Origin of the sequence: Moryella indoligenes (assembly GCF_030812885.1) — a bacterium.
Taxonomy (GTDB): domain Bacteria; phylum Bacillota; class Clostridia; order Lachnospirales; family Lachnospiraceae; genus Moryella; species Moryella indoligenes.
Genome location: NZ_JAUSTO010000001.1, coordinates 114,693 through 172,363 on the forward strand (window position 1 = coordinate 114,693; position 57,671 = coordinate 172,363).

General features: G+C 55.4%; 48 protein-coding genes, 2 tRNA genes and 1 pseudogene (2 of these 51 cut by a window edge). 13 read left to right on the forward strand and 38 right to left on the reverse strand.

Annotation, left to right across the window (positions count from 1 at the left end; all coding sequences use genetic code 11):
- The 4 genes from J2S20_RS00560 to aroB form a co-directional block, all read left to right on the forward strand.
- Positions 1–1,128, forward strand: partial view of an ABC transporter permease gene (locus J2S20_RS00560; protein WP_106612441.1) — the 3' portion only. Its footprint begins 702 nt before the window's first position; only the last 1,128 of its 1,830 coding nucleotides appear in the window; its start codon lies off the left edge, out of view; the stop codon is at positions 1,126–1,128.
- 2 nt (positions 1,129–1,130) lie between these two features.
- Positions 1,131–2,777: an ABC transporter ATP-binding protein gene (locus tag J2S20_RS00565; protein WP_106612442.1), complete on the forward strand. Its 1,647-nt coding sequence runs from the start codon at positions 1,131–1,133 to the stop codon at positions 2,775–2,777.
- Between the two features lie 388 nt (positions 2,778–3,165).
- The gene (gene aroF / locus J2S20_RS00570; protein WP_106612444.1) at positions 3,166–4,206 is read left to right on the forward strand and encodes a 3-deoxy-7-phosphoheptulonate synthase; all 1,041 of its coding nucleotides are present in this window, start codon (positions 3,166–3,168) and stop codon (positions 4,204–4,206) included.
- A 29-nt stretch (positions 4,207–4,235) separates the two neighbouring features.
- A complete protein-coding gene (gene aroB / locus J2S20_RS00575; protein ID WP_170065396.1) occupies positions 4,236–5,288 on the forward strand; it encodes a 3-dehydroquinate synthase in 1,053 nt (350 codons plus the stop codon).
- Positions 5,289–5,477: 189 nt separating this feature from the next.
- Here the strand turns inward: aroB and J2S20_RS00580 are convergent, their stop codons facing one another.
- Together J2S20_RS00580 and J2S20_RS00585 are read right to left on the reverse strand one after the other, a co-directional pair.
- A complete protein-coding gene (locus tag J2S20_RS00580) occupies positions 5,478–6,251 on the reverse strand; it encodes a GNAT family N-acetyltransferase (RefSeq protein ID WP_106612446.1) in 774 nt (257 codons plus the stop codon).
- 59 nt (positions 6,252–6,310) lie between these two features.
- Positions 6,311–7,027 (reverse strand): helix-turn-helix transcriptional regulator, encoded by a 717-nt coding sequence (locus tag J2S20_RS00585; RefSeq protein ID WP_106612447.1) that lies wholly within the window; start codon positions 7,025–7,027, stop codon positions 6,311–6,313.
- A gap of 233 nt (positions 7,028–7,260) precedes the next feature.
- Here J2S20_RS00585 and J2S20_RS00590 point away from each other — a divergent pair, with 233 nt between their 5' ends.
- From J2S20_RS00590 to J2S20_RS00600, 3 genes are all read left to right on the forward strand, one after another.
- Positions 7,261–7,638, forward strand: a complete 378-nt coding sequence (locus tag J2S20_RS00590; protein ID WP_106612448.1) for a RidA family protein — start codon at positions 7,261–7,263, stop codon at positions 7,636–7,638.
- A 142-nt stretch (positions 7,639–7,780) separates the two neighbouring features.
- Positions 7,781–9,427 (forward strand): tryptophanase, encoded by a 1,647-nt coding sequence (locus J2S20_RS00595; RefSeq protein WP_106612449.1) that lies wholly within the window; start codon positions 7,781–7,783, stop codon positions 9,425–9,427.
- A 127-nt stretch (positions 9,428–9,554) separates the two neighbouring features.
- Entirely contained in the window at positions 9,555–10,970 is a 1,416-nt protein-coding gene (locus J2S20_RS00600; RefSeq protein WP_307251928.1) for a sodium-dependent transporter, read from the forward strand.
- Between the two features lie 144 nt (positions 10,971–11,114).
- On the opposite strand, the gene glmS is transcribed toward J2S20_RS00600, so the two are convergent.
- Together glmS and glsA are read right to left on the reverse strand one after the other, a co-directional pair.
- A complete protein-coding gene (gene glmS, locus J2S20_RS00605) occupies positions 11,115–12,977 on the reverse strand; it encodes a glutamine--fructose-6-phosphate transaminase (isomerizing) (RefSeq protein WP_106612451.1) in 1,863 nt (620 codons plus the stop codon).
- A gap of 139 nt (positions 12,978–13,116) precedes the next feature.
- Positions 13,117–14,037: a glutaminase A gene (glsA, locus tag J2S20_RS00610; protein WP_307251933.1), complete on the reverse strand. Its 921-nt coding sequence runs from the start codon at positions 14,035–14,037 to the stop codon at positions 13,117–13,119.
- 278 nt (positions 14,038–14,315) lie between these two features.
- On the opposite strand from glsA, the gene J2S20_RS00615 reads away from it, so the two are divergent.
- The gene (locus J2S20_RS00615) at positions 14,316–15,254 is read left to right on the forward strand and encodes a LysR family transcriptional regulator (protein WP_106612453.1); all 939 of its coding nucleotides are present in this window, start codon (positions 14,316–14,318) and stop codon (positions 15,252–15,254) included.
- 94 nt (positions 15,255–15,348) lie between these two features.
- On the opposite strand, the gene J2S20_RS00620 is transcribed toward J2S20_RS00615, so the two are convergent.
- Both J2S20_RS00620 and J2S20_RS00625 read right to left on the reverse strand, forming a co-directional pair.
- Positions 15,349–19,872, reverse strand: coding sequence for an acyl-CoA dehydratase activase (locus tag J2S20_RS00620; protein WP_106612467.1), 4,524 nt, complete (start codon positions 19,870–19,872; stop codon positions 15,349–15,351).
- Between the two features lie 76 nt (positions 19,873–19,948).
- Positions 19,949–20,392 carry a hypothetical protein gene (locus J2S20_RS00625; protein ID WP_106612454.1) on the reverse strand — a complete coding sequence of 148 codons (444 nt, stop codon included), beginning with the start codon at positions 20,390–20,392 and terminating at the stop codon, positions 19,949–19,951.
- A gap of 227 nt (positions 20,393–20,619) precedes the next feature.
- Here J2S20_RS00625 and J2S20_RS00630 point away from each other — a divergent pair, with 227 nt between their 5' ends.
- Complete coding sequence (locus tag J2S20_RS00630; protein ID WP_307251944.1) at positions 20,620–21,285, forward strand: nucleotidyltransferase family protein; 666 nt, start codon at positions 20,620–20,622, stop codon at positions 21,283–21,285.
- Here the strand turns inward: J2S20_RS00630 and J2S20_RS00635 are convergent.
- The 5 genes from J2S20_RS00635 to J2S20_RS00655 form a co-directional block, all read right to left on the reverse strand.
- Complete coding sequence (locus tag J2S20_RS00635; protein WP_106612468.1) at positions 21,278–21,673, reverse strand: thioesterase family protein; 396 nt, start codon at positions 21,671–21,673, stop codon at positions 21,278–21,280. The genes J2S20_RS00630 and J2S20_RS00635 overlap by 8 nt on opposite strands.
- Positions 21,674–22,028: 355 nt before the next feature.
- A complete protein-coding gene (gene clpB, locus J2S20_RS00640) occupies positions 22,029–24,629 on the reverse strand; it encodes an ATP-dependent chaperone ClpB (protein ID WP_307251948.1) in 2,601 nt (866 codons plus the stop codon).
- Positions 24,630–24,713: 84 nt separating this feature from the next.
- Positions 24,714–27,323: a ComEC/Rec2 family competence protein gene (locus tag J2S20_RS00645; protein ID WP_307251951.1), complete on the reverse strand. Its 2,610-nt coding sequence runs from the start codon at positions 27,321–27,323 to the stop codon at positions 24,714–24,716.
- 84 nt (positions 27,324–27,407) lie between these two features.
- The gene (locus tag J2S20_RS00650; RefSeq protein ID WP_307251954.1) at positions 27,408–28,328 is read right to left on the reverse strand and encodes a GerMN domain-containing protein; all 921 of its coding nucleotides are present in this window, start codon (positions 28,326–28,328) and stop codon (positions 27,408–27,410) included.
- A gap of 8 nt (positions 28,329–28,336) precedes the next feature.
- Positions 28,337–29,842 (reverse strand): sensor histidine kinase, encoded by a 1,506-nt coding sequence (locus tag J2S20_RS00655; RefSeq protein WP_211292213.1) that lies wholly within the window; start codon positions 29,840–29,842, stop codon positions 28,337–28,339.
- A 350-nt stretch (positions 29,843–30,192) separates the two neighbouring features.
- Here J2S20_RS00655 and J2S20_RS00660 point away from each other — a divergent pair, with 350 nt between their 5' ends.
- Positions 30,193–31,299 (forward strand): ICP22 family protein, encoded by a 1,107-nt coding sequence (locus tag J2S20_RS00660; RefSeq protein WP_307251958.1) that lies wholly within the window; start codon positions 30,193–30,195, stop codon positions 31,297–31,299.
- 157 nt (positions 31,300–31,456) lie between these two features.
- Here J2S20_RS00660 and J2S20_RS00665 read toward each other — a convergent pair.
- The 6 genes and pseudogenes from J2S20_RS00665 to J2S20_RS00690 form a co-directional block, all read right to left on the reverse strand.
- Positions 31,457–31,663, reverse strand: a pseudogene (locus tag J2S20_RS00665) (serine dehydratase subunit alpha family protein); the annotation flags it as partial.
- 70 nt (positions 31,664–31,733) lie between these two features.
- Positions 31,734–32,300 carry a DJ-1 family glyoxalase III gene (locus tag J2S20_RS00670; RefSeq protein ID WP_307251961.1) on the reverse strand — a complete coding sequence of 189 codons (567 nt, stop codon included), beginning with the start codon at positions 32,298–32,300 and terminating at the stop codon, positions 31,734–31,736.
- An 87-nt stretch (positions 32,301–32,387) separates the two neighbouring features.
- The gene (locus J2S20_RS00675; RefSeq protein WP_307251963.1) at positions 32,388–34,052 is read right to left on the reverse strand and encodes a putative manganese-dependent inorganic diphosphatase; all 1,665 of its coding nucleotides are present in this window, start codon (positions 34,050–34,052) and stop codon (positions 32,388–32,390) included.
- Positions 34,053–34,081: 29 nt separating this feature from the next.
- The gene (locus J2S20_RS00680; RefSeq protein WP_106612709.1) at positions 34,082–34,501 is read right to left on the reverse strand and encodes a PaaI family thioesterase; all 420 of its coding nucleotides are present in this window, start codon (positions 34,499–34,501) and stop codon (positions 34,082–34,084) included.
- A 102-nt stretch (positions 34,502–34,603) separates the two neighbouring features.
- Positions 34,604–35,086 (reverse strand): pyridoxamine 5'-phosphate oxidase family protein, encoded by a 483-nt coding sequence (locus J2S20_RS00685; protein WP_106612710.1) that lies wholly within the window; start codon positions 35,084–35,086, stop codon positions 34,604–34,606.
- 187 nt (positions 35,087–35,273) lie between these two features.
- Entirely contained in the window at positions 35,274–35,831 is a 558-nt protein-coding gene (locus J2S20_RS00690; RefSeq protein WP_106612711.1) for a hypothetical protein, read from the reverse strand.
- A 224-nt stretch (positions 35,832–36,055) separates the two neighbouring features.
- On the opposite strand from J2S20_RS00690, the gene J2S20_RS00695 reads away from it, so the two are divergent.
- Positions 36,056–36,331, forward strand: coding sequence for an AbrB/MazE/SpoVT family DNA-binding domain-containing protein (locus tag J2S20_RS00695; protein ID WP_211292256.1), 276 nt, complete (start codon positions 36,056–36,058; stop codon positions 36,329–36,331).
- Between the two features lie 72 nt (positions 36,332–36,403).
- Here the strand turns inward: J2S20_RS00695 and J2S20_RS00700 are convergent.
- The 5 genes from J2S20_RS00700 to J2S20_RS00720 form a co-directional block, all read right to left on the reverse strand.
- A tRNA-Pro gene (locus tag J2S20_RS00700) sits at positions 36,404–36,477 on the reverse strand.
- A gap of 20 nt (positions 36,478–36,497) precedes the next feature.
- Entirely contained in the window at positions 36,498–36,989 is a 492-nt protein-coding gene (locus J2S20_RS00705; RefSeq protein WP_106612712.1) for a metallophosphoesterase, read from the reverse strand.
- Positions 36,986–37,591 (reverse strand): RdgB/HAM1 family non-canonical purine NTP pyrophosphatase, encoded by a 606-nt coding sequence (gene rdgB / locus J2S20_RS00710; protein WP_106612713.1) that lies wholly within the window; start codon positions 37,589–37,591, stop codon positions 36,986–36,988. Before rdgB ends, J2S20_RS00705 begins: the two co-directional genes overlap by 4 nt.
- 28 nt (positions 37,592–37,619) lie before the next feature.
- Entirely contained in the window at positions 37,620–38,825 is a 1,206-nt protein-coding gene (locus tag J2S20_RS00715; RefSeq protein ID WP_106612714.1) for a THUMP domain-containing class I SAM-dependent RNA methyltransferase, read from the reverse strand.
- A gap of 190 nt (positions 38,826–39,015) precedes the next feature.
- Complete coding sequence (locus tag J2S20_RS00720) at positions 39,016–39,924, reverse strand: C40 family peptidase (protein WP_106612715.1); 909 nt, start codon at positions 39,922–39,924, stop codon at positions 39,016–39,018.
- Between the two features lie 216 nt (positions 39,925–40,140).
- Here J2S20_RS00720 and J2S20_RS00725 point away from each other — a divergent pair.
- A tRNA-Thr gene (locus tag J2S20_RS00725) sits at positions 40,141–40,213 on the forward strand.
- 266 nt (positions 40,214–40,479) lie between these two features.
- Here J2S20_RS00725 and recO read toward each other — a convergent pair.
- The 12 genes from recO to mtaB all read right to left on the reverse strand — a co-directional run bounded on the left by recO (position 40,480) and on the right by mtaB (position 53,458).
- Positions 40,480–41,127 (reverse strand): DNA repair protein RecO, encoded by a 648-nt coding sequence (recO, locus tag J2S20_RS00730; protein ID WP_106612716.1) that lies wholly within the window; start codon positions 41,125–41,127, stop codon positions 40,480–40,482.
- 45 nt (positions 41,128–41,172) lie between these two features.
- Positions 41,173–42,072 (reverse strand): GTPase Era, encoded by a 900-nt coding sequence (gene era, locus J2S20_RS00735; protein ID WP_106612717.1) that lies wholly within the window; start codon positions 42,070–42,072, stop codon positions 41,173–41,175.
- Positions 42,069–45,038 carry an insulinase family protein gene (locus J2S20_RS00740; RefSeq protein ID WP_106612718.1) on the reverse strand — a complete coding sequence of 990 codons (2,970 nt, stop codon included), beginning with the start codon at positions 45,036–45,038 and terminating at the stop codon, positions 42,069–42,071. Before J2S20_RS00740 ends, era begins: the two co-directional genes overlap by 4 nt.
- A 173-nt stretch (positions 45,039–45,211) precedes the next feature.
- A complete protein-coding gene (locus J2S20_RS00745; protein WP_106612719.1) occupies positions 45,212–46,045 on the reverse strand; it encodes a YdcF family protein in 834 nt (277 codons plus the stop codon).
- Between the two features lie 11 nt (positions 46,046–46,056).
- Positions 46,057–47,298, reverse strand: a complete 1,242-nt coding sequence (locus tag J2S20_RS00750) for a peptidase U32 family protein (protein WP_106612720.1) — start codon at positions 47,296–47,298, stop codon at positions 46,057–46,059.
- Between the two features lie 14 nt (positions 47,299–47,312).
- A complete protein-coding gene (locus tag J2S20_RS00755) occupies positions 47,313–47,969 on the reverse strand; it encodes an O-methyltransferase (RefSeq protein ID WP_106612721.1) in 657 nt (218 codons plus the stop codon).
- Positions 47,966–48,367, reverse strand: a complete 402-nt coding sequence (locus J2S20_RS00760; protein WP_106612722.1) for an MltG/YceG/YrrL family protein — start codon at positions 48,365–48,367, stop codon at positions 47,966–47,968. The genes J2S20_RS00755 and J2S20_RS00760 overlap by 4 nt, the downstream gene beginning before the upstream one ends.
- Positions 48,368–48,449: 82 nt before the next feature.
- Positions 48,450–50,153 carry a ribonuclease J gene (locus tag J2S20_RS00765; RefSeq protein ID WP_211292263.1) on the reverse strand — a complete coding sequence of 568 codons (1,704 nt, stop codon included), beginning with the start codon at positions 50,151–50,153 and terminating at the stop codon, positions 48,450–48,452.
- A gap of 569 nt (positions 50,154–50,722) precedes the next feature.
- Positions 50,723–51,025, reverse strand: a complete 303-nt coding sequence (locus J2S20_RS00770; RefSeq protein ID WP_330692704.1) for a DUF1292 domain-containing protein — start codon at positions 51,023–51,025, stop codon at positions 50,723–50,725.
- Positions 51,026–51,042: 17 nt separating this feature from the next.
- Positions 51,043–51,462 carry a Holliday junction resolvase RuvX gene (ruvX, locus tag J2S20_RS00775; RefSeq protein WP_307251992.1) on the reverse strand — a complete coding sequence of 140 codons (420 nt, stop codon included), beginning with the start codon at positions 51,460–51,462 and terminating at the stop codon, positions 51,043–51,045.
- Positions 51,463–51,648: 186 nt separating this feature from the next.
- Complete coding sequence (locus J2S20_RS00780; RefSeq protein WP_106612725.1) at positions 51,649–51,921, reverse strand: IreB family regulatory phosphoprotein; 273 nt, start codon at positions 51,919–51,921, stop codon at positions 51,649–51,651.
- A 109-nt stretch (positions 51,922–52,030) separates the two neighbouring features.
- Positions 52,031–53,458 carry a tRNA (N(6)-L-threonylcarbamoyladenosine(37)-C(2))-methylthiotransferase MtaB gene (mtaB, locus tag J2S20_RS00785; RefSeq protein ID WP_307252207.1) on the reverse strand — a complete coding sequence of 476 codons (1,428 nt, stop codon included), beginning with the start codon at positions 53,456–53,458 and terminating at the stop codon, positions 52,031–52,033.
- A 91-nt stretch (positions 53,459–53,549) separates the two neighbouring features.
- On the opposite strand from mtaB, the gene J2S20_RS00790 reads away from it, so the two are divergent.
- Positions 53,550–53,783: an HPr family phosphocarrier protein gene (locus J2S20_RS00790; protein ID WP_106612727.1), complete on the forward strand. Its 234-nt coding sequence runs from the start codon at positions 53,550–53,552 to the stop codon at positions 53,781–53,783.
- A gap of 163 nt (positions 53,784–53,946) precedes the next feature.
- Here J2S20_RS00790 and thiI read toward each other — a convergent pair whose 3' ends face one another.
- The 4 genes from thiI to prmA all read right to left on the reverse strand — a co-directional run.
- Positions 53,947–55,137, reverse strand: a complete 1,191-nt coding sequence (gene thiI, locus J2S20_RS00795; RefSeq protein ID WP_307251997.1) for a tRNA uracil 4-sulfurtransferase ThiI — start codon at positions 55,135–55,137, stop codon at positions 53,947–53,949.
- 28 nt (positions 55,138–55,165) lie between these two features.
- On the reverse strand, positions 55,166–56,323 hold the full coding sequence (locus tag J2S20_RS00800) for a cysteine desulfurase family protein (protein WP_307252000.1): 1,158 nt from the start codon (positions 56,321–56,323) through the stop codon (positions 55,166–55,168).
- A gap of 66 nt (positions 56,324–56,389) precedes the next feature.
- Positions 56,390–57,130 (reverse strand): 16S rRNA (uracil(1498)-N(3))-methyltransferase, encoded by a 741-nt coding sequence (locus tag J2S20_RS00805; RefSeq protein ID WP_307252003.1) that lies wholly within the window; start codon positions 57,128–57,130, stop codon positions 56,390–56,392.
- 3 nt (positions 57,131–57,133) lie between these two features.
- A protein-coding gene (gene prmA / locus J2S20_RS00810; protein ID WP_307252006.1) for a 50S ribosomal protein L11 methyltransferase crosses the window boundary here: on the reverse strand, positions 57,134–57,671 show its 3' portion. 443 nt of this gene lie beyond the right edge of the window; the window shows 538 of its 981 coding nt (coding positions 444–981); its start codon lies off the right edge, out of view; it ends in the stop codon at positions 57,134–57,136.

Sequence of the window (57,671 nt, forward strand, 5' to 3'; positions counted from 1 at the left end):
GTGAAGCCCGCCATACTCTCAACCATACTGCTGGTCTTCGGCTCCGCCATGGGCTCCTACCCGGTGCCGCACTACCTCGGGCTGAACACCCTCTCCACGAAGTACGTCTCCATGAACTCAAAATACACCGGAGAGGCATCGGTGCTCGCCATCATCATGATGGTCTTCGGCGTCGCGATCATGCTGCTGAACCAGATCTCTCTGACCAGCCGGAAGAACTACACGACCGTCACAGGAAAGTCCGGACAGATCAGCAAGATACGGCTCGGAAGAGCCGGGCGCTATCTCATCGCCCTGATCCTTGTGATCCTGACCTTCTTCACCAGCATTTTCCCCATCATTTCCTTTGCCTTTGAGACCTTCCTGCCGAACCCCGGCGACTACTCCTTCCTCTATACGGGCGACGCGGCCAATCTCACGACAAAGTGGTGGATCACGGCGGAGAATATCACTGAGAACGGCATGTACGGGCAGATGGGCATACTCTACAACAACACCATACGCACGGCCTTCCTGGGAACCATCATCGTCTCCGTGCTCTGCGCGCTGCTCGCCGGAACCATGGGAACCCTGATCGGCTACGCGGTCTCAAAGGACAGGCGCAGCAGCTGGGCGAACTATGTAAATGCGGTCGCTTTTCTCCCCTACCTCATGCCCTCCATTGCAGTCGGCGTCGCATACTTCATTCTCTTTTCGAACAAGTATGTGAATCTCTTCAACACCTACTGGCTGCTGATTATTGTCGGCACCATCAAGTACATTCCCTTCGCGTCGAAGGCCGCACTGAACTCCATGCTGCAGCTCTCCGGCGAGATCGAGGAATCGGCGATCATCCTGAACATTCCGTGGATCCAGCGCATGACGAAGATCATCATCCCGATACAGAAGTCCTCGATTATAAGCGGCTATCTCCTGCCCTTCATGACCTGCTTAAGAGAGCTCTCGCTCTTCATGCTGCTCTGCGTGCAGGGCTTCATCCTGTCCACAACGCTGGACTACTTCGATGAGATGGGACTCTACGCCTTCTCAAGCGGTATCAACCTGATTCTCATCGTCACGATACTGATCTGCAACACCATAGTCAATAAGATCACGGGCGCAAGCCTCGACAAGGGCATAGGAGGTTAATGATGCCGGAAATCAAACTGGAACATATCACAAAACGCTGGAATAAATTCTACGCAACAGACGACGTATCCATGGATATCGCGGACAACGCCTTTATCACGCTGCTCGGCCCCTCCGGCTGCGGAAAGACCACCATACTTCGCATGATCGCAGGGCTTGAGACGCCAACAAGCGGACGCATCACCATCGGGGACCGCGTGGTCTTCGACAGTGAGGCGGGCATCAACATCCCCGCTAACAAGCGGAAGGTCGGCTTTCTCTTCCAGAACTATGCGCTCTGGCCGAACATGACCGTGCAGCAGAATATCTCCTTCGGGCTCTCAAACGTGCGGGAAATGCTCCCGAAGACCGACTTTGAAGCCCGCACGACGGCGCAGCTCGGAGCCTGCCTCTCCCGCGCGGACGAAGTGAGGCGCATCACAGAGGACTGCCGCGACAAGGACGGAAAGATCGATGAGAAGCGCTGCCTGATCAAGCTGATCGACAGCTTCCAGATCTCCATGATGACTGCGAAGAAGCTCTATGGCTACCATCTGGAGAGCGGAAGAGAGGTCTCAGAGGAGGCCGCAGCGCTCCTTAAGAAGGCCGAGGAGACCCGGATCTCAGAGGGCCTGAATGAAAACTACGAGTTCATGAAGGACGGCGCTGTGGTGAAAGAGGAGCGAAAGCTCTCCGCGGAGGAGATTGATCTTGCGGTGCGGCGCGTGTCCCGCATCGTAAAGATCGGCATGTTTATGGACCGCTACCCGGCGGAGCTCTCCGGCGGCCAGCAGCAGCGCGTCGCGATCGCGCGAACACTCGCACCGGAACCGACCGTGCTCTTCATGGACGAGCCTCTCTCAAACCTCGACGCAAAACTTCGCCTGGAGATGCGCTACGAGCTGCAGCGTCTTCACGTTGAGACCGGCTCCACCTTTGTCTACGTCACACACGACCAGATGGAGGCGATGACACTCGCGACAAAGATATGTCTCATCAATAACGGTGTGCTGCAGCAGTACGAGGAGCCGCTGACAGTCTACAACAGTCCCGCCAACAGCTTCGTCGCGGACTTTGTCGGCAACCCCTCCATCAACTTCATCGAGGCAGAGGCAGAGACAGCGGAGACTCCCGGAGAGACAGCGCAGAGTGCGGACGGCAGCATCACCCTCTCTCTGCTCGGCAGCCACAGAGTCCGCTTCCGCCCGGAGCGGGAGCTTAAGCTCGGCGAATGGTTCCAGAAGCGCGACGCAGAAAAGGCAGAGGCAGCAAAGGCGCTGAAAACAAAGTCCACGGAGAAGGGCTATGTCGAGAAGGGAAATAAGGACGAGGCCTTCCGCTATCACATTGCCCGCGTGAATGAGGAGGACGCCGCCTTTGAGCCGGAGAAGATGAAGAACACAGATCTACTCATCGGCATTCGCCCCGAATTTTTGGATATCAAGAGCGGCAAGGGAATATGCGGAGAGATCTACGGCGTGATGCCCACCGGCATGGAGACCACGGTGAAGATCCGTGTGGAGGATTTTCTCCTGACGGGTGTGGTCTTTGGCAGCGATATCTTCACCATCGGCTCTGAGGTACAGCTCTCCTTCAGCGGAAAGGCCATGCTCTTTGACCGAAGGAGCGGACAGCGCATCGCGAACGGTACGCTGGAGATACTTGACTGAGCAAAGCGCACCGCTCATACCGCTTCAGCACTTTGTCTTGCAAAAGGGCTTGACAAGAGCGCACGACAGTGCTATATTTGCGCCAATCGAAGGGGGAAAAGCTCCCGCCGGGACAGACGAAGCTCTATACTTATGAGGTGTTTTATGAGAACAACGAACGCAGCAATGAACTACTTTTACTTTTGCTACTACAGCGCTTATGCTATGGTAGGAAAAGTGCTTTCTGCTGCGGAATAAAACACCGGAGAATTCACCGGAAGTTTATGGACCCGCCTGCGGCGAAAACACTTCGCCGCAGACGGGTTTATTTTATTCCTGTGGGATATTTCTCCGAAGGAGCGCTATGGCAGAGTCAGCGTGTGAGGGAGGCTTGGAAAGGAGCAGAATTATGATCGTAATCGTAAATTCTCAGGCGAAAGAGGACAAATTCAACGAGCTGCTGCACTGGATTGAGGGGCAGAATCTCAGAACTCATATCTCAAGGGGAGATTTTACAACCATAGTCGGCCTGATCGGCGACACCTCAAAGATCAGTGAGGACGAGCTGAAACGCTTTGATATTGTCCGCGATGTGAAGCGCGTCACTGAGCCCTTCAAGCAGGCGAACCGAAAGTTTCATCCGAAGGACAGCGTGATCGAGGTGGGTGCAGCGCACTTAAAGGTAGGGCACGGAAGCTTTGCCCTGATTGCGGGCCCCTGCTCTGTGGAGAGCGAGGAACAGATCATCTCAATCGCAAGGAGCGTAAAGGCCTCCGGCGCAACCATGCTCCGCGGCGGCGCCTTCAAGCCGCGCACCTCTCCCTACGACTTTCAGGGGCTGAAGGCGGACGGCATCGAGCTGCTCATAGAGGCGAAGAAGGAAACCGGACTCCCCATCGTCACAGAGATCATGAACGCAAACCATCTTCCACTCTTTGAGGAAGTGGATGTGATTCAGGTCGGCGCAAGAAATATGCAGAACTTTGAGCTCCTGAAGGAGCTCGGAAAGACCAGTAAGCCCATACTCCTAAAGCGCGGCCTCGCAAACACCATCAAGGAGCTTCTGATGAGCGCGGAGTATATCATGAGTGCGGGGAATGAGCAGGTGATACTCTGTGAGCGCGGCGTCCGCACCTTCGAGACCGCAACCAGAAACACTCTGGATCTCTCTGCCGTGACTGTGCTGCACGAGCTCTCCCATCTCCCGGTGATTGTCGATCCGAGTCACGCGACCGGCGTGGCGCGCTATGTGAAGCCGATGGCGATGGCTGCCGCAGCCTGCGGAGCAGACGGATTGATCATTGAGGTGCACAATGACCCGACACACGCGCTCTGCGACGGCGCACAGTCCCTGCGGCCGGAGGAATTCACGGATGTGGCGCGCGCAGTGAACCTCATACGGGCAGCTGCAGGGGAAGCCAATGCGGGCCTCGAGGCGCCGCTCGGCTGAGCGATCGGCAAAATATGCGGAGGATGAATATGCAGACAGTCAGAGTAGAGGCATCAGGGAACTACGAGGTGAGAATCGGCGCAGGGCTGCTTTGCGATGTCGGGGAGCAGATCGCAGAGCTGATTCCCGGACGATCCGCCGTGATCGTCTCAGATTCCAATGTGTGGCCGCTGTACGGCCCGGCAGTTCAGGAGAAGCTCCGCGCGGCGGGCTTTCGCAGCGAGCGCTTTGTCTTTCCTGCGGGGGAGGCCTCGAAGAATCCCTCTGTATTGTTGGAGACCATACGCTTCTTTGCAGAGAAAGAGCTCACGCGGGAGGATGTCGTCGTCGCGCTGGGCGGCGGCGTCGTGGGGGATCTCGCGGGTCTCGCAGCAGCCCTCTATCTGCGCTCTGTACCCTGTGTTCAGATACCGACCTCGCTCCTCGCGATGGTAGATTCCTCCGTCGGCGGGAAGACCGCAGTGGATCTCCCCGAGGGCAAGAACATGCTCGGAAGCTTCACACAGCCGCGTCTCGTGCTCTGCGATACAGATGTGCTCCGCACCCTGCCTCGGGAGGTCTTTTCGGAGGGCATGGCGGAAGTAATCAAGTACGGCATGATACAGAGCCCTGCGCTGCTCAGGCTCCTGCTTGAGGAAGACGCAGAGGATGTCCTTCCGCAGATCATCACGCACTGCGTGGAGCTGAAGCGGGATATCGTAGCCAGAGACGAACAGGACTTCGGGGATCGTCAGCTACTAAACTTCGGGCATACGCTGGGGCACGCTGTGGAGCGCTGCCGCGGCTATGAGATCTATCACGGCGAGGGTGTCGCAATCGGCATGGGCATCATGACGAGGGCGGAACAGCGCCGCGGAAACTGCCCGCAGGAATGTGTGGAAACGCTGGAGCTCCTGCTTCAGAAATACCGGCTGCCGCGCAGCACAGAGCTCCCGGAGGAGGCGCTGCTCCAGGCTGCAAAAGCGGATAAAAAGCGGCGCGGCGACAGCATCACCCTCGTCCTGCCGAGAAGCTTTGGAAAATGCATGCTGGAGCGGAGCAGCTATGAGACACTCGCAGAGCTGCTCCGTCTCGGGAGATAGCGGCCCCGACAGCACAGATCTCAGATCAGAATGCAGACTGTGCATCAGAGCACAGAAAAACAGAGGCATCGCTTCCGTCACGCGACTCCGGGTGACAGAGGCGATGCTTTTCTTTGTCTGATCGAAATATTTTCATCTGCCGGCGGCAGCACAAAATTCAAAATCTATCACTCGAAAGACTTTCCGCCTTCAGAGATACAATTCGCCCCAGCGTCCGCAGACCTCAAAGCCCAGGTGACGGTACAGGTCTGCAACCTTGTCGTCACCGGAAATCAGGCGTGGAATCTTTCCCTTTTCAAGAATCCGCTTTGTCAGAAACGAGGTGATGCAGCTGCCAAGTCCCCGGCGTCTGTACTCAGGCAGCACCGCCACAGCGGCAATTACAGCACTGCTGTCATCTTCAGAAGCAATGCTTCCGGTTCCAACGGTCTCTCCGTCCACCTTCAGCTGATACAGCTCCGAAAGACCGCGGGACAGCCTATTTCGGAGATCCCTGCTCCAGGGATCAAAGTTCAGATGTGTGCGATAATATTCGTGACTGCGCTGAAGAACCGAAAAAATCGTCTGTGGATCAGCGGGGAGCAGCTCCGGAAAGCTGTCCTGCACAGATGCTCTCCCGTACACCATATAGCAGGAGCTGTCCATCCTGCCCCCGAGCATGCTTTTCAGAGAAAGGCAGAGCTCAAAATCCGTATGAATTTCTCTGACAGCAATCTGCCGGCATAACTCCACAATCGGAGCCGCAGAGGCGTTTCCTTCGGAAGCGACGGAAAGCAGACCATTCTGGAGACAGAGCGCCGCCTCCGGACAACTCTCGGATCCGCAGAGGAAAAAGCGCACATCGCTGTTCTCTATTCCATAGGCGCGAAGAGCCGTGAGCGCACGCGAACCAAATACATGCTCATAGCTGCAGGCTCTGACAAATGCCGGTATCTGGTAAAAATGTTGCAGCGGAATCAGCATAGAGGAACCTCCTCACAAAATTAAATGATCTGCTCCCGGGGTTCTCGGCGAAAATGCCCTCAAATTTCAGTCGTTCCGGCAGAATTATTTTTGATCTGGGACAGATAGCGGTAAATACTGGCCTGAGAACAGTGCAACCTCTGCGCGACATCTTTGACCGCCCCTTTCAGCAGGAATATCCCGTCAGCCTCAAGAGAAGCAATAATCCTGAGCCTCTCGTCCGAAGTCAGGCGTTCAGCCGTGATGCCCATATGCTCAAGCTCCCGCCCGATTGTATCCGCAGTCACAGCCTCCGTGCTGTTATGGAATTTTTCCGGAACAGAGGTCTTCTCAATCGGATCTTTTACCGCCGAAGCACAGGGAGACAGGATATCCGACACAAACATATCGGGATGGCAGAGCCCCAGAATCTGCCGGGTGATGGCCCGATAACGGCTGTCATCAAAATTGATGCAGAGCATACCGATCAGCTTTCCATTCTGTTTAATAAACATCGTATTGGAGCGCAATTCCTTACCATTAACGGAAACACCGTAGTAATGTGTGCGATAGTCGGAAGTCTCATAGCTCTTGTCGCGCAATATGCCGAGTGCCATATTGGTCAAAGGCGCACCGACCTTTCTCCCGCTGACATGATTGTTGGCAATTGCAATGATGGAATGCTCCCTGTTTGTCATATCGTGGAGGGCCACCTCATAGTCGGGTCCAAGAGCCAGTCCCAGAAATTCCGTCAGCTTCATATAGTGCTTTAAAAGAGGGTTTGTCACAACAGGCATACGCTCACCTCGTCCTGTGTTTAATTGAATATTTTTATTATAGCGAAGCGGCACAGCCTTGTCAAAACCGCGAAAAAACTTCCTCGCAAAGATAATATTTTTAATTTGTTTAGCAATAGTGCCCAAAAATACTATTCTTTATGAGGTTATTATGTAAGAATTATCATCCCTTCGTTGACAATATTTTTTAATAGTGATAAAATTTTCTAAGAAAGAAAAGGAGGTGAATCAAAATGAAAACTGTTATCAGCACGGATCAGGCGCCTGCGGCAATCGGGCCCTATTCACAGGCCGTGTCATCCGGCGGACTGCTCATCACATCGGGACAGCTGCCCATTGATCCGTCTACAGGACTGTTCCCGGAGGGAATCGAAGCCCAGACCCGTCAGTCCCTGCGCAATGTGCAGGCGATACTCAGAGCCGCAGGCCTCGATATGGCACAGGTCCTGAAAACCACAGTATTCCTGAGTGACATGAACAACTTTAACGCTATGAATCAGGTCTATTCTGATTTTTTTGATCAGAACGGTTTTCCCGCCCGTTCCGCGGTGGAGGTCGCCCGCCTTCCGAAGGATGCACTGGTGGAAATCGAAGTGATCGCAGCAAGGTAAGCTTTGAAAATTATATTTCTTATTCTATGAATGATACTGTCCGCCAGCTGCGGAACGAGGCAAGGGAGCCCCAGTTTCCGGCGACCGGAGTATCCTCTGAAAATCAAGGCACGATGTGCTCAATTCAATGGAGGTAAGTATTATGTCTAAAGAGTATCCCCTGAACGTTCCCGCTCCTCACCACTGCGCTTTCGCTGTGCGCGATATCCCGGACGTCACTGTCGAGCAGCGCGAACGCGCCCTGAAGGCCACACACTACAATGAATTTGCTTTTCCGTCCGGCATGCTGACAGTGGACATGCTCTCCGATTCCGGAACAACAGCCATGACCAACCAGCAGTGGGCGGCGCTCTTCCTTGGAGACGAGGCTTACGGACGCAATACCGGATACTATGTGCTTCTGGATACCTTCCGTGATATCTTTGAGCGCGGCGGTGAAAAAAACTGGAAGAAGATCGCAGATCTGGTGCGAACCGACTGCCGCGATGTGGAGAAAATGATGGATGAGGTCTACCTCTGCGAATATGAGGGCGGTCTGTTCAACGGAGGCGCGGCACAGATGGAGCGCCCGAACACCTTCATCATTCAGCAGGGACGCGCAGCCGAGTCGGTTCTGATGGAAATAGTCAAGAAAATTCTTGCGCAGCGCCACCCCGGTAAGATCTTCACCATTCCTTCCAACGGACATTTTGATACCACAGAGGGCAATATCAAGCAGATGGGATCCGTGCCGCGCAATCTGTATCACAAGGAGCTGCTCTATCAGGTTCCCGAGGGCGGGCACTATGAGAAGAACCCCTTCAAGGGCAATATGGATATTGAAAAGCTCGAGCAGCTGATTCAGGCTGTCGGTGTGGAAAATGTTCCGCTGATCTTCACCTGCATCACGAACAATCCGATTTGCGGTCAGGCTGTCTCCATGGCAAACATCCGCGAGATCAATCGTGTCGCGCACAAGTATGAGATTCCGCTGGTATTTGACGTCGCCCGCTGGGCAGAAAACTGCTATTTCATCAAGATGAACGAGGAGGGCTACGCGGACAAATCCATTGCAGAGATCGCGACAGAGATGTTCTCCTACTGCGACGCCTTCACCATGTCTGCAAAGAAAGACGGACACGCCAACATGGGCGGTATGCTTGCCTTCCGCGATCGCGGTCTGTTCTGGAAAAATTTCTCCGACTTCAACGCGGACGGTTCCGTCAAGACAGACGTGGGTGTTCTGCTGAAGGTCAAGCAGATCTCCTGCTACGGAAATGATTCTTACGGCGGAATGAGCGGAAGAGATATCATGGCGCTCGCCATCGGCTTATATGAGAGCTGCGACTTCAACTACATGCGCGAGCGCGTTGCGCAGTGCAACTATCTGGCGGAAGGCTTCTACCGGGCCGGCGTCAAGGGTGTCGTGCTTCCGGCCGGCGGTCATGCCGTGTATATCAATATGGATGAGTTCTTTGACGGCAAGCGCGGCCATGACACATTCGCCGGCGAGGGCTTCTCTCTGGAATTAATCCGGCGCTACGGCATTCGCGTCTCCGAGCTTGGCGACTATTCCATGGAATATGATCTCAAGACGCCGGAGCAGCAGGCCGAGCTCGCAAATGTGGTTCGCTTCGCCATAGACCGCAGCCGCCTGACACAGGAGCATCTGGATTACGTCATCGCCGCAGTCAAGGCTCTGTATGAGGATCGCGAGAGCATCCCGAATATGCGCATTACCTGGGGTCATACGCTGCCCATGCGTCATTTCCACGCTTTCCTCGAACCCTATCCGAACGAGACGAAATAAGAAAGCACAGTCCAGCGCTCTTCATCGGGTCAAGGGGCGCTGGACTTCTCAAAATTTATTCTGTTAGAATTGAATAGGTTGCGCGAAAACCGCTGATTTTTAAAGCCTAAGAAGGAGTGGCAAACACATGGGTAATCAGACTCTCGAGACACGCGACGGCTTTCAAAGCAAGTGGGGGTTTATTCTGGCCTGTATTGGTTCTGCTGTTGGCATGGGCAATATCTGGCGTTTCCCCATTATGGTACAAAAGTTTGGCGGCATGAGCTTCTTAATTCCTTATTTTCTTTTTGTTGTTTTAATCGGTTCCACCGGCGTGATCGAGGAATTTGCCCTCGGCCGCCGCGCCGGTGCGGGTCCTGTCGGTTCCTTTGGCATGTGCACGAAAGAGCGCATGGACAACCGCAAGATCGGCGAGCTGATCGGTGCGCTGCCCATCCTGGGCTCCATGATGCTCGCCATCGGTTATACCGTTGTAATGAGCTGGATTTTCAAGTACTGCTGGATGGGGATCTCCGGAAGCCTGTACGCGCTGGGTACGGATATGGGCGCTATTGGCGGAACCTTCGGCGCTGCCGCACCGGAGGCTGCAACGCTGGGTGAGGCCGTCGGCATGATTGTCGGCAGCGGAATCTTCGGCGTGGGCAACGGCGTATGGCTGCTAATCGGACTGATTGCTTCTCTTGCCATCATGGCAAAGGGAATCTCCAGCGGCATTGAAAAAGCCAACAAGATCATGATGCCGTTGTTGTTCGGTCTCTTTGTCTGCCTTGGCTTTTATGTCTGCACCTTGAACGGCGCAATGGAGGGCTACAAATATATCTTCACGCTGAAGCCCGCCAGTCTTGCCAGCCCTGAGGTATGGATCTATGCCTTCGGTCAGGCATTCTTTTCCCTGTCCGTCGCCGGAAACGGCTCCGTCATTTACGGATCCTATCTGCCAAAGGATGAGGATCTGCCCTTCTCCGCGCGCAATGTGGCCGTATTTGATACCATTGCCGCACTGCTTGCCGCTCTTGTGATCATTCCCTCCATGGCAGTTGTCCTGGGTGAAGGGATCAAGGATGTCGGCGGCGGCCCCGGTCTGATGTTCGTATATCTGGTCAATGTGTTCAACAGCATGCCGGGTGGACGTATCGTCGGAATGATCTTCTATATCTGTGTACTCTTCGCCGGTGTCAGCTCCATCATCAATCTGTATGAGGCTCCGGTGGCATTCCTGCAGGAGAAGCTGAACATGAAGCGAATCCCTTCCGTAGCTCTCATCGGCGGGATCGGCGGCGTTGTGGCACTTCTCATTCAGCCTTGGACATCTCAGTGGATGGATCTTGTCTCCATCTATATCTGCCCTCTGGGCGCGCTGCTGGCAGGCATCATGTTCTTCTGGGTGCTTCGCAAAGAGACTGCGCTCAGCTCTGTCGAGCAGGGGCGCAAAGCCGGGAGCAAGCCGATCGGTGACTGGTTCTATCCCCTCGGCAAATATATTTACTGCACCGCCGCGCTGATAGCATTGATTGCCGGAGCAATGATGGGCGGCATCGGCTAAAAACAGCAATACTGCAAAAAAAAACCACCTTGACCGGAATCTCCAATCAGACAGCTGCGATCGGGATTCCTTTCAGGGTGGTTTTTATTTCAAACCAAAACTTGCGCGCAGCGATGCATTTTTTGTTTCAGCCCGGCTGCGTCCTTACTCGACCGTGACGGACTTCGCGAGGTTTCTGGGCTTATCGACATCCAGCCCCTTGGTCACTGCCATGTAATAACCGAGAAGCTGCAGCGGGATCACCGCGAGCGAATCTGCGAAGTGCTCGTCCGTCTTCGGGACAAAGACGGAGAAATTCACCGTGTCCTCGATATCAAAGTTGCCGGCAGTGGTGAGGCCCATGAGATAGGCGCCGCGGCTCTTCACCTCGACGAGGTTCGAGAGCGTCTTCTCGTAGAGCTCGGACTGGGTGAGTATGCCGATCACCAGCGTGCCCTCCTCGATAAGGCTTATCGTGCCGTGCTTCAGCTCCCCGGCGGCATAGGCCTCGGAGTGGATGTAGCTGATCTCCTTCATCTTGAGACTGCCCTCAAGGGAGATCGCGTAGTCGATGCCGCGGCCGATAAAGAAGACATCCTTCGTGTTTGCATACTTGGAGGCAAACCACTGAATGCGCTCCTTGTCCTCCAGAATCTTCTGTACTTTGCCCGGAAGGGTCTCCAGCTCATGCAGGAGCTCGGAAGCTCTGTGCTCATCCATCCTCCCGGTCGCAGTGGCAAGACCGATTGCAAGCAGATAGGCGCCGATGAGCTGTGCGGAATAGGCCTTGGTCGTCGCGACAGCGATCTCCGGCCCCGCATAGGTGTAGAGCACATGATCCGCCTCGCGGGCAATGGAGCTTCCCACGACGTTTACGATCGCAAAGGTCGGGATACCGTTTGCCTTCGCCTCGCGGAGCGCTGCGAGACTGTCTGCTGTCTCGCCTGACTGGCTGATAATCACTGCCAGCGCGTTTTTACTGATCACAGGATTCCGGTAGCGGTACTCGGAGGCGAGCTCAATGCGCACCGGAAGTCTCGAGAAATCCTCGATCACATACTGTGCGGCGACACCGACGTGGTAGGCGGAGCCGCAGCCGATGATACAAATCTGGTCGAGACTGCGGATGAAATCCTCCGTGAGCCCTGTCTTCTCAAGATCCACAGAGAGGAGGGAATCCTCCTTTTCGGGATCGCCCTTTATATAGGCATGCAGGGTGTCGCGGAGCACCTTCGGCTGCTCCTGAATCTCCTTCATCATGAAGTGCTCGTAACCGCCCTTCTCGGAAGCCTCACGGTCCCAGTCGATCTCCACCGGAGTCTTCTCCACGATGTCGCCGTTCAGATCGTAGAACTCGACCTTGTCAGCGGTGACCCGTCCCATCTCCAGATTGTCGATGTAGCAGACCTTTCTGGTGTAGTTTAAGGTGGCGGTCGCATCGGAGGCAATGAAGTTCTCGCCCTCACCGAGCCCCACCATGAGCGGTGCGTCTTTGCGAGCGATATAGATCTCATTCGGATAGTCGCGGAACATCACGACCAGCGCGTAGGAGCCGCGGACACGAACCATCGTCTTTGCCACCGCGTCGATGGGTCCCATCTTGTATTTCTTGTAATAATAGTCAATGAGGTTCACAATCGCCTCTGTGTCGGTCTGGGAGTAGAAGGTATAGCCGTTCCGGAGAAGCTTCTCGCGTATCTCGCGGTAATTTTCAAAGATACCGTTGTGCACTGCGACGACGTTTCCGTCCATGGAGCTGTGCGGATGCGCGTTGCTCTCGGAGGGAGCACCGTGCGTAGCCCAGCGGGTGTGACTGATGCCGCAGCAGCCGCGCACTGCATGGCCGCCATCTGTCTTGTCCGAAAGCACATGGAGCCTTCCGGTCGCCTTGATTACAACTGCGTCGCTGTCTCCGTCCCGCACGGCAATTCCGGCGGAGTCGTAGCCGCGGTATTCAAGCTTTTTAAGGCCGTTTAAGAGAATCGGGGCAGCCTGCTGACTGCCGACATAACCGACAATTCCACACATAAAACCATCCCTCCATCGAACGAAAAAGCGCTGTCCTCATACTGAATAACAGGTGTACATGATTGTTACCCATTATAGCACAAGGACAGCGCCTTACACAGGCGAAAATAATGAAGATTCGATTAAACTGCTCTGTTGCTCAGGCGAAGATATGAAGCTTCAACCTGTCGGAGAGATACTGAAGCATCTTCTCTCCGCCGACACTGTTGCCCTTCTTATTCAGCATGGGGCCGAAGGTGCCGATGCCGGTGCCATCCGGCCCGACCGCGACAATGCCGCCTCCCACGCCGCTCTTTGAGGGCAGGCCAACCTTTACCGCATACTCTCCCGACTCATCATACATGCCGCAGAGCATCATGAGTGCTATCACAATGCGCACGATATCCGCGTCAAGCAGACGCTCCTCCGTCTTCGGGTCTATCCCCTTATTGGAGAGTATCATCGCAAAATGCGCGAGCTGCTTTGCTGTCGCCATGACCGAGCACATGCGGAAGTAGACATCCAGAACCTCCTCCGGCTCCTTGTCCAGCACATGATCACTCTTCAGCAGATAGGCGATGGAGCGATTTCTGGTCCCTGTGCGTTTCTCCGACTGATACACTGCCTCGTTCAGGAAGATGCTCTGGTCCCCGCAGAGCTTTCTGACCAGATTCAAAAAGGCATCAAAGGGCTGCTCCGCGTCGATGCAGTCCGTCGTGACGATAGCGCCTGCATTGATCATGGGATTAAAGGGCCGCCAGTCCTTCAGCTCCAGCTGCAATATGCTGTCAAAGCGATCTCCTGTCGGCTCCATGCCGACCTTGCTGAAAACCTTGTCGTAGCCCGCGGTCTGAAGCGCGAGAATCAGCGCAAAGGTCTTCGCGATGCTCTGCATGGTGAAGGGAATATTATAATCACCGATTTTATACATCGTGCCGTCTGTCTTCATGATACAGCAGCCAAGATTGGAAGAATCCGCCTTTGCGAGCTCCGGTATATAGTCCGCAACCTTTCCCTCGATCAGCACACTCCGTCCCTTAAGCCAGGCCTCATCCAACGCCTTCTGAATCTCCTGCCCCATATCCCCTCCTTCTGTGCTCTGCGCACAGGCTTTATACATATTTACCATTAAATTATAACACAGAGGAATACAATCCAGTAATTTGTTCTATATATATGAGCTATTCACCACACTGATAGAGTGCCTGTAGAAACACAGCCTCTGAGGATTACAGTGCCCGAAGGACTTTCCCTGCATGCGCCTTCCTTCATGTGTGGGAACGTGCTCTATCGCGCTGCTTTAACCTACTACTGCAGCGGTTTTTGTAGTATGATATAGCTATCAGCGGAGGGTTTCCTATGGATGCAAATAATATCAAATATATCGTTGCAATCGCAAAATGGGGCTCCATTAATCACGCGGCAAAGGCGATGTTCATCTCTCAGCCGCAGCTCAGTCATATTTTGAAAACCACGGAGGAGGAGTGCGGCTTCACGCTCTTTCAGCGCACGAGCCGCGGCACACGTCTCACCCCGGAGGGCGCAGATTATCTGGAGCACTGCGAGATCATACTGCGGGAGATGGCGAAGCTGAACCACTTTGTCACGCAGACCGTCTCTGTCCAGTCCCGCCTCAATGTCAGTATGACCCGCTTCTCTCATACCTCGGAGTGCTTCAATGAGATATGCCGCCGCCATCAGGAGGCAGAGCACATCAACTACCACCTGCGCGAGGACGCGCTGACCAATGTCGTGGATGATGTCGCCGACGGCCGCTCCACCATCGGTGTGATCCACTACTCCACCACCGACAGCGAGCTGACGCTCCGAAACCTCGCGGACAAGAACCTGACGCTGCGGCCGCTCGCGACCTTCCGTCCCTATGTCTGTCTCTCCAAAAATCACCCCGTGCTCGCCGGACAGAACCGCTTCGCGCTGGATGTTGGCGAGCTCAGAAACTACGGCTTTGTGCGCTATGAGGGGCAGTACGAGGACTTCATCTACCACATTGCGACAGGCAGCGGACTGATAGATCTGAACGACTCCCAGAAAATCATCTATGTATGCGACCGGCAGGAGCAGATGCGCCTCATCTCCTCAACAACCTTTTTCACCATAGGTATCTCCGAGTTCTCGGGGCAGAGCAATCTGTACCATGTAGTCTCGATTCCTCTCCTGCACTGCACGGAGCACCTGAGCTTCGGCATTATCACAAGAAAGAACGCCTCCCTCTCCTCCATCGAGCAGGAATTCTACGATGAGGTTGTAAAAAAATACGAATCATTGAAGGAGGGCTGATCCACAAACACAGACTGCGCCGTCAGGCGCATCCTGGTAACAGTGCCCCGGGCGAGGATAACGCCCGGGGCACTGCTGTATGCCATCTCAAATTTTACATCAGCTTCAGCTCTCCTGTATCTCTGTATGCCATAAAGGCGGCGGAGGCTCCGAGCGGCCGGCTGGGCTCCCGCATGCTGCCGCCGGCGTGCGCTCCCTCTGTCGGGCGCACTGTGCTGCCCCGTCTCTCTGCCGCGCGCTGCTCCGCTGCCTGCGCCGCTGCGGCATTCATAATGAGCAGCTGTAAACGATTCTCGATATTTGCCATGCTGATATCCGGGTCGTAATCCAGCGCAAGTATCTGCGCCTCGGGATACATCTCCTTAAGCTTCTTCATGATGCCCCGTCCGACGATGTGGTTCGGCAGGCAGCCAAAGGGCTGAAGAATGAGGAAATTCCTGCATCCTTGCTCTGCGTGATGGAGAATCTCCCCGGGAATCAGCACACCCTCTCCCGCATCAAAGCTGTGGTGAATCACCGGATCGCTGCGCCGCACCAGCTCGTGAAGCCGCGTGGCCCTCTCGTAGAGCGGATGTGCGGAGGCGATGCGGTCGGTCAGCTCATGTGCCCGCTCAAAGACACTGTTCGCAACATGCAGCAGCCCCTTCTCAAGCATACCCTTTCTGAGTCGGTACTCCTTATTCTGCGCGTCCCTGTAAAAGTAGGTCTTCTGAATCACATCTGTCATCTTTGCCTCTATGATCTCGAAGCCGTTTCTCTCGAGATAACGCTCGATCTCCCGGTTCGCGCCGGGATGGAAGTTCAGGAGATACTCCCCGACAATGAGCACTTTCGGCCGCTCTTTGGAGCGGTCGTACTCCAGCATATTCATGATCTCAATGGCCCGGCGGAAGCCGCGCTCCGCTCCCCGTATGCTCTCCTCCTCAATACCGCGGATGATGAAGTTCAGGCCGCGCTGATAGGCGCGGTCCGCACTGCCCGCATAGCGCTCATAGGGACGTATTTTGTGCAGAAGCTCCGCCAGTGCGTCAATCATAGGAAGTGCGAAGGCAATGATCGCAGAGGTCTTTAAATTCATCCTGAAGCCCGGATGGATGTGATGCATATCCTCCGTGTCGTTTGTGAGTATCGCGACCTCCGAAAAGCCCGCGTCATCCAGCGCCTTGCGAAGCAGCGCGCTGTAGTGCGTCAGACGGCAGTCTCCGAGATATTTCCCCATGGCGATCGCGGTGCGCTTCGGATTGTAGCGTCCGCTGCGCAGTGCTGAAAGCGCCTCACCGATCACGATCTGCGCCGGAAAACAGATGTCGTTATGAACATAACGTTTTCCGAGGCGTATAGCCTCCTCTCCGCCAAGCTCCATCGGGACGGCGCAGAGGCCCTGCGTGCTCATGGCCGCCGCCATAACACGGCTGAAAGCGTGGCTCGTATTCGGCACCAGCACCACGCGCGCCTCTGCATCCTTCTCTGTAAACTTCAGCGCGTAGGGATCCGACAGTGCGCGGACAGGACGCTTCGCCGCACCGCGCTCCCGCTTCATCCGCACAGTCTCCACGAAGGAGCGCACGCGTATGCGAAGCGGCCCCTGTGCATCGCTCTCGTCAAGCTTTAAGATAAGCGGCGTCTTTCCGGATATCTCCCGCATCACCCGCACAATCTCATCGGAGAGGTAGGCGTCGTGACCGCAGCCGAAGCTCACGGTCTGCACATACTCCAGCTCCTCGCTGCGCGCCGCCAGCATCGCAGAGGAGAGCATACGCGCGTGGTAATTATTCACGATGTCGATGCGGCTCCTGCAAAGCTCTGTCTCTGCTTCTGCCCCGAGCGAATCCGCTGTGAGTACCGGGATACCCATGCCGGTAAAGAGCTCCGGCAGCGCATGGTTCACGAGCGGATCTCCCTGATAGGGACGCGCCGCCAGCACAACAGCATAGCCCCCCTGCTCCCTGACGAGAGCGCGCACCCGCGCACCCTCGGCTCTCAGTATGCCACGAAACTCTCTCTGTGCGCGATCTCCGGCCCGGATCGCGCGGCGAAGCTCTACAGCCCCCACGCCGTACTGCTCCCGCATATAGTGGCGCAGCTGGCGCTCTCTGTCCGCATCCGTATACCAGTGAAAGAGCGGCGCATCCAGCGGAATGCCGAACTGCTCCTCCGGATTGTCGGAGTTTCGTATCACAATGGGATAGCCCTTCACCACCGCGCACATGGATACGCTCTGCTTCTCCGTATTCTCACTGGGCCGCACTGTCACGGAGGGCATGAAGATGCGGTCTGCACCGAGCTTCGAAAGCGCGCGGATATGCCCGTGCACAAGCTTTGCAGGAAAGCACACCGTATCGGAGGGAACCGCCTTAAGCCCCTCCTCATACATCTCCCGCGTGCTCATCGGAGACATCACGACGCGAAAGCCGAGGCTCCTGAAGAAGCTGGACCAGAAGGGCATGGTGTCCCAGAAGGCAAGTACGCGCGGCAGTCCTATGGTGATATTCCGCTTCTGCCGCGGCACGGGCCCCCGGTACTCCCGGAAGAGAAGCTGATTTCTCGTCTGAAAGAGATTTGGAACTGCTCTTTGCCTGCTCTCCCGCTCCTTAAGCTCTTTGCGCACTGCCTCCTCGCGCGGGTCTCCAAGCAGCTCTCCCCACTCGCAGCGGTTATTGGTGACCCAGCTGCGCCCGTCTGAGAAGCGCAGCACCGTGCGGCGGCAGTGGTTTTCGCAGAAGGGACAGGGGATATCCGCCTCTCGCGTGTAGGAAAAACGCTCCACTCCATCAAGACCGATGAAGCTTCTCTGTCTCCCGGCGCCCGCCGCCTCACACTGCTCCTTCGTGAGAAGCGCCGCGCCGATTGCCCCCATAAGACCAGGATAGGGCGCGCGCACCACCTCTCTGCCGACATACTGCTCCATCGCGCGGAGCACCGCGTCGTTTTCAAAGGTTCCGCCCTGCACCACGATGCGCTCGCCGAGTGAGCTAAGATTGGAGATGCGTATCACCTTGGTAAATACATTTTCTATGATAGAGCGGCAGAGCCCTGCCATAATATCTCCGGGGAGCTTTCCGTTTCTCTGCTCCGTAATGATGCTGGAATTCATGAACACTGTGCAGCGGCTTCCGAGCTGCGCCGGCTTTGCGGAGGAAAATGCCGCATCCGCGATCTGCTCCACCGGAATATGAAGGGAAGCGGCAAAATTCTCCAGAAAGGAGCCGCAGCCCGAGGAGCAGGCCTCATTTACCACGATATTGGTAATGACGCCGTGATCCAGCCATATGGCCTTCATATCCTGCCCGCCAATATCCAGAATGAAGCTCGCGTCCTTCACATATTTTTCCGCCGCCCGCGCATGTGCCACAGTCTCGACACAGTGACATTCAAGGTCAAAGGCGCGCTGCAGCAGAAACTCTCCATAGCCCGTGCTTCCCGCAGCAAGGATCTGAAGCTCCACTCCCCTCTCCTCATAGCGCCGCTTCAACGCAGAGAGCGCCTTCTGCATGAGCTCCAGCGGAGCGCCGCCATTCGGAGCATAGAAGCTGTCCAGCAGCTCCTCGTCCTCCGCTAATAGCACAAACTTCGTCGTAGTGGAACCGGAGTCAATGCCAAGATAGGCACGAACCGTGCTTCCCGGCGGCAATTCTCTCTGCGGCGTCGCTGCCTTCTGATGGCGCTCTGAGAAGGCGCGCTGCTCCTCCTCACTCTCAAAAAAAGGCCGCGCCACACTGTCCATCTGCTCCCGCAGTGTGCCCTGCTGCTCCTTAAGCTCCGCAGCGAGCGCAGCGGGATCGCGCAGTGCCGCCTCCCGGTGCAGCTCCCTGAGGGAGAGCGCAGCGCCGCAGGCCACAAGCAGCTCCGGGTGCTCCGGTATGAGAATCTCTTCTCTCTCAAGCGACAGACGCTCCGCAAATACCTGCACCAGCACCGGGTTGAAGGTCAGCGGGCCGCCCTCAAATACAACTGGTTTTCGTATCTCAAGCCCCTGCGCCAGCCCCCCTATGGTCTGCTTTGCAATCGCATGAAACGCAGAGAGGGCAATATCCTCTCTGGAGACCCCCTGATTCAGGAGGGGCTGTATATCTGTCTTTGCAAATACGCCGCAGCGCCCAGAGATTGCATAGACCTTCCGTCCGCGCTCCGCGAGCGCATTCAATTCCTCCACCGGCAGCTTCAGGATGGATGCAACCTCGTCAATAAATGCACCCGTTCCACCCGCACAACTTCCATTCATGCGCATGTCGGAGCTCTGCAGCTCCCCGCTCGCCTCATCCCTGCGGAAGAAGAGCATCTTTGCATCCTGCCCGCCCAGCTCGATTGCCGTTCCAATCTCACAGTACAGACGCCGCAGGGCGACGGCATTTGCCACAAGCTCCTGCGTGAAGGGCAAACCCAGAAGATCTGCGATGGGCTTTGCTCCGGAGCCTGCCAGCGCGACGCGTACCGCAGCGCCCGGAAAGGCAGCGGCGCAGCGCTCCAAGGCACTCTGAACGCTCTGAAGCTGCGCTGCGCCGTGTCTTCTGTACTCAAACCAGACCAGCTCTTCCGAGACCGGATCCATGGCTGCAATCTTTGTCGTCGTCGAACCGACATCAATTCCAACAAGATATTCAGTTTTATAATCTGGCATAATATCCTCTGTTTGAATGGACAGAGCCTGAGCCATGACTCACGGCTCCACGTGTCTTCAGTTCCCCTTGCGGAAACTACAGAGGAGGATAGCGGCCGCTCATGCGCCGCAAGAAGATAATCTTCTGCCTGTGTCCCTCATGGAAACAGCAGAAAAAGACAGTCGTGAGGCTGCCACAGAACAGAAGTATGAAAAGTACAGCGAGCCCCTCTGAAAGGGGATATTGGGTATGTTCTGAAACATGCGGTTCCACGTCCTGGCGCTCAAAACCAAGCAGCGACTCAAGAGGCGCGCTCGTCTTTACCGCGGCGGTCTTCTTCTCCAGTGGGAGCGAGGAGTGAAACAGGGAGGCAGGTTCCCCCTCTGCCTGCCAGAAGAGGGACTGCGCCACGGACTCCAGACGCCCAAGCTGCTCCGTGCCTCCTGCCGTCGCGACGCAGCAGAACATGAGAAAGGACACAAACAGCATCAGGGCGCGATTCTTAAGACTCTTCAATACTGAAATCAGAATTCCTGGCATCCTTTCCTCCCCTCTGCTATAAAATGTAAAGAATTATATCTCCTATCCTAACACCCCGGGGGCATGAAAAGCAATGCCTTCTCTATGCTTCTGTGCAGTATTGTATTTCATCCTCCATACAGTCTACCTGTGCCGTACTTTTTATGCTAAGCTTTCTCTGACAGCGCAGGTATAAATGGTTTCTTCCGACTCCTGCGCGCAGAAAAGTCTCAAAACGGAGGTGGGAAATGCCCGGTACCGAAAAGAAGGCCCTCATCATCATGGCATCCGGTAACAGCCGGCGCTTCGGCGGAAATAAGCTGCTCGCGGACTTCGACGGAAAGCCGCTGTTCCGACACATTCTGGACAGCAGCGCGGCGCTCCCCGGCCTGCGCCGTCTCGTCCTCACACGACACGCGGAAATCTATGCACACTGCCTGGCGACAGGCACAGAGGCCGTGCTCCACACGCTTCCCCTTCGAAATGAGGCGATACGCCTCGGAATTGAAATATTGACGGAAGGTATGCCGGATGTCCGGGAAACTATCCTGCAATACAGCCTGTATCGGGAAGCGACACCGCTCTCCGGCTGCATCTTCTGTCTCGCGGACCAGCCCCTCCTCACACAGGAAAGTCTGCTGCGGCTCTCCCGGGCGGCAGATGCAGAGCCCGGGCGCATCCTCTGTCTCTCCTTTCAGGGACAGCGCGGTGCTCCGGTTTACTTCCCCGCGGCGCTCTTTCCCGAGCTCACAGCGCTGCCCGATCGCTGCGGCGGACGCCATCTCATACAAAAATACCCCGAGCTGGTCTCAGAGGCAGCGGCGGGCTCCGCACTGGAGCTTGCGGATGTCGACACCCCTGAGGCGCTCAGGGCACTGGAGACTGCACTTCAACGCAGTCGGGAGCTTACTTAGTCAGCTTCATAGTCGCCTTCTCCTCGAAGCGGGCTCTGTCCACTACGGCCCGCTGATGCGTGCCCTCGCCGATCAGACCTCCCTCATCGTAAGCTGCGACCTGAAAACTCAGGATTTTCCCGTTTGCACTGATCTCCGTGAGCTCTGTCTCAAAGCGCAGCTTCATCCCCACAGGTGATGCCGCCACATGGCTCACATTGACCAGTGTTCCGACCGTGGTCTTTCCCTCCGGAAGCTCCGCCGCCACAGAGGCCGCCGCCGTGTGCTCAATCCAGGCGACCATCATCGGCGTCGCAAAGACATGCACTGAGCCGCTTCCGACATTTACCGCGAGCTGTTCCTCCGTGACCTCCATCTCATAATTTCCCCTGATTCCGGTTTTCAGCATATATGCCTCTCTTTCTTTCGGGCCCGCAGCCTTTATTATTGTTACATCCGTATATATTACTGCTTTTCTGTGTCCGAAGCCTGTGGCTCCGACACTTTGCCGGAGTCCGGCTCTCTGAAAGCAGCCTCTCTCTGCGGGAATCTCTGTCAAATACAAGGCAATTTTACCCGAAAGCTTTCTGTCCCGCAAGTCCGCGTTCTTCGTCATGGGGTGCTTTTCTCCGGCTTTCATGGGACTGTGCGCTCTCCCCGGTATGAGAGCCTCCCATGCACGAACTGTATGCTTCCCCCGTTCCGCCTTCTCTTAGCGCAAACACATTCTCCGGCGGAGCGAGTCTTCTTCTTCGCAGCCTCTCTCAGCGGACTGCGGCCTTCAGGGCGGTTCCGTCTCCATTCACATCTATTTCGATCACAGAGCCTTTGTGCAGTCCACTGCCGGAATCAAGTATGAGTCTTGCGACCGGCGTCTCCACCTGCTTCTGCAGAAAACGCTTTAAGGGTCTCGCGCCAAAGGCCGGGTCGTAGCCCCGCTCCGCGACAAAGCGCTTTGCTTCCTCCGTGAGCGCAATGCAAAGCTCCTGCTCTGCAAGTCTCCGGTTCGTGTCAGCAATGAGCAGCTCTACGATGCCGCCGATATTGTCCCGCGTCAGCGGCCGGAACATGATAATCTCATCCAGGCGATTCAGGAATTCGGGACGGAATCGCGCCTTCAGCTCAGCGTCCACCAGAACAGCAGCGTCTTGGCCGACATGTCCCGCTTCATCTATGCCCTCCAGGAGATGCTGGGAGCCGATATTGCTGGTCAGGATGATGATGGTATTCTTGAAATCCACAGTCTTTCCGAGGGAATCCGTGATGCGTCCATCATCCAGTACCTGCAGGAGAATATTGAACACATCCGGGTGCGCCTTCTCTATCTCATCAAAGAGCACCACACTGTAGGGCTTTCTCCGCACAGCCTCCGTGAGCTGACCGCCCTCGTCGTAGCCGACATAGCCCGGAGGCGCTCCGATGAGTCTGGATACGGAGAATTTCTCCATATACTCCGACATATCGATCCGGACCATGCTGCTCTCATCGTCAAACAGCGCCTCTGCGAGACTCTTCGCCAGCTCCGTCTTACCGACGCCGGTAGGCCCCAGAAAGAGGAAGGAGCCGATGGGCTTAGACGGATCCTTGATGCCTGCCTTGCTGCGCTGAATGGCCTCCGCAACCTTCTGCACCGCCTCATCCTGTCCCACAACTCTGCGGTGCAGGATCTCATCGAGATGCAGGGTCTTCGCCTTCTCCGATTCATTCAGCTTTGCCACCGGAATATTGGTCCAGCGGGAAATAATCTTCGCGATCTCATTCTCCGTCACCGCCTCGTGAACCAGAGAGAGCTCACTGTCTCCGACACGCTGCTCCTCCTCCGCGAGCCTCTTCTGAAGCTCCGGAAGCCTGCCGTACTGAAGCTCCGCAGCGCGGCTCAGATCATACTTCTGCTGTGCATCCTGAATCTCGCGGTTTACGTCCTCGATCTCCTGCCGTATCCTGGCTAGGCTGTCCACGCTCGCCTTCTCATTCTCCCAGCGGGACTTTGCCTCCGCAAACTGTGCCTTCTTCTCTGCGAGCTCCTTCTCAAGCTGCGCGAGACGCTCCTTCGAGAGCGAATCTGTTTCCTTTCGCAGCGCGGTCGCCTCGATTTCCAGCTGCATGCGCCGCCGGTTCATCTCATCCAGCTCCGCGGGCATGGAGTCGAGCTCCGTCTTGATCATTGCGCAGGCCTCATCCACCAGATCGATCGCCTTGTCCGGCAGAAAGCGATCCGTGATGTAGCGGTCCGAGAGCACCGCCGCGGATACCAGCGCGCCGTCCTGTATCTTCACATGGTGATAGTTTTCATAGCGCTCCTTCAGCCCTCTCAGTATAGAGATAGTATCCTCCACCGTCGGCTGTTCTACCATGACCGGCTGGAAGCGTCGTTCCAGTGCCGCATCCTTCTCAATATATTTTCTGTACTCGTCAAGGGTTGTCGCGCCGATGCAGTGCAGCTCCCCGCGCGCCAGCATAGGCTTCAGCATATTTCCTGCATCCATGCTTCCCTCAGAGGCCCCTGCACCGACAATGGTGTGCAGCTCATCGATAAAGAGGATAATCTCCCCCTCGCTCTTCTTCACTTCCTCGAGCACAGCCTTCAGGCGCTCCTCAAACTCTCCGCGGTACTTTGCCCCGGCGACGAGCGCGCCCATGTCCAGGGCAAAAAGCTTCTTGTCTTTCAGCCCGGCCGGAACATCCCCCCGGACGATACGCTGTGCGAGCCCCTCCACAACCGCCGTCTTGCCGACGCCCGGCTCACCGATGAGCACCGGATTGTTCTTCGTCTTGCGGCTCAGTATCCGCACGACATTCCGTATTTCCTCATCACGACCGATCACCGGGTCGAGCTTCTGATCCCGCGCACGCTCCACAAGGTCGTAGCCATATTTGTTCAGCGTGTCATAGGTTGCCTCCGGATTGTCCGTGCTGACACGCTGATTTCCTCTCACCGTAGAGAGCGCCTGTAAAAAGCGCTCGCGGGTGATGCCTCTCGCCCGGAAGCACTCCTTCATCGCCCGGTTCGGATAGCGCAGCATGCAGAGGAAGAGATGCTCCACGGAGACATAGTCATCCCCCATGGCCCTGGCCTCATCCTCCGCCCCGGTCAGAACGCGATTCAGCTCGCTGCTCAGGTATTCCTGTCCCCCTGCGCCGCTGACCTTCGGCAGTCTCTCGATGAAACTCTGAAGCTCATTCTCAAGACTCTCCTTCTGTATGCCCATCTTGGTGACCAGATTTGCGATCAGAGAGTCCTCCACAGCAAGCAGAGCCGCTGCGAGATGCTCCTCATCTATCTGCTGGTTGCCGTTTTCCACAGCAAGCTTCTGTGCAAGCTGTATCGCCTCCTGCGACTTCTGCGTAAATTTACTGATATTCATTCTGCTTCACCTCTCTCCTTTTGTTCTATTAGTTATAGAACATAATTTCAACTGAGCTCAGTCTACCACCGCTTATTAGCACTGTCAATAGGGGAGTGCTAATTTTCTTTTTTTTTTGCTTCCGAGCTCAATGCAGACAGCTCCCTCCTCCGCGGTGCAGCGTATCTCTGTCCCGGCTGCTTCAAGACGCTGAAGCGTCTCCTCATGCGGGTGTCCGTAGCGGTTGTTTCTGCCGCAGCACAGCACGGTAGTCTCCGGCTGAAGCTGTGTGAGCCAGGCCTCACAGCTGGCTCCCCTAGAGCCGTGGTGCCCGGCCTTCAGGAGGCGGATACCCCGAAGTGCAGAGCAGAGCTCCGGCTGCTGCGTGAGCGCCGCCAGTATCTGTTCCTCACTCGGCGTTCCCGCATCTCCCGTGAAGAGACAGTGCTCCGCGCCGTATTGAAAGAGCAGCACCAGCGACTGCTCATTCACATCCTCAGCGACCTCTCCATGACGCGGCCAGAGACAGTAAAAGCTGCCGAGGCTCTCCCCCGCTCCCATGAACAAAAGCTCCGCGCCATTCTCCTTTATGAGCTCCTTCAGTCTCCCGTAGTGCAGCTCGTCCCGCGAGGCCGCGGCATTCAGTACCACCCGATGAAAGCGAAACTCCGGCGCCTCCTTCATAAGCCAGGCGACACCATTTGTGTGATCCACATCCGAATGTGTGATAAAGGCCGCATCCACCTCCCGCAGCGCTCTACTTAAGAGAAATGGTCGCAGGATGTATGCGCCATTTTTCAGATTGGAGCTGCTGCCGCCATCAATCAGGATACAGCGGGCACCCTGCTCGATCACGATGGCATCTCCCTGCCCGATATCAAGAAACCACAGGCGCGGGCAGCGGCTCCGCAGTGGCCGCAGAGAGCATAGTGCGAGGCATAACAAAAGAGAAGGCAGCAGACGGGATCCCCATATGAAGAGACGCAGACGGCGCACTGCAAAAGCAGGGGCTCTTCCCGAAGCGACGGAGCGCACCGCACCGCCCTTACAGATACAGCTCAGCAATCCGCCTGCCCTCTCGGCTCCCTGACAGAAGCCATACAGTGAAAGCAGCAATAGCAGATAATACAGCGCTATCTGCCAGAGCTTCGGCCTGCCAATCAGAACACTGTGATACGGAAGCTGCTCTGAGACAGCGCACAGCAGGGTATAAAATTGAAGGATGCGATGTATGATGCCCGCAGCCAGTTGTGCCAGAAAGCGCAGCGGCGGCAAAATCCCCGCTGCCTTGGCCATGGCAGACGCTGTGAGATAGTATTCCAGCGACAGGAGCACGAGAAGAGAGATGCCTGTCCACAGCAGGTAAGCCATGAGCGGAATCACCAGCAGATTCAGAAGCACACTGTAGAGCGGCACGGAGAAGAACCAATACGCAATCACAGGAAGCGTACCGAGTGTCACGGAAATGCCCATCACAAGCGCCTGTGCCACAGTCTCAAACAGTCTCAAACCCGCACCGCACAGGATTCTGTCCTCTGATTTTTGTCCGCTGTTCCCCTTCCGTTCCCGCTTCTTCCTCCATCTCTCCCGGCGCCAAAGCAGCTCCCGCCAGAGTGACGCACCCGGCCCAGCAATAAAGAGCACGGCAAGAAAGGAGAGCTGAAAGCCGCACTGAAACAGCTCCAGAGGAGAGGCCAGCAGCATCGCTATTCCCGCGATACCGACCGCAGACCGCAGATCATAACCCCGGCCCAGTACATCTGCCACAAAGGAAAGCAGAAGCATGATCACCGCGCGCACAACGCCTGTCCCTGCCCCAGTGAGCAGGCAGTAACAGAGCAGAAAGAGCCCTGCCGACAGGCCGCTGCCGGAATAGCTCATCCCCCATCTCCGCAGCAAACGGTAGAGACCAAGCCCCAGGAGTGCCGTGTGCAGACCGCTGATCGCAAGCAGATGTGCAATCCCGTTTCTCCTGTAGCGCTCGTACAGCTCCTCCGGAAGCGCAGTCTTATCTCCAAAGAGCGCCGCATTCAGAAAACCGGCATCCTCCGCAGCGCAAAGGGAAGAAAAACGCTCCGTGCAGAAGCCCCGCAGGCGGAAGAGCGCTGCAGAGAGAGGCGCAGGCCTCCGCCTCTCTACTGTGATGCGCTCTGCTGACAGACGGTGCGTCACCCCCTGCGCTCTGTAATAAGAAGCAAAGTCAAACTCTCCGGGGTTCGTGGCCTGCGCGATGCGACTCAGTCTTCCAGAGACAGAGAGCAGATATCCGCACTGGATCCCTTCTTCCTTCACCAGCTCCTCCGGGCAGGAAATAAGCAGAAGTCCGCTGCGGACATGCACCCTGCCATCCCGCCCCGGAAGAAGCTGCTCCGCCCTGCACGTAAGCGTGAGCTCCGCTGTGCTTCCGCCGGTTAAAAGATCAAGGCTCCGCTCCTCGGGGGAAATACGCTGTGCCTGATACAGCCGCAATGCGCCAAGCAAAAAGCCAAGCGCCAAGAGAAGCGTAACAGCTCTGCACCGCTTTCTCTGTCCCGTTCCCAGAAGAGGCTGTCGCCTGCTTAAAACACGCGGCCCCCGCTCCCACGACAGAAAAATAAGTACAGCAAAACAGACAGACGCAAGTCCTGCCGCTGCCCATGCACCTTTACTCCCCGCATACATTGTCAGCTCTCCAAGTACCAGACCGGCTGCAAGGATTTCAAAAGGTCTTCGCATATTGATTTGTCCTGTGCTGAGATTGTGCTTACAGGGCCAGAATATTCAGAGAGCTACCCGCGCTCTATCTGTACGCAGCCCCGCTCACTGCGGAATATAGTCCAGATTCCGCTCAAAGAGCGTATCGAGAGAGACAATATCCCGGAACAACACCGCCTGAGAGCCCTCAACCGCAATCTGCACACGCTGTACTGTCGTGAGCTCCGAGAGAGAATTGACCAGAGCATAGATGGTGAGATAAGGATTCTCATTTGGCACTGGCGTCAGAAATTCCTTGCTGAAGTTCAGATAGCAGACGTTCTCGTTCACCGAGACGCTGAGCAGGCGCGTGTCGGACGAGAGCACCGCAAGGCTGCCGCTCTGCTGCGGCCCGGCAATGAGCTGCTCAACAACCAGCTGCTCCGGCGGCGTATCCACGCGGTAAGTGACAGTCCGGGTCTCTTCCACCAGAGTTCTCCCCGCAGCGTCAGCAAAATAGAGTGTGAGCTCTGCGCTCTCATAGCGGTTCACATCCGAGATACTGTTCACAAAATCATTCTCCGTGAAGGGGCCAAGCGGTGCCCCGCTCTGGCCACTGAGCGGCTGTCCTCCTGTATAAATGCCGACATGGTCCACACCCGCGACCTGCGTCAGAGTCTCCGTGAGCGCTGCATTACAGAGCGTCTTCCGCTCCGGCTTCATCTCCCCGTAGCGCTCATCAAAATAGAGATAGAGCACCGATCCGTCCAGACTGAAGGACTCATATCTCACATCGTCTCCGATCGCTGGGATCATATCTATATTGCTCGGCACCTGCATGAGATTTTCAAGCAGCTCAGAGATCAGCTCCTCCTTGTTCTCTGCAGAGACGCTGTACAGCACATGCTCCAGCTCTGTCACATTTTTATCCAGATAATACACATAATAGCTTCCACTCCCGGGATCTGCCTCCGCCTCCCGCTGAACACAGCCAGCCAGCAGAAGCACAGCCAGAAGTGCGAGCAGTGCCGATGTGATCCTCTTCATAAGCTGCCTCATCCTTTCTTCTCCGCTGCGCTGCCCGGTGTGCTGTTCTCGATATAGGTCAGAGGAATACGCACAAGGAAGGTGGTTCCCTCTCCCTCCCTGCTGTTCAGACGCACGATCCCCTGGTGCATCAGCACGATATCCTTTGTGATGGCGAGCCCCAGTCCTGTGCCACCGGTCTCACGGGAGCGCGCCTTGTCCACTCGAAAGAAACGCTCAAAGACGGATTCCTGCTGATTTTCCGGAATACCGATGCCTGAGTCCTCCACCTTGATATAACAGAACTGATGGTCTGCGTCGAGGCTTACCTTCACCCAGCCGTCCTTCACGTTATATTTGATTCCGTTCTCCACCAGATTCATAATTGCAAGCGAGAACTTCACTTCGTCTACATCCGCGCTGACTTCACGCACTGTCTCCAACGTGAGCTCTATGTTATTGACTCGCGCCAGCGGGCGGAGCCGCTTCAGAATCTGCTCCAACATTGCATGGATATCTGTCGATTTGCGGCTCAGGACGATCGCAGAACGATCCATCTTCACCAGGCTCAGAAGATCGTCAATAATTTTCGCTTCGCGGTCTATCTCCCTGGAGATATCGTTCATGAACTCCTTGTACAGCTCTATCGGCGCGTCCTCCATGCTCATCAGCGAATCTGCGAGCACGCGTATGGAGGTGATCGGCGTCTTCAGCTCGTGCGAAACATTTGAGACAAACTCGTCGCGCGACTGGTCGACCGATTTCAGCTTGTGCAGTGTCGTATTGATCGCGGTAGAGATCTGTTCTGTCACGACATAGCTGTGCTGTTCAATATTCTGGTTCAGATCTCCGGCCGATACCTTGCGCAGCATCACGCGCAGTTCCGCAAATGGACGCATAATACGGGCTGATAGGTATACGCTCAGACTCAGCAGCAGTATCATCATAATTGCATTGAATATCCAGAGCGTACTGCGGGCACCGGAAAGCTCTGCACGCAGAGATTCCGTTGAAGCAATAAAGAGGAGCACCCCGCGGACGGAACGCCCCGCATTCTCCCCGCTTCCGTCTCCGAAATCTACAGAATCATAGATCGGGGTCGTCTGTATCATGTAATATTTATCTTCATTGTAGCTCGTCCCGTTTTCTCCGCGGAAACCGTGAATCACCTCCGGCGCAATGTGATAACGCCCCTCGCTCAGGTGAAAGCTGTCACGAAGTATGCGATAATCCTGATCAATCAGAAGCAGTCGCCCGCTGTAGGACTGCGCCACTACATCCATCTCCGTATTCAGCGCCGCATCCTGCACTCCTCCCGCGCCGAGATACCCTGCGCGGGAGAGCTTTGTCGCCAGAATCAGGCTGCGGTTCTGTATCTCCGCCTTCCGGCTCTCCAGCAAAGTCTTACGAAACGCATTTGTGATCACCGAACCCTGCACCAGAATCGGCACCGTCCCCACTATGATAAAGAGGATGATGAGCACAACCCTGAGACGTATCGGTGGGAATTCAGGCCCTGGCTTCTTTGTACTCACACATGATCCTCCCTCTTCTTCATTGCTCACACGCTTACTGTAATGATAGCACCTTCTCACGTACAATTCATCGGAAAATGCAGATACACCACCATTTTTCCAACTGCCTCCCGCCTCTTTCTCATCGCCCTGTACCATCCCGCCTCCCGATCCCTCTGTATCCCTTGAGAGCGCTTATTTCTGATGAAATCCTGTCATATATAAATTTTCGGCCGGAACAAGACCCAATTTTTATAAAATCCCCCCACCTTCAGGGGCATTTCCCGCATAAATATCACAGTTCTGCACCACCAGAGATTGAAAAAAAAAAGATCATCCGATATACTGAAACAAAATACATGTGACCTGAAATGGAGACGATCATGAAATATTGTCCGGATTGCGATATGGAGTTCATAGACAGTGTGGAGCACTGCACGGACTGCGGAAAAGCTCTGGTAGATAAGGATGCCTATCTCGCGACGCAGGCAGAGCGGGAGGCAGAGACAGAGCGCGCTGCAGCGGAAAGAAGGGCTGCGCAGGAAGCTCTGCTGAAACAGGCCGAAGAGGAAGCCCTCCGGAATGCCCCCGCTCCCGCCCCAGCTGTATACGTGAAGCGGGCAGATCGCTATGAGGATCTGAAATCTTCTGCCTCTGCCTTTCTTCTGGTCGGTGCGATCATGGCTGTATTGGCAGTGCTGAGCTTTGGCAGCGCGCTGCACCTGCCCTTTACCCTGCCCGGCAATATCATGCTGAAGCTGATGTTTATAGTCCTCGCACTGGGCTCCTTCGGCATCTATCTAAAGACCGCCGCCGCCGCAAAAGCGATTCAGGGTCAGATCGCCGAAGAACAGACCGCGACTGAGCAGCTCACGCAGTGGTTTTTAGACAACTACAGCGCTGCACAGATCGACGAGACGATCCTCCGGGAGCAAGGTGCACTCCGCCCGGAGGTACTCGCACTGAGACGCATGGAGCTCATTCAGGACTGCTTCATCACCCACTACGATCTCGCAGACCAGAGCTATGTTGACGCGCTCGCAGAGGATATCTACGGCAAGCTCTATCCGGAAGAGGATGAAGGCGCTCCCTTATCCGTCACTGCTCCGGATGCGGAAGAATATGCTGACGGCACTATAGTAAATGAGACCCTTGAGGATGCTCCGCCATCTGAGACCTCTCAGCCTGATGCGACTGATGTTGACAGCTGCACAACAGACGAGGCAGGCCCAGACACATCGCTACCCGATCCGGACTCCAGCGGAGCCGAAGAACCCTCCAATGCTGAGGTAGACGCAGATTACTCCCCGAAAAATACCGAAAACAAAAATTCCGACGAAAACGCTGAACAGAAAGCAGCCAATTCAGATTCAGAGACTGACTATCAAGCAGACGGAACAAAGGAAGTTAAAACTGAAGAAACAGATGAACTCATAGAAACAACAGACGCTTCAGAAGTGAAAGATACAGAGAACTGATAGCTATATCCTACAGGAGCCCTCCCACAATTGCAAGTGGGAAGGCTCTTTTTATACTCATTTTATAACTGATTGGCAGGAGTTGATGTGATCCAGCCCTAATATATAGAGAGAAACAGGTAAAATCTAAAAATCAATTTATACCAATATGTCTCTACTATTCCCTTAATTTATTTTCAAATATTTCTACAATAGTCTTTTCGGTGCCTACCATTCCTGGAGATGCAATTAATCCCATATGTTTCATAGTTAATTCCGGTGTTTTCCCATTTATTCTATGTATATCATAAATATACACACCATTCATAGCCAGGTCTGCGGATTTAAAAGCTGCATCAACAGCTGCAATTCCTTTCATTGTGCATAGGCAAACTCAGCTATCTATCTTATGAAGATTTTCTTAAAATGAGCCAAATGAGCTCCAGCGCTCGTCTTTAGATACAGTCCGGATGCTGTACTGCCTCCTTCACCCGCTCTGCGGTCGCATCATCCGTCAAGAGACGCAGCAGCTCCAGGCCAAAATCTAAGGCAACGCCAAGTCCTCGCCCGGTCGTGATATTGCCGCTGGTCTCGACAGCTGCTCCGGTCCAGCGAGCGCCGTCCACCCCGTCAATACCCTCCTGCCAGCCGGGATAGGAGGTAAAGCGCGCATGTGCAAAAAATCCCATCTTTCCCAATATGCTTGGCGCCGCACAGATGGCCGCGAGCCGCTTCCCTGAGAGCTCCTGCTGCTGAAGCGCCCGCGCGACCTTTGGATGCTTCGCAAGATTCGGAACACCCGGAACACCGCCCGGCAGGAATATCATATCGCTGTCAGAGAAATCCGTCTCCTCAATCAGCCGGTCCGTCACAATGGCGATGTGATGCGCACCGGTCACCACTCTCTCTCCGCTCGTGGAAATCAGCTCCACATGAACCCCGCCGCGGCGCAGGATATCCACAACAGTGAGGCACTCTACCTCCTCAAGTCCGGTCGCAAGCAATACACTTACCTTTGCCATATAGTACCTCCTTTCAAGGGCTCCGCCTTCCCCAGTCCCACATAGGGACTGTGCAATATATCTTTCACGAGTTGCAAGCAAATATCATTACGCTTCCGACTGCATGGCCATACGGAGCGGCGGAATGAGCTGCTTCTTCCGGCTGACCACTCCCGGCAGATTGAAGTATCCCCCCGGCTCGGCATCCTTCCGAAAAGCACGGCGCAGATACTCCTCCGCCTCATCGCCGTACCAGAACAGCTCTGTACTGGAGGAGGGTGTATCCGTAGCCATATAAAAGATCATCTCCACACCGGACTTCATGGCTGCCTCCGGGAGATACTCCCTCACCATGCGCTCCGCCTCCCTGCGGTTCTTCTCTGTCATAAAGGTGGACTGACTCACGCCAAAGCGCAGATCTCCAAAGGTAAACAACTTGAAATCTCCATAGAAGATATCCTCCGCAGTGCGCCCCTTCAGATCCTCACCGGCCTCAAACATCTGGTTTGCATAGCTCTCTATATCCACCTCGGCAAGCTTTGCAAGTGCCTCTGCCGCATTCACATCCCGTGAGGTGCAGGTGGGGGAGCGGAAGCACAGTGTATCAGAAAGTATCGCCGACAGCATGAGTCCGGCGATCTTTTTCGGAGGCGTAAGCCCCTTCTCCTGCATCATGGTCCAGATAATTGTATTTGTGCAGCCCACCGGCTCATTTCTGAAATAGGCCGGTGCACCGGTCTCCAGATTTCCAATTCTGTGGTGATCTATGATCTCCAGAATTTCGGCCTGCTCCATACCGTCCTCAGTCTGCGTAAACTCATTATGATCCACCAGAATGACCCGCTTCGGATGCACATTCAGCATGTTTCTGCGGCTCACGACACCCGCATAGCGCCCCTCCTTGTCCAGTATGGGAAAGTAGCGGTGCCGCACACTCGCCATGATCTTCCGCGCGTCCTCCACATAGGTGTTGACTCCAAATTGCAGGATATTCTGAGAGTGCATGATGTGCCGCACCGGAATCGCAGTGCTGATGAGCCTTGCCGCCACATAGGTATCAAAGGGCGTGGTCAGGATGGTGCAATGCTTCTCCTTCGCGCGGTTTAAGATGCTTCGCCCTGCCGGGGCTCCGCAGCAGATAATCACGCAGGAGGCGCCGCACTCAATCGCACAGATCTGTGCCTCATAGCGGTTTGAGACGAGGACGATATCCCCCTCGCCCACATAATCCTCTATGATCTCGGGACTGCTTCCTATGAAAATATGTCCCTCGTAGATTGTCGCGCCGGCATCGCCTGTGATGAGCTCCGCCTCCAGAGTCTCGATGAGATTCTTATAGCTGGTGTCTGCATCAGCCAGAATACCGTTATCCAGAAGGTTCATATTGGCATTGGCAACGTCCGTGATGGAAATAAGACCCTTGAGCTCATTCTCCTCATTGACGATGCAAAGTGTCTCTATATCCTGCTCGCGCATCATACTCCATGCGGAGCGTATGCTCATCTCGCCGTCGATTCCGGGCTGAAGCCGGAAGTCGATGTCCTTCATCTGCGGGCTCACGCTGGTGCAGAGCCGCGGCGGAGCCGCCTTCCAGTAGTTCAGAACAAACTGGGACTCCCTGTTCACGCTTCCGCAGCGCCGGGCCTCATACTCTCCCTCCGGGTCTGTCTGGCGCTTGTACCAGCAATAGGAAAGCGCCGCGCAAATAGAGTCTGTGTCGGGATTCTTATGCCCGAGTATATTGATTTTCTTTCTGGTGTAATGTGTTGACATTGCTGATCTCCATGGTGGTTGATAGTCTCTCAGGAGCGAATGCTCACCCTGCCGTCGACGCAGTAAAAGGTAAAGGTTGCGAGAAAGAGCTCCTTCCCCGCGGCGTCCGTCACCGCCGCCTCTATAATAGCTGTTGCTCTGCCGCGCCGTATCACGCGGCTCTTTCCGTAGATGCGCTTTTCCTTCGTGGTGCTCAGATAATGAAGATCAGCGGTCTGTGTGACCCAGGCGTGACCGTCGCCGCGCGCCGTCATTCCGGCGATCACATCCGCCAGCGCATAAAAGGCGCCGCCGTGCACCATACCGTAGGCATTGGTGACATCGTCCTCTACGTCCAGATAACCCTCGGCGGCATGATCCTCAAGATCTGTCACAACGACGTGATTATGCAGAGCAAAGCGGTTGTTGACGATCAGCTCCCGGTTTGCTTCCAGTTTTTCCTTGCTCATAGCTGCCTCCCCTTCATCTGTAGCCCGGCTGCAACGGCCTTCCCTCAAAATTGTGCGTTCTCCCAGAGCTGTATTATAACATGAGCTGACAGGACTGTCTCTTTACTTCTCATGCACCCGCTTTCCGCTCATATGATCAATGCTCAGCTCCAGCATCTGCACACGTTCTGCTGACTTAAGGATCTCCTCCTCTACAGCTTCCGGCGCGGGATAGTATTTCAGCCCCAGCTCTCTGACTCTTTCTACTGTTTCCCCGGGATCTTCTATCAAACGGATCCTGCCAAAAATGATCACGCTCTTTACATAGGGCGCCCAGTCTCCCTCCACGTATTCGCCCTCATCATATATGCAAAAAGATACTTTATTATTTCTTCTCAGGGCATCTATCTTATGCCCGGCCTTCGCGCCATGAAAATATATTTTCCTGTTCCCTTCATCATAGAGGAAGTTAATCGGAAGGGCATAGGGATACCCATCATCCCCGCTCACGGCAAGAACGCCCCGCCGTCCGCTTATAAGAAGCTCGATACATTCCTCCTCTGACAGCTTCTGCTTCAATCGTCTCATCTCACGAAATTCCGCCATAATCTGCTCCTCAGGTTTTATCTGACCAAGGTATACTCTCTTTTAGTGCTTCTTCTCTATAGACTATTATAAACAGAGGACTGTCTGAACGACAGCCCTCCACATAAAAAATTTGTTATTGTATCAAAGATCCTGCATCCTCAGGGGTTTTCAGGCCCTCATGTTAGCAGTTATCGTGCACTCACTATCAGAACTCAACAGTAAAAGTAAAACCTTCAGAATTCCATCCGAAGCTGCCGCTCCAGGATTCCGGGTAAATGATTCCCATTCGTGCATTTGCAACCTCGAGGCAATCTGCCCGTGTTTTCCCCTCAACCAACGGGGAAAAATATTCTCCCGTATTGCCTTTTACAACCTTATCATACCCATACTCACGGGTCTTTGCTTCCCAGAACACATTCGCTTCATCTTCATTGGTCGCCACTGTGCCATTATAATAGTATGTCTGGAAATGCCCATCCGGCTGAATTTCACCTGTCTCATACTTTCCGCTCACATCCATCGCACCGCTGTCCTGAAAGTGATAAAAATATCCGTCAATATTCTTCCAGCCAATATCCAGATATCCATTGCCATCAAAGTGATACCACTGCTCATCGATTTTCTTACAATCGCTCTTTGGATAGGAAGCGTCGTCATTCTGGTACCACCACTTCCAATTCTCCGAACCGTCAAAAATCCACTGCCCGGCAAAAGTAGGGACAGTGCCTGCAAGGCTGAGCGTCACAGTAAGCCCCAATGCCAAAACTCTACCGACTCATTTATTCTTCTTCATTTTTCCTCTCCCTCTTGAACCGCATAGAATCATTTATGCGTGTATACATAGGACTATCACCACCCAATTATTTTGTCAGGCCGGTCATCTTATACTGTCGACAGAGATTCTTTCTATATGAACTCTGCGTCCTCTGGCGCTATAATGATAGCATGAATTTCCCTACTATCACATTTTCTCAGGGAGGGGCATCTATGGATCTAAATATTTTTACAGATAATGCCAAGGTTATGGCCAAGGGAAAAATTACGATCCCTAAGGATATTCGTTCCGTTCTCGGCGTTTCTAACGGAGATCGAGTAACATTTATTGTAGAGGGTAATTCTGTTCGCATGGTAAATTCTGCTGTGTATGCTATGCAGATACTTCAAAAAGAAATGGCTGGAGAAGCATCCAAAGCAGGCTTCCACTCCGATGAGGATGTCTTGGCACAGGCAAAAAGTGGACACAAAACAGAGATGAGAATTTAGCATATATTTCATAACAGCAAAAAAAGCCCGCAAACTATTGATTTTGCTGGCTTTTTCAGTATTACAACCACATCGGGGTGACAGGATTCGAACCTGCGACATCCTGCTCCCAAAGCAGGCGCCCTACCGGGCTGGGCTACACCCCGAAATGCCTTATCATTTTACTCTATTCTTCGAGAAAATTCAATTGCAATCGTATATTTCCTCTCAGATCGCTCTCCAGCAGGATGTAGCTCGGCTTATGCCCCTCCTGGCGGGGATAGGAAAGACTGCCCGGATTCAGAAGTGTCACGCCGCCCTTCTCCTCGATCACCGGACGATGTGTGTGTCCGAACATGGCAAGATCAAAACCGCGCGCCCGCGCCTCCTGGCGCAAAAGTTCCAGATCAAGGGAGACATTGTAGTAGTGTCCATGCGTCAGGAGACAGTTGTACTTTCCGATGCGAACCGTCTCCTCGGTCTCCAGATCAGAAAAGAAATCGTTATTTCCCTTCAAGACAATCAGACGGGTGCTGTCCGGCAGCCAGCTCTTGAATATCTGCTCGCTTCCCTCTGCATCCCCCAGGTGAATGAGCAGATCGATCGGCCCCTCTTTCTCCAGTACCTTTTTCAGATTTTCATCTCTTCTGTGTGTATCGCTCACAATCAGGACTCTCATAATGCGATGCCCCTCAGCTTCTCTCTCATGCTGCGCAGCGCCTTTCCACGGTGGCTGATCGCATTCTTCTCATTATCCGGGAGCTCGGCAGAGCACTTGCCGTACTCCGGCAGCCATAGTATGGGATCATAGCCAAAACCATGCGCTCCCGCAGGCTTAAGTGCAATCTCTCCCTCCATGGTCCCCTCTGTCACAAAGCTCCTCCCATCCGGAAGGATGCAGGCAATCGCAGCCTGAAAGCGGGCGCTTCGCTCCCGGGATACAGCTCCCTCAAGTCGTCTGATGATCTCTGCGTTCTTCACACTGTAGGGTGTCTCCCGCCCCAGCCAGCGCGCAGAGTAGATTCCCGGCTCCCCGCCCAGATAATCCACTACGAGTCCGGAATCGTCCGCCATCACGATTGCATCCGGGCAGAGCGCATGGACCGCCCGCGCCTTTATCATGGCATTCTCCGCAAAGCTCTGTCCATTCTCCTCCGGCTCTGCATCCACTCCGGCTTCCTTCATAGAGAATATCTCTGCATCCAGCTCTGAAAAGATCTCCCGAATCTCCCGAAGCTTATTCTCATTTCCTGTCGCAAATACAATTTTTGTCTTCGCCATAGCTGTTCCTGTTGTGACAGCAGCACTGTCACTTCCTCTTTTCGATCTGCCGCTCTTTGTCAGCATTTCCCGCATCACATTCCAAAACATGCTTACGCCTCGGGGGCTTCTTGCCAAGAAACTGATAAAAATAAGTCTTCATCATCCCGTTATAGATCTTCCGGTTCTTATCTGCCCTGCGGCCGATGCACTGCTCCGCCCCCGGAAAGGAGGTAATCATGTACAGCGACCAGTCCTCCAGCGCAAGGTAGCGCTCTCCGAGCGTCCGGTACAGAAGCTCCAGCCCCTCGTCGTTCTTCAGGCGCTCACCATAGGGCGGGTTTGTAACCAAAAAGCCATATTTTTTTGCGTGCGACAGCTCTGCGACCGACCTCTGCTGGAAGTGAATGAGCTGCCCGACTCCCGCCTGCTCTGCATTGATCTTCGCACTGCGAATCACAGACGGATCGATATCGTAGCCCTGAATATCCGTCTCCACTTCTAACTTCAACAGCTCATTGGCCTCATCCAGCGCATCGTACCAGCACTTCTTTGGAATCAGCTGTTCCCAGCTCTGAGACAGAAACTCACGATTCATGCCTGGAGCCATATTTGCCGCCATCATGGCTGCCTCAATGGGAAAGGTTCCGCTCCCGCAAAACGGATCTACCAGAATGCGGTCGCTGTGCCATGGGGTCAGCTTAAGCAGTGCAGCCGCCAGCGTCTCGGTGATCGGAGCCTTCGCAGTCTCCGTCCTGTAACCGCGCTTATGAAGCGAGGCGCCGCTCGTATCCAGCGCGACTGTCACGATATCATTATGGAGAAAGGCGCGCACCGGATAGCTCTCCCCACTCTCCGCAAACTGCGTGAGCCCGTAACGCCGCCCCATACTGCGAACCATTGCCTTTTTCATGATAGACTGAATATCAGAGGGCGAGAAAAGCTTGCTGTTGATCGAGGTCGCCTTGGTGACCCAAAACTTCCCATCCCTCGGGATCAGCTCGCTCCACGGCAGCGCCGCAGTCCCCTCAAACAGCTCGTCGTAGGTCGTCGCGCGAAAGCTCCCGACCTCCAGCAGCACACGCTCCGCCGTGCGCAGCCAGATATTGGCACGTGCAATCGCCTCTGCATCCCCGATGAAGCTTACCTTTCCATTGTCCGTGGCGCTCACATCATAGCCGAGCTCCGTGATCTCTCTCTTCAGAACGGCCTCCAGACCAAAGTGACAGGGCGCCGTCAGCTTGTATGTTTTCATTTTCTCCTCATTCCGCCAAGTATACACAGTAGCATTTATCATAAACGAAAAGAGCGGTCACTGCAAGAAGAAGACCCGCAGTACCGCTCCTTATCTCTGTGTTCAGTCCGTTCCTGTCTCAGAACAGGGGCTATGCTCCCATCCGCAGCATAGTGCGAAGGAGAGCCCTTCACTCTATCAGTTCTGTACCTCAGTCGCCCAGTACATTTCGGATATCCAGCGCGGGCGCATAGTCCCAGGGTGTGATGCGAATCCCCTTGCCGCTTCCGACTGCATGAATGGCCTGTCCATCTCCCATGTAGATCGAGATATGATTCACAACGCCATCCTTTGGACTTCCGTCGTAGGCAATAATATCGCCGGGACGCATCTCATCCTCACTCACGCTGACACCGCTCTTCGCCTGTGCTGCCGACTGGTGGTAGAGAGAGATCCCTGCCGCCTGCTTCATCACATAGAGCACCAGTCCGGAGCAGTCAAAGCCGGACTCCGGTGTAATTCCGCCGTAAGTATAAACACCGCCCTCAAACTGCCTTGCATAATCAACAATCTCTTTTCTCAGCTCACTGACCTGACTCCAGTCCGTTGTAAGCGCCTTTCCTGAATTGACCGGACGATTGTGAACCACCGGCTCCCGGACGCCGCTGTTTCCTGCCTGTACCGATGCAACTCCGGGACCGGTCACCTGATCGCGGGCGGCCTGCTCCTCATCTGTGAGCACAGCGGAATTGTCAGCAAGCTTCAGCAGCTCTTTTTCTGTCGTCTGAAGCTCTGTCCGCAGCTTCTCCGTCGAAGCTGCCTTCACCTCAGCCTGTACCATCTTTACTTCCGCTGCCTTCTGCTCCGCCGGGGCTTCCGGTATCTCAGCTTTTGAAGGCTCCGCAGGTGCGGCTGCTGTCTCTACCGCCAGCACAGGTACCACTCCCACTGCTTCCGCGCTTTTTTGCGCAGCTATCTCCTGTACAGGGCTCTCTGAACTCTCCGACACCGGAGCTCCGCCGACCTGCTCCCTGGCTGCCAGCACAGGCATCGCCGCAGAAAACGCAATGCAGGCTGAAAGAAAAGCTGCGGCGCAGGGTTTAAAATATCTTTTCTTCATCGCGTCCTCCGGAATGATGTCAGAAATCTTTTAGTAACATTTTAATATTTATGGAATGATTCGGTAACATTTAGTATAAAAGTCCCGGACAGGGAAGTCAATGAAGAAATTCTTACAGCATTATTACATCAGAAATTATATAAAACAATTGACAAAGCAACAGCACTATGGTATTCTACCAAAGCTTGATTGAGAGCAATCTCGATTTGGCACAAAGCTGATGTAGCACAGTCGGTAGTGCGTCGCATTGGTAGTGCGGAGGTCACGGGTCCGATTCCCGTCATCAGCTCTGAACAGAGAGCGGAAACCTTGAATTTTCAGGGTCTCCGTTTTTTTATTTTGTAGCATCGTCCCCTCTTCTTTCGAGGTTTTATTCTAAAAGCTTTGATGATATTTTTCAATTGCGCATAGGTGATTACAGGGCTGTTTTTGCGTGATAGATCATGAATGTGAATGATTGATCTATCATCTATCTCTTTGATATAGGATTAAGAGGGGATATTTACAAAAAGCTGAATGTTTAGAATGTTGAATATGACAATTTTTAATTTCCTCTCACAGAAGCTTCAGTATCTCCAGCGAATGGAGCGTCCTGTCCACATAGCGATGGAGCGAGGCGTCCACGTTTTCGCCGAGCTCTGCGAGACTCTCCTCACTTATGGCAAAGGTATAGAGCTTCTCCAGCGGCGCAGTGCAGATATAGTGCCAGGTATAGGCGCAGCCCTCCCCGCTCCTCAGCGGCGGTTCCGGGTCATAGCTTCCGTCCGTGACCATGCTGCGAAGCTCAAAGATGCGGCGCGTCAGTTCCCTCGGGAGAGCGGGCTTTTGCAGTGCGAGGAGACTGAAGTACAGGAGCTTTAAGTAGCGCGGTTCCGGCGCATACTCCCTGTTGTAGTAATCCATCAGCTCCAGAAAATAGGTTCCGTAGCAGGTGCTCTCCACGTCCAGCGTGAGCGACTCAAAGTAATTTGCGATCTCTGCGCCCTCCAACGTATAGCTGTCACGTCCCTGAAACAGACTGAACTTTCCATATGCAAAGGGCCGGGTCACCCCCATAAAGGGGCTGCCCGGCCTTCCTGCACCGCGGGCAAAGAAGGAGAGCTTCCCCTGCTCCAGCGTAAGGAGCGCGACTCTTCGGTCCCGCTCCCCGACCGGCATAACACTCAGCACCATACCGGTGACCTCAATCACTCCGTTCCTCATGCCTCTCCCGACCTCTTGAAAAACAGCTGCTCATCCGTATGCGCCTTATTTCCTAAGACTCCTCATATCATAACCGAAGGACTTAAGCTGCGTGTCATTGTCACGCCACTCCTTTCGCACCTTGACCCAGAGCTTCAGATTCACCTTTGCCTCCGTCAGCTCCTCTATCGCAATGCGCGCCCCTGTCCCGATGCGCTTCAGCATCTGACCGCCTCTGCCGATAATCATTCCCTTGTGGGACTCCCTCTCGCAGACGATATTCGCGTCCAGATCTATGATTCCGTCCTCCCGTTCCTTCATCCGCTCCACTGTGACCGCGATGCCGTGCGGAACCTCGTCCCGCAGAAGACGCAGCGCCTGTTCCCTGATGAGCTCCGCAGCGATATCCCGCATTGGCTCCTCCGTGACCGTGTCCTCATCATAGAACATCGGTCCCTCCGGCAGAAGCTGATACAGAGTGTCCAGCAAAAGCTCCAGATTCTCGCTCCGGAGAGCGGAGACCGCCACAAGCTCTTTGGGCCTCGCAAAGCTCTGATACTTTTCTATGCTCTCCGCCAGCGCCTTTCTGTCCTTCACTTTGTCCGTCTTATTGACAACCAGCACCAGTGGCCGGTGATTTTTCTTCAGTTTCTCCGCGATCTCTGTCTCTGCCGCACCAATATACTCTGTGGCATCAACGATCCAGAGCAGCACATCCGCCTCCTCTATTGTCTTCTCTGCCACGTCCACCATGAAGCGCCCGAGCTTGTTCTTCGCGCGGGTCATCCCCGGCGTATCCTCAAAGACTATCTGACCGCGTGCATCTGTGTACACCGTGCGTATCTGACTTCTGGTAGTCTGTGCCTTCTCGGAGGTGATAGCGATCTTCTGACCAATCAGGTGATTCATCAGCGTCGACTTCCCCACATTCGGGCGCCCGATCAGGGCTACAAATCCTGACTTCATCTCTCTTCCTTCTGCGCCTGAAACAGCGGCTTTACTTCTGTGAATGCCTGCTCCTCCTTCCGAAGCTGGCTCTCGTTTCCAATCACACACTTTGCGCCGTCAGACAGCACGGCGCGAAGGAGCGGCGCCAGCGCGCGGATATCCGCAGGCTCTGCATTCAGGATCTCGTCTCTCTCCCTCTGAAGATCCTCGTCTGTCACATGTGAATAATATGCAGACAGGCCGCGCAGTCCTGCCTGCTTGGGTGTGAGCGGACTGTCGAGCTCCGCGATGGTTCCGATGATACTCTTTGTCATCTCGCGCTCATCCGCGGTGAACTGCTCTGCAAATTCTGCGATTCCGTCATAGATCCGGTCCGTCTCCAAAAGCTTCGGATCTCGATAAGAGGCAAAGCCCGCGCTCCCGCTGCGCCCAAAGCTCGCTGCACAGCCGTATGCGCCGCCGAGCACCCGAATATTGTTCCAGAGATAATCATAGCTCAGCAGCAGCTTCAGCACGCGCAGCGCTCCCGTGTACGCGAAGCCGTGCTCCTTAAAGTTTCCGCTGCGTGCCACATAGTTCACCTGGGACGCAGTGGAAAAGCCCTCGCGCCGCACATCGCGCTTCCACAAAAAGCGCTGCGGACGCTTTGCACCTGCCGGAAAGCTCTCACGATACCCCTCCAGTGCCCTGCGCACTGCGGCATAGCCCTCTGCGTCACAGCTTAAATGCACCGTGATATTGTCCGCCGTAAAGATGCGCGCTGCGAGCTCCTCAAGCGTCTCTGCAATCCGTGCCGTCTCGGCGTCATCCATCGCTGCAAGCTGCTCCAGATGCTTAAAATACGCAATGCCCCGCGTCGCGTCTCCAAAGGCCGCGTCTGCGGAGAGGCAGGCTCCCGCGCGAATCAGTGCCATCACATGTCCCGCCGAGGTCAGCTTGTCCTTAAGACCCGCCTTTACCTCATTTAAGTTGTCCCTAAGGCGCTTCCCGTCCGCAAAGCTTGTACCAAGAAGCATTTCCCGCATGGTCTTCAACAGAAAATCCACCTTCTCTGCAAGTGCCTTTCCGCTCGCAAAAAAGAGAGAGCTGTTCTTCCCTGCACTTAGAAGATCCGGATAACTCTCCATGCCAAAGCCGATGCCGCCGCTGTTTAAATTGATCAGCGTGGAGAGCTCACTGTAGCTGTGACTCTCCGTGTCCATATAGCCCAGCACGTCGCGCAGGAGTGCAAGAGAGGAGAGCTCACTGAGCGACAGACTTCCGCAGTCAAAATCAAGACGCAGGTAGACAATACCGGAGGTGAAGACCTCCGTCCAGACGACAGGGAGTCCCGCGATCTCCTCGGTCTTAAAGTTCAGCTTCTCAGCGCCGCGGTCAATATCTCCCCGCTTAAGCAGCGGAATCCTTAAGAGATCCTCCTGCTTCGAGGGCTCACTCTGATAGGCCTTCAGCTCCCGTGTCTCCCAGACAATGCGCTCCCTCTCCTCCCGGCTCATCTGTGCCGCGATCTCCCGGAGCTTCTCGTTTCTTTTCTCCTCCTGCTTTGCCGTGAGCCCGCTGACCGGCTTCAGTATGACCAGCGCCTCATTCGGGTTGTCCAGCAGATAGTCCCTGATGATCCCCTCAAAGAAATCCTCATCGACCTTCTTCCTAAGCTCAGAAAACAGCCCGTCAAAGCGAAGGTGCATGCAGGGATCCGCGTCATAGAGCCAGCTGTTGAAACTCTCAATTCCATATATCAGTCCCTTCGGATAGGAGCCGAAATCTGCCTCCCTTGCCCGAAATTCCGCAGAATTCAGCGCAGCCTTTACCATTTTGTGATCCAGCGCTCCCCCGGCAAGAGCCCGCAGGGTATCCCGCACCACAGCGAGAAACTGCTCCTTCTGATCCAGCGCAACATGCTTTGCGTTCACAGCAAAATAAGGCTCGCGTATTCCATAGCTGTAGCCGCCGTACACATCCTCACCGATGCCTGCCTGAATGAGCGCATCGTGCAGCGGCGCCCCCGGAACCTCAAGCAGCACATATTCCAGCGCCTGAAACGCGTTGCAGAGCAGCGGATCCAGCTCACCGCCGACGCGCATATTGAGGGAGAAATAAGCCGCATGATCCTCTGACTCGCTCTCCGCGATGGAATATTCAAACAGCTTTTCCACCGGTGCCCTGAGCGGCGCGGGGAGCTTCAGCTCCGAATCCAGCGGACGCCTCTCATACTTCGAGAGGTACTCCCGGTCCATGTAGTCCAGCCGCTCCGCCATATCCGTGTTTCCGTAGAGGTAAATAAAAGAATTCGTCGGATGATAGTAGCGGCTGTGGAAATCCAGATAAGACTCATAGCTCAGCTCCGGGATGCAGTCCGGGTCTCCTCCGGACTCCTCCGCATAGGGATGTCCCGGAAAGAGCGCCTCATTCACCGCGCGCTCCATCACGCCGTCCACAGAGGAATACACCCCCTTCATCTCATTGTAGACAACGCCGTTGTAGCTCAGCGGGCCGTCCGCGCTCTCCGCCTCGTAATGCCAGCCCTCCTGCAGGAATATCTTCTTCTCCTGATAGAGTCTCGGATGAAACACCGCATCCAGATACACGTCCATGAGATTATGAAAATCCGTGTCATTGCAGCTTGCGACAGGATAGAGCGTCTTATCCGGATAGGTCATCGCGTTCAGAAAGGTGTTGAGCGAGCCCTTCACGAGCTCCACAAAGGGATCCTTCGCAGGATACTTCTCCGAGCCGCAGAGCACGGTGTGCTCCACAATGTGGGCAACGCCCGTGGAGTCGCGGGAAGGCGTGCGAAAGCCGATCGTGAAGACCTTGTTGTTGTCGTCGGAGAGCAGCAGGAACACCCGCGCTCCCGTTCTTCTGTGTTCCATACTGACCGCGACTGCACCGATCTCCGGGATATCCGTCTCCTTTAAATATGTGTACGCGGGTAATGTCTTCAGTGCCGCTGTTCTTTCGCTGCGATTCCGAATTTCTGCCATAAGTCTTCCTTTCTGTGTGATCGCGTCTTTATGCCGACGGTATAATCCCATCGGCCGGTATCATGGAAAGCAGCGTGCGATCCGCAGTTTCCCGGATCCTGCTTCCCTTCTGTCTGCCGGAGCTCTCCCGGCAACGATAAAGCTCAGAGTGTTTCAAAGCCCCGCCGCTTTACTCACAGCCTACCCAGGAACTTGTCCTTTAAGAGCGCCGCGCACTCCCGCAGCATAAAATGCGGGAAGAGTACCAGATCTGTGGCCACGGGTATCCCATAAATTTGCTGCTGTGACTGTTTTTTGGCAATATGCATTGCGCGATACAGATGATAGTCGGAGCTCAGCACGGCGATGCGCACCGGTCTCGACTCTGCGCTCAGGATCTCCATTCCCTGCACCGGGCTCACAAAAGCCGCCCGGGACTCGCTCTCCTCCGCCTCCCCGCGGACGCGGCGGATCAACGCACGGCTGTAGCTGATATTTTCAAAGGTATTCTTTGACTGTATCTCCAGAAGCAGGCGCTCTGCCTTAAGACCGTTTTCGCAGAGATAATCTGCCATCACCTCTGCCTCCGAGCGGAGCGAGGAAACGTCTTGCCCGCCCGAGAGCACAAAACTGGTCTGCGGATTCTGTTCCGCATAGGCGAGCGTGCGGTCCAACCGCCGCTTCAGTGAGCGTGAGATCGTGCCGTCCGGTCTCACCTGCGCGCCGAGGACGATCACATACTCCGGATTCACAGGCTCCCCGGGATGCATCCCGGAGGCGATGCATACGCCTGCCGCGATCAATACCGCCGCGAGAGAGAAGGTCGCCGTATGTACCGCCGTGACAAGCCAGAGCGGAATCTGTCTCCACTCATGCCTGTAACCCCAGGCCACCGCCGCATTGCAGAGCGAGAGAAACGCAAAGCAGAGCCAGATCTGACTCTGCGCCAGAAACTGACCCGCATAGATCGTCGCAACGATCCAGTAACCGAGGCACAGAAGAAAGCCCGCGGTGAAAAATACACTCATGTATCCGCTCCTTACTTCAGCTCTGCAGTCTCCACACGCAGCAGCTCTCCGGGCTCCGCTGCCGGACACAGCTCCACATGCAGCGACTCCAGCGGATGCGGCGCGCTCTCCTCCCGCATGCCCTCGTCGTTCTCGATCGAGAGCACCTCTGAGATCACATCGCTCCCGTCCTTCTTCATGATTTCTATCCTGTCGCCGACCGAAAACTTATTTTTCTGCCGGAAGCAGGCGCGCCCCTGTTTGTCCAGGCGCTCCACGGTTCCCAGATAAGTGTAGCTCCGCGTGTAGGTATTGTTCTCGTAGATCTGCGCGTCCTCCGAGGGTCTGCCAAAAAAGAAGCCGGTCGTGAACTCCCGGTAGGTGCATTTTCCGATCTCTCGCCTGTACTCCTCAAGATGCGACGCATAGAGTGCGGGATCCTTCAAATAATCATCAATCGCCCGTCGGTAGGCGCGCGCATTGACCGCGACGTAGAGCTCCGTCTTCATGCGCCCCTCAATCTTGAAGCTGTCTATCCCGGCCTCTATGAGCTCCGGAATATGCTCTATCATGCAGAGATCCCTGGAATTGAAGATGAAGGTCCCCCGCTCATTTTCATACACCGGCATATACTGCCCCGGGCGCTTCTCCTCCACCACCGCGTACTGCCAGCGACAGGGGTGGGTACAGGCTCCGCGGTTCGCATCCCGTCCGGAGAGAAAGCTGCTTAAGAGGCAGCGCCCCGAGTAGGAGATGCACATCGCACCGTGCACGAAGGTCTCAATCTCCATCTCTTCCGGAATGTGTCTCCGAATATCCGCAATCTCCCTGAGAGAGAGCTCCCGCGCCGTCACGACGCGCTTTGCACCGAGCTCCCGCCAGAAGAGAAAGCTTCCGTAATTCGTATTGTTCGCCTGTGTGCTCACATGGAGCTCCGTGTCCGGACATATGCGCTTTGCCAGCATGAAGAGCGCCGGATCGGAGACGATGAGCGCATCCGGCTGCATCTCCTTAAGCTCCTCAAAATAGTGCTCCGCCGCTGTGAGATCGTCATTGTGCGCAAGTATATTTGCGGTCACATAGACCTTCTTTCCCCGCTCATGTGCGTAGCGTATGCCCTCCGCCATCTCCTCCGGCGAAAAGTTCTTCGCCATGGCACGGAGACCGAAGGCCTCCCCGCCGATATAAACCGCGTCCGCTCCGTAGTCCAGCGCAGTCCTCAGCACTTTAAGACTGCCCGCCGGGAGCAGAAGCTCCGGTCTTTTTTCTCGCATAAGCTTCCTTTCTCTCACTCTGCCCCGGCGCGCTTCAGCGTCAGTGCAATTCCGTCCCCGCCCGGCAATATGCTCGTCTCCAGTCCCTCCGTGTGCGTCAGAACGTAGAGATATTCCCTCATGCGGGCGTGTATGGTTCTGTCGCGGCGCGGCAGGGCAAAACGGGAATACGCGATGCTCCCCTCCTGCAATACATTATCCGAGAGGATAATGCCGCCGGGTCTCAGACATTTTAAAAGATGCGGCAGCCAGTTCAAATACTGCCCTTTTGCCGCATCCATAAACACAAAGGAATATCGTTCCGCCGGAAGTCCGGGAAGGATTTCGCCGGCGTCGCCGGGAAGAAGCGTAATCCTCTCCCGATAGACACTGCGGCTTATGTTCCGCTGCGCGGCCTCGATGCGCGGCGCCCAGCTCTCTATCGTCGTGATGTGCGCATTCTCCGGGAGCACTGAGGCCATAACAAGGGCAGAATATCCCACCGCCGTTCCGACCTCCAAAAGCTCCTGCGGCTTCAGAATGAGAAGCAGCATCTTTAAAAAGCGCTCCGTATTCCGCCGGAGCACAGGAACCTCCGCTGTCTCCGCCTCCCGGCGCAGTGCCTCCAGCCATGCAGCATTTCCCGGCTCAAGCGAATCAAGATAGGCCGTAATTTCAGGCGCAACAATCATTTCTTATCTGTCTCCTCCGCTGTCTCCGGGCCTGCATCGAGCTGACGGAGCAACTCCTCCGCTGTCTCCGAGCTGTTCAGCTGGTAATGCCCCGGCTGTACCTCAAGATCAAAGAACAGTGCCTGCAGGCGCAGCGCCCAGACATTGTCCGCAACACCGCGCTTCAAAAGCAGCTCTGAGGCCTCCCAGAGATCCATGCCCTCAGGAATCGTCACATAGATGTTCTTTCCGGGAGGAGCATCCTTCCCCTGCTCATAAAATGCGCTGTAGCCGAAGCGATACGCTACCGCCATGCCGCGCGCCAGAACCAGAAGCAGTCCGGCCGCAACCAGGACCCGCACTGCAAGCCCGATGAGACCGGATGAGAAGCTGTTCAGTTTTTCGGCATTTCGATTCATAAGCTCTGCTCCGTTTCAAAGCTGTGCGGCCTTGATAGTACGCTCCGTGAGAGCTTCTTCCCCTCCAAAGGCTGCCTGCTTCTCAATGAACCCCGAGAATGATGGGCAGTATCACCGGATTCCGCTTCATCTTCTTCCAGAAGAAATCGCTCAGCTCGTCCCGCACCGCGTTCTTCAGCTTGCTCCAGTCGTGAACACCGGCGCTGAGACTGTCGCGCACTGCGGCAGCAGCGATATCTCGCGCGCCTGCCATCAGCTCCTCCGAATCCTTCACATAGACAAAGCCTCTGGAGACAATCTCCGGCCCGGAGACCAGCTGGTTCGAACCGCGCTCCAGCGCCATTGTCACGATCATGATACCATTCTGCGCGAGGTTTTGTCTATCTCTCAGGACGACATTGCCCACGTCTCCGACACCGAGCCCGTCCACCATGATGCCGCCTGCCTGCACATGCCCTGCGATGCGACAGCTGTTCTCACTGATCTCAACGACATCACCCGTGGACATAAAGAGTATATTCTCTTTCGGCACGCCGACCGCCGCCGCGATCTCCACCTGTGCCTTTCTGTGACGGTACTCACCGTGCACCGGCAGCGCAAACTTCGGCCTGAGCAGGGAGTACATGAGCTTGATCTCCTCTGCGCAGGCGTGTCCGGATACATGCGTGTCCTGAAATATGACCTCCGCCCCCTTGATGGAGAGCTCGTTGATCACCTTGTCCACGGCCTTCTCATTGCCGGGGATGGGGTGAGAGCTCATCACAACCACATCCGAAGGTGAGATCGAGACCTTTCTGTGCATGCCGCTGGCCATTCTGGAGAGCGCAGCCATGCTCTCTCCCTGACTGCCCGTCGTGATGAGAACGGTCTTCTCCTGCGGATAGTTCTTCAGCTGCTCAATGTCGATCAACGTCCCCTCCGGGATCTGAATATAGCCGAGCTCATTGGCGATGCCGATGACATTTACCATGGAGCGGCCTTCAACCACCACCTTGCGGCCGTACCTGTAGGCAGAATTGATCACCTGCTGCACGCGATCCACGTTTGAAGCAAAGGTCGCGACGATAATACGATTCTCCTTGTGCTCGGAGAATATCAGGTCGAAGGTTCTGCCGACCGTGCGCTCCGACATCGTAAAGCCCGGGCGTATTGCGTTAGTGCTGTCGCAGAGCAGCGCCAGCACTCCCTGCTTTCCGAGCTCTGCCATGCGCTGCAGATCCGCAGCCTCACCGAACACGGGCGTGTAGTCGATCTTGAAATCGCCGGTGTGGAAAATGACACCTGCCGGGCTGAAGATCGCAAGCGCCGAGCTGTCGGAAATAGAGTGATTCGTCTTGATAAACTCCACATTAAAATCACCGAAGGGCACCGTATCGCCGTGCTTTACCACGAAGAGCTTCGCGGAATCGAGCAGTCTGTGCTCCTCCAGCTTATGCCGGATCAGTGCGATGGTGAGTCGCGTGGAGTACACCGGAACATTCAGCTCCTTCAGAATATAGGGCAGCGCGCCGATATGATCCTCGTGTCCATGGGTGATGACAAAGCCCTTTACCTTCGAGATATTCTCCTTCAGGTAGCTCACATCCGGAATCACACAGTCAATACCCAGCATATCCTCACTCGGAAAGGCAATGCCGCAGTCCACAACGATGATGGTATCATTGCACTCAAAGGCCGTAATATTCATGCCGATCTGCTCGAGGCCGCCGAGCGGGATGATCTTCACCCTGCCCTCCGCGCTGGAGCGGATGACGCGTGCCTTCGGGAGCTTCGCGTGCTCCAGCATGGCTGCCAGAGGACCGAGCGTTTTTTTTGCGGAGCGGCGTACACCGCTGCGGCTCCCCGTACTGCGGCTGCTCTCCTTCGCCTTTGTACTCTCCTTTGTCTTTGTGCTCTCCTTCACCTCTGCGGCGTGCGGTCTTCTGCGGGAGGTCTTTGACACACTCTCCTTCTTCTGCTCCCCTTTTACGGGGCTCTCTTTTTTCACGCTTTCCTTCCGCGGCATACTGTTCTTTCTGCCCGCGCTCCTTCCCGCGCTGTTTTTCCCGGCACTCTCCTTCTTCACAGTTTCCTGTGCGCCTGTTTCCTTCCTTGCACTGCTCCTTCGCGCAGTCGTCTTTCCTGCATTCTCCTTCTGTGCGCCATCTTTCCTGCCGCCCTGTGCCTCCTGGCTCAGGTTGCGGCTCAGCTCCTTCAGCTTTCTGATCGCGTTCAGCGGATTTCTTTCATTCTCACTCAAATTAAAACTCCTCTCATACGAACCTTAAGCCTGTATGCGGCATGGTTCTGTTGTTTTATCAGCTTCTGTCTTCCAACCCGCTCTATGCTGTCGGAACAGACAGATATCCTCTCTGCTCATATAAGCTCTACACCGGAATCACTCATCAGCTCCTGAAAGATGCGAAGCATGTAGTCCGCCTCGGCATCGTCCTCCACAAACTCATAGACTGCTTCTCTTTCCTCCGGGCCCGAGACATCCTTTAGGATATAACACGCACCATCCCCCTCGGCGCCTTCCGCCGCGAGGAGATAATACATCCCGTTAATTTTCGTCTCCTCCAGAACGTAGAGCTCCACTTCGCCCCCGTCCTGATCTGCAACAGTGATTCGCGCCTGCTCCGGGGCCGCCATGAGCTCCTCTTCTCTCCCTTTCTCCATCCTCTTCCTTTCCGCGCTCACCTGCATTCCGGGTGAGCGTCCATATATTCCTTTAAAATCAGGCTCGCTGCGACCTGATCTATATACTTCTTTCTCTCCTCGCGCGGCACACCGCTCTCCGAGAGTATCTCATCCGCCGCCACAGTCGTAAGACGCTCATCCTGCCACTCCACCGGCAGCCCGGTTCTTCGGATGAGCATCTCCCGAAAGTGCTCACAGCGCTCCACGCGCTCACCGGCACTCCCGTCCATATGGCACGGACGCCCCAGCACGATGCGGGTGACACCCCGCTCCTGCACGAGCTCCTCAATGCGGGAACAGGTTCTTCTGAGCTTCGATTCCGAAGTTCTCCATATGGTCTCCGCCGGCTGTGCCGTTAAGTACAGGGCGTCGCTGAATGCGACGCCTACCGTCTTCGATCCGTAGTCCAGACCCATTAACACTGATAAACCCTCGCCTCTTTCTGAAAACTGTAAAATCATACAACAAAAAGCGCTGATACGGAATATTCCTGTATCAGTCTCAGAGGTGCCAGATTCGATTGATGACCGAGCCCATAACGGTCCTTCACGCGGCTTTCTATCACATCTAAACTTAAAAACGCAAAACAGCCGACGGCGGTATTACCTGCCGCCGTCGTACTTGTTCTCGATATAGTAGCTCAAAAGCTCCTCAAGAATATCGTCTCTCTCCACCTTCATGATGAGACTTCTCGCATTCTTGTGGCTGGTAATATAGGTCGGATCTCCGCTCATCACATAGCCGACAATCTGATTCACCGGATTGTAGCCCTTCTCGGACAGCGCTTCATAAACCAGACGAAGCACCTGGCTTACATCCATCTTATTTTCCTGTATTGCCTGAAAGAACTGGGTATCGTGCAAGTTTTCGTTCATGATATGATTCCTCTCAATTATTCCCTATTTTATACGAAAAGAAGATATTCAGCAAGAGGAAATCCCCCATTCAGAGATTTGTAAGAACCGCAGCCAGTATCGGAGCCCCTCAGCGCTGCAGCTCCAGCAGCTCCTCCGTAAGAAAACCCGTGACCTGTCCGGATATGAGCGCATTCACCGGAGCAGTCTCGTTTTCATGCAGCAGGGCCGCAATACGGACATACTCTCTGGTATTTCCGAGCAGATAGCGGCGTCCGTTCAGCTCTGCTACCTCCTCCACAAGTATCTCCTCCCAGCGGCCTATGCGGCGCTCCCGAAATTCACGCATGTGTCTCCGGTTCAGCGCCGCGAGCTGCTCCGCACGCGCCGCCTTCACAGCCCGCGTGCACTGTCCCGGCATCTCTGCCGCCCGTGTTCCCTCCCTGCGGGAGTAGGGGAAGATATGTGTCTCGTAAAAGCATATCTCCTCCGTGAAGGCAAGCGTCTCCTGAAACTCCTCCTCCGTCTCCCCGGGGAAACCCGCAATGATGTCCGTTGTGATCGCCGCATCAGGGAAGACCCTGCGGATCGTATCGACCCCCCGCCGGAATTCCGCTGTGCTGTAGTGCCGGTTCATGCGCCGCAGCACGGCATCCGAGCCGCTCTGCATCGAGAGATGAAAATGCGGACAGAAGTGCCGAAGTCCCGCCAGTCTCCGCACAAAATCCTCCGTGACAATCTGCGGCTCCAGCGAGCCCACTCGGATGCGCTCAATTCCCTCCACCCGGTCGAGAAGACAGATGACATCCGAAAGATTCTCTGCATGCTCTCCGGCGGACTGTATCCGCTCCAGATCCCGCCCGTAGGAGGAGAGGTGAATCCCGGTCAGCACGAGCTCCCTGTAGCCCTGCGCCGCAAAGCGCTCCACCTCCTCCTTGAGCTCCGGAAAGGCCCTTGAGCGCACGCGCCCCCGCACATAGGGAATGATACAGTAGCTGCAAAACTGGTTGCAGCCGTCCTGTATCTTCAGAAATGCACGGGTGTGATCCGACATTGTGTCCGCGCTGATATCATCGTATGCGCGCACCGCCGCAATATCTCCGACTGCAACGCAGGCAGCACGATCCGCATTTCCCGTGTCCTGATCCTTTTCATCTGCGCGAAAATCGCAATCCTCGGGGCCTCCTGTTTTACAGAGACGCGAAGCATCGTGCGAGGCAAAATATCTCTCCAGCAGTGCTGCTATCTCCCGCTTCTCGTGATTTCCGACGATGAGATCCACCGCCGTGTCCTCCTTAAGCTTCCCGCCCGCCGCCTGCGCGTAGCAGCCCGCTGCGACCACCACCGCATCCGGGTTCATGCTTTTCGCCCGGTGCAGCATCTGCCGCGACTTTCTGTCCGCGATATTTGTGACAGAGCAGGTGTTGATGATATAGACATCCGCGGGCTCCTCAAAGGAGCGAAGCTCATAGCCGGCCCTGAGCAGCGCCTGCTGCATGGCCTCTGTCTCATAGGTATTCACCTTGCAGCCAAGGGTATGAAATGCCGCCGTTCTCAAATGATTTCTTCCTTTCCTTCGCTTGACTTTGCCCCCGCTTCCAATTACGATGATAGACAAAGCAGATTATATTTTAAGGAGGCGCTTCTCTATGAAAACCGTCAAGATCTCTCTCAATTCCATCGACAAGGTCAAATCCTTTGTAAATACGATTGCGCGCTACAACGAGGACTTCGACCTTGTCTCCGGCAGATATGTGATCGACGCGAAGTCCATTATGGGTATCTTCAGTCTGGATCTCTCCAAGCCTATTGATCTGAATATCCACGGCAATACCGAGGAGAGCGATATACTCACGGCGCTGAAGCCCTATATCGTGGAGTGATCCTCCAAAGGGACAGACAGGCGGAGTCGCTTGCATACGGCACTTCTCGGTCCGTAAAGCCATACCAAACGCAGGAGCTTCCTTGAGCGAAGCTCCTGTTTTATTTTCAGCTTCATTTCTGATCCGGCTTTCTGAACTCTTCCGAACAGACAGAGACAGCTCCTCACTCCGCCGTACAGCGAATTCTCTCCTCCGTCCGTATGGCCTCCTCGACCATCTCATCTATCTTTTCCGAAAGCTTCAGCTCCGACTTCCGTATGCGCTCTGCGTCCGGCTTTGTCACCGGGTGCTTTGCAACAAAGATGGTGCAGCAGTCCTCATAGGGCTCAATCGAGGTCTCATAGGTCCCGATCTGCACCGCGCGTTCTATGATCTCCTGCTTGTCAAAGCCGATCAGCGGACGGAATACCGGAAGTGTGCAGACCTCATTCGTCGACACGAGGGAGGGCACTGTCTGACTCGCCACCTGCCCGATACTCTCTCCTGTGATGAGCGCCATGCACTTGCTCCGCCCTGCGAGCCGCTCCGCAATGCGCATCATGTAGCGGCGCATGATAATGGTCAGCTCCTCATGCGGGCACTTCTCATAGATATAGAGCTGTATATCCGTGAAATTCACGATATGAAGCGTGACAGGACCTGCGTAGCGCGCCACCTCCCGCGCGAGATCCACAACCTTCTGCTTTGCGCGCTCGCTGGTATAGGGCGGCGCGTGAAAATAGGTCGCCTCCAGCATGACGCCGCGCTTTGCGATCATATAGCCCGCCACCGGGGAATCGATGCCGCCGGAGAGCAGCAGCATGGCCTTGCCGTTTGTTCCGACCGGCATCCCGCCCGGCCCCGGAATGAGGACGGAGTAGATCCCTGTGCCCTCGTTCCGTATCTCCACATTCAGGCTGATCTCCGGATGGTGGACATCCACCCGTAAATTCGGGCATGTCTCCAGTATTCTGCCGCCGAGCTCTGCGCTGATGCTCTCGGAGGTTCCCGGGTAGCTCTTGTCTATTCTCCGGGTAAATACCTTGAAGCTCCTCTCCTCCGTCCCGTAGACGTCCTGCATAAACTGCACGGTGCGCGCCGCGATGGTCTCAAAGTCGCGCTCCGCAAAGCGCAGCATCGGACATATCATCACGATTCCGAACACACGCTTCAGCGCCTCCACTGTGTCCTCGTAGTCAAAATACCCCTCCGTCTCCACATAGATGCGCCCGTGCTGCTTCTCAACCGAAAAGTTCCCCTCGACAGGCTTCAGCGCCGTGTATATCTGCTGAATCAGGGCATCCTCGAACTTATAGCGGTTCTTGCCCTTCAGGCCTATTTCTCCGTACTTGATTAAAAATGACTTATATTCCATGCTCTTCGTTCCCCACTGTCCTGAACCTTCATCTTCTCGTAAACCGGCTCAGCGTCGGCACAAGCTCCGCCATTGCCTCTGCAAAGGCATCTGCTTCCTCTGCCGTATTCGTGTCGCAGAGGCTCACTCGTATCGTCGCATCCAGCAGCTTATCTCTGAGACCTATGCCCTTCAGCGTCCCCGAGATGCCCGGATGGTTCGATGAGCAGGCCGACCCGCTGGACACATAGATGCCCCGCTCCTCCAGAGCGTGCAGCAGCACCTCCGCGCGCACATCCTCCACCGAGATGCTGACAATATGCGGCGCGCCCTCCTCGCCGCGCCCGGAATTCACACTGACGCCCGGCAGGGCGAGCATCGCATCCGTGATCCTGTCCTTCAGCGCCCGCATATGCGCAATTTTCTCATCAAAATCCTCATAGGCCTCAACTGCGGCTTCTCCCAGCCCGGCAATGCCCGGAACGTTGATCGTCCCGCTGCGAAGCCCTCCCTGCTGCCCCCCGCCATATAACAGCGGACGTATCTTCACCCTGCTGTCTATGTAGAGAAAGCCGACGCCCTTCGGCGCGTGCAGCTTGTGCCCGCTGACGCTTAAGAGATCTATGCCGAGCCGCTTCGGATATATTCTGTACTTCCCGTAGCCCTGAATGGCGTCTACGTGAAAGAGTGCCGCGGGTTTTCTCTCATGCACCAGCCCTGCGAGCTCCTGAACCGGTTCCACCGCTCCGATCTCATTGTTCACATACATGACCGAGACCAGTATGGTATCCTCCCGGAGCGCCTCCTTAAGCTGCGCAGGGGAGATATGTCCCCTCTCATCCACCGGAAGCACCGTCACCTCAAAGCCCAGTCCCTCCAGAAAAAGCAGCGGCTCATACACCGCCGGGTGCTCGATCGCCGTGGTTATGATGTGCCTGCCTGCCCGCTGATTTGCGAGCGCACAGCCGATCAGCGCCATATTGTCGGACTCCGTGCCTCCTGAGGTGAAGAGTATCTCCTTTGCCGAGACCTTCAAAGTCCTCGCGATCCGCTCCGCAGCCTCCCGCACATAGCGCTCTGCACGGACACCCATGCTGTGCTTCGCCGAAGGATTTCCGTAGTCCTCCCGCATGGTGCGCACCACCAGCTCCATCACACGCTCCGACACCCTGGTTGTCGCCGAATTGTCAAAATAAATCTCACGCATATAAACCTTTCCGCCGCGCTATAAGCTCAGATAAAACGCGCAGCCAGGACATCCCGCCGGGCGCGCTCAGCGCCCCTCTGTCTCCGCCATGAGAAGAGAGAGCACCACGAGCCCCGCAGTCTCCGTCCGAAGTATGCGCTTTCCGAGCGTCAGCGCCGTAAAGCCCCGCTCCTGTGCCTCCTGAATCTCGCTCTCCTCAAAGCCGCCCTCCGGCCCTATCATCACCGCCACACGGTCGCCCGGCTCTACTGAGGAGATCAGCGCCCGGGTCGCCTCCATTCCCTCCGCCTTCTCATAGGGAATCATGCAGAGCTCACTCTCCTCTGCTTCCTTAAGTGCCTCAGAGAAACTGAGCGGCAGCGCCACCTCCGGAATTACTCTCCGCCCGGACTGCTTCGCCGCACTCTCTGCGATCGCCTGCCAGCGCCGCACCCGCGCCTCCGCCTTCCTTTTGTCAAGCTTCGCGACACAGCGCCTCGTCTCCACCGGAACCACCCGGCGCACGCCGAGCTCCACCGCCTTCTGTATGATGAGCTCCAGCTTATCTCCCTTCGGCAGTCCCTGATACAGCGTGATCTCCACCGGAAGCTCCCGCACATCCGCATTTTCCTCGAGCACCGTGAGCTCCACCGCCTCACGGGACAGCGCCCGGATCTCACAGAGATACTCCCAGTCCTCTCCCGCACTGATCATCAGCCGCTCTCCGACCTTCATGCGGAGCACATTCACAATATGATTCACATCCGGCCCTGTGATCCGGGCCTCCCACTCCGAAAGCTGCTCCGGCGCAACAAAAAAATGATACACCTCTTATCTTCTCCTCACGGTGATATTCACCCACTCGCCCTGACGGTTCACCTCCAGCAGCTCAAACTCCGGGTTCCTGCCGAATGCTTCCCGTACCTCGTCCTCTTTCGTGTCGATGATGCCCGAGGTGATGAAGATGCCGCCGTGCTTTAAGTGACGGGCAATCTCCCCCTGCAGCGCGATGATCACCGGCGCCAGTATATTTGCCACCGCGATGTCGTAGCGCTCGTCCCCCGCTGCCGCCTGTACCTCTGCATCGTCGATCAGATTGCCGCAGACTGTCCGGAACTGCGCCTCCGTAAGCGCATTACTCCGAAGGTTCTCCCCGACCGCCTCCACCGCGTTGTCGTCGAGATCTGTCGCAAAGACATGCGCTGCACCGAGCTTCAGTGCCGCGATTCCCAGTATGCCGCTGCCCGTCCCGACATCCAGAACCTCTATGCCGTCCCGGACTCCCGCCGCCCGCATGATTTTCAGATACTTCGCGAGCTGACGTATGCAGAGCTGGGTCGTCTCATGCGCCCCCGTCCCGAACGCCGTT

Excerpts from the sequence above, each read along its gene's own strand:
- J2S20_RS00680 (WP_106612709.1), bottom strand. The coding sequence starts at position 34,501 with ATGAGCAAGGAAAAACTGGAAGCAAACCGGGAGCTGATCGTCAACAAC.
- J2S20_RS00600 (WP_307251928.1), top strand. The coding sequence starts at position 9,555 with ATGGGTAATCAGACTCTCGAGACACGCGACGGCTTTCAAAGCAAGTGG.
- J2S20_RS00675 (WP_307251963.1), bottom strand. The coding sequence starts at position 34,052 with ATGTCAACACATTACACCAGAAAGAAAATCAATATACTCGGGCATAAG.
- J2S20_RS00715 (WP_106612714.1), bottom strand. The coding sequence starts at position 38,825 with ATGAAAACATACAAGCTGACGGCGCCCTGTCACTTTGGTCTGGAGGCC.
- thiI (WP_307251997.1), bottom strand. The coding sequence starts at position 55,137 with ATGGAATATAAGTCATTTTTAATCAAGTACGGAGAAATAGGCCTGAAG.
- J2S20_RS00705 (WP_106612712.1), bottom strand. The coding sequence starts at position 36,989 with ATGAGAGTCCTGATTGTGAGCGATACACACAGAAGAGATGAAAATCTG.
- J2S20_RS00685 (WP_106612710.1), bottom strand. The coding sequence starts at position 35,086 with ATGGCGGAATTTCGTGAGATGAGACGATTGAAGCAGAAGCTGTCAGAG.
- J2S20_RS00590 (WP_106612448.1), top strand. The coding sequence starts at position 7,261 with ATGAAAACTGTTATCAGCACGGATCAGGCGCCTGCGGCAATCGGGCCC.
- J2S20_RS00755 (WP_106612721.1), bottom strand. The coding sequence starts at position 47,969 with ATGATTGTTGCGCCTGAAATTACGGCCTATCTTGATTCGCTTGAGCCG.
- J2S20_RS00630 (WP_307251944.1), top strand. The coding sequence starts at position 20,620 with ATGCCCGGTACCGAAAAGAAGGCCCTCATCATCATGGCATCCGGTAAC.
- J2S20_RS00765 (WP_211292263.1), bottom strand. The coding sequence starts at position 50,153 with ATGCTGGAGCACGCGAAGCTCCCGAAGGCACGCGTCATCCGCTCCAGC.
- J2S20_RS00585 (WP_106612447.1), bottom strand. The coding sequence starts at position 7,027 with ATGCCTGTTGTGACAAACCCTCTTTTAAAGCACTATATGAAGCTGACG.
- ruvX (WP_307251992.1), bottom strand. The coding sequence starts at position 51,462 with ATGGGTCTGGACTACGGATCGAAGACGGTAGGCGTCGCATTCAGCGAC.
- J2S20_RS00650 (WP_307251954.1), bottom strand. The coding sequence starts at position 28,328 with ATGAAGAGGATCACATCGGCACTGCTCGCACTTCTGGCTGTGCTTCTG.
- J2S20_RS00750 (WP_106612720.1), bottom strand. The coding sequence starts at position 47,298 with ATGCGAGAAAAAAGACCGGAGCTTCTGCTCCCGGCGGGCAGTCTTAAA.
- J2S20_RS00780 (WP_106612725.1), bottom strand. The coding sequence starts at position 51,921 with ATGAACGAAAACTTGCACGATACCCAGTTCTTTCAGGCAATACAGGAA.
- recO (WP_106612716.1), bottom strand. The coding sequence starts at position 41,127 with ATGAGGAACGGAGTGATTGAGGTCACCGGTATGGTGCTGAGTGTTATG.
- J2S20_RS00620 (WP_106612467.1), bottom strand. The coding sequence starts at position 19,872 with ATGCCAGATTATAAAACTGAATATCTTGTTGGAATTGATGTCGGTTCG.
- J2S20_RS00790 (WP_106612727.1), top strand. The coding sequence starts at position 53,550 with ATGAAAACCGTCAAGATCTCTCTCAATTCCATCGACAAGGTCAAATCC.
- aroF (WP_106612444.1), top strand. The coding sequence starts at position 3,166 with ATGATCGTAATCGTAAATTCTCAGGCGAAAGAGGACAAATTCAACGAG.
- J2S20_RS00595 (WP_106612449.1), top strand. The coding sequence starts at position 7,781 with ATGTCTAAAGAGTATCCCCTGAACGTTCCCGCTCCTCACCACTGCGCT.
- J2S20_RS00800 (WP_307252000.1), bottom strand. The coding sequence starts at position 56,323 with ATGCGTGAGATTTATTTTGACAATTCGGCGACAACCAGGGTGTCGGAG.
- J2S20_RS00745 (WP_106612719.1), bottom strand. The coding sequence starts at position 46,045 with ATGAGTGTATTTTTCACCGCGGGCTTTCTTCTGTGCCTCGGTTACTGG.
- era (WP_106612717.1), bottom strand. The coding sequence starts at position 42,072 with ATGAAGTCAGGATTTGTAGCCCTGATCGGGCGCCCGAATGTGGGGAAG.
- J2S20_RS00740 (WP_106612718.1), bottom strand. The coding sequence starts at position 45,038 with ATGGCAGAAATTCGGAATCGCAGCGAAAGAACAGCGGCACTGAAGACA.
- J2S20_RS00760 (WP_106612722.1), bottom strand. The coding sequence starts at position 48,367 with ATGAATCGAAATGCCGAAAAACTGAACAGCTTCTCATCCGGTCTCATC.
- J2S20_RS00625 (WP_106612454.1), bottom strand. The coding sequence starts at position 20,392 with ATGCCAGGAATTCTGATTTCAGTATTGAAGAGTCTTAAGAATCGCGCC.
- aroB (WP_170065396.1), top strand. The coding sequence starts at position 4,236 with ATGCAGACAGTCAGAGTAGAGGCATCAGGGAACTACGAGGTGAGAATC.
- J2S20_RS00660 (WP_307251958.1), top strand. The coding sequence starts at position 30,193 with ATGGAGACGATCATGAAATATTGTCCGGATTGCGATATGGAGTTCATA.
- J2S20_RS00565 (WP_106612442.1), top strand. The coding sequence starts at position 1,131 with ATGCCGGAAATCAAACTGGAACATATCACAAAACGCTGGAATAAATTC.
- glsA (WP_307251933.1), bottom strand. The coding sequence starts at position 14,037 with ATGGGGCAGGAGATTCAGAAGGCGTTGGATGAGGCCTGGCTTAAGGGA.
- J2S20_RS00615 (WP_106612453.1), top strand. The coding sequence starts at position 14,316 with ATGGATGCAAATAATATCAAATATATCGTTGCAATCGCAAAATGGGGC.
- J2S20_RS00770 (WP_330692704.1), bottom strand. The coding sequence starts at position 51,025 with ATGGAGAAAGGGAGAGAAGAGGAGCTCATGGCGGCCCCGGAGCAGGCG.
- clpB (WP_307251948.1), bottom strand. The coding sequence starts at position 24,629 with ATGAATATCAGTAAATTTACGCAGAAGTCGCAGGAGGCGATACAGCTT.
- glmS (WP_106612451.1), bottom strand. The coding sequence starts at position 12,977 with ATGTGTGGAATTGTCGGTTATGTCGGCAGTCAGCAGGCTGCCCCGATT.
- J2S20_RS00635 (WP_106612468.1), bottom strand. The coding sequence starts at position 21,673 with ATGCTGAAAACCGGAATCAGGGGAAATTATGAGATGGAGGTCACGGAG.
- J2S20_RS00670 (WP_307251961.1), bottom strand. The coding sequence starts at position 32,300 with ATGGCAAAGGTAAGTGTATTGCTTGCGACCGGACTTGAGGAGGTAGAG.
- J2S20_RS00580 (WP_106612446.1), bottom strand. The coding sequence starts at position 6,251 with ATGCTGATTCCGCTGCAACATTTTTACCAGATACCGGCATTTGTCAGA.
- J2S20_RS00645 (WP_307251951.1), bottom strand. The coding sequence starts at position 27,323 with ATGCGAAGACCTTTTGAAATCCTTGCAGCCGGTCTGGTACTTGGAGAG.
- rdgB (WP_106612713.1), bottom strand. The coding sequence starts at position 37,591 with ATGGCGAAGACAAAAATTGTATTTGCGACAGGAAATGAGAATAAGCTT.
- J2S20_RS00720 (WP_106612715.1), bottom strand. The coding sequence starts at position 39,924 with ATGAAGAAAAGATATTTTAAACCCTGCGCCGCAGCTTTTCTTTCAGCC.
- J2S20_RS00695 (WP_211292256.1), top strand. The coding sequence starts at position 36,056 with ATGGATCTAAATATTTTTACAGATAATGCCAAGGTTATGGCCAAGGGA.